Annotated in this window: 41 protein-coding genes and 2 pseudogenes (2 of these 43 only partly in view); 21 read left to right on the forward strand and 22 right to left on the reverse strand. The window is 44.1% G+C overall.

From position 1 onward, the window contains the following. From AB9N12_RS14305 to AB9N12_RS14315, 3 genes are all read left to right on the forward strand, one after another. A protein-coding gene (locus tag AB9N12_RS14305; protein ID WP_004316776.1) for a V-type ATP synthase subunit K crosses the window boundary here: on the forward strand, nucleotides 1-398 show its 3' portion. It extends 67 nt beyond the left edge of the window; only the last 398 of its 465 coding nucleotides appear in the window; its start codon lies beyond the left edge, outside the window; the stop codon is at nucleotides 396-398. A 202-nt stretch (nucleotides 399-600) separates the two neighbouring features. Beyond that, nucleotides 601-2,262, forward strand: a complete 1,662-nt coding sequence (locus AB9N12_RS14310) for a glycogen/starch synthase (RefSeq protein WP_369892683.1) — start codon at nucleotides 601-603, stop codon at nucleotides 2,260-2,262. 37 nt (nucleotides 2,263-2,299) lie between these two features. After that, nucleotides 2,300-4,864 carry a glycosyltransferase family 1 protein gene (locus AB9N12_RS14315; RefSeq protein WP_369892684.1) on the forward strand — a complete coding sequence of 855 codons (2,565 nt, stop codon included), beginning with the start codon at nucleotides 2,300-2,302 and terminating at the stop codon, nucleotides 4,862-4,864. A gap of 122 nt (nucleotides 4,865-4,986) precedes the next feature. On the opposite strand, the gene AB9N12_RS14320 is transcribed toward AB9N12_RS14315, so the two are convergent. Then, nucleotides 4,987-6,090 carry a redoxin domain-containing protein gene (locus tag AB9N12_RS14320; RefSeq protein WP_369892685.1) on the reverse strand — a complete coding sequence of 368 codons (1,104 nt, stop codon included), beginning with the start codon at nucleotides 6,088-6,090 and terminating at the stop codon, nucleotides 4,987-4,989. Nucleotides 6,091-6,228: 138 nt separating this feature from the next. On the opposite strand from AB9N12_RS14320, the gene potA reads away from it, so the two are divergent. From potA to AB9N12_RS14340, 4 genes are read left to right on the forward strand one after another with little or no spacing between them, the layout of a single operon-like run. Continuing rightward, nucleotides 6,229-7,620, forward strand: coding sequence for a polyamine ABC transporter ATP-binding protein (potA, locus tag AB9N12_RS14325; protein WP_369892686.1), 1,392 nt, complete (start codon nucleotides 6,229-6,231; stop codon nucleotides 7,618-7,620). Between the two features lie 11 nt (nucleotides 7,621-7,631). Then, nucleotides 7,632-8,432 (forward strand): ABC transporter permease, encoded by an 801-nt coding sequence (locus AB9N12_RS14330; RefSeq protein WP_369892687.1) that lies wholly within the window; start codon nucleotides 7,632-7,634, stop codon nucleotides 8,430-8,432. After that, entirely contained in the window at nucleotides 8,426-9,217 is a 792-nt protein-coding gene (locus AB9N12_RS14335; RefSeq protein WP_369892688.1) for an ABC transporter permease, read from the forward strand. The genes AB9N12_RS14330 and AB9N12_RS14335 overlap by 7 nt, the downstream gene beginning before the upstream one ends. 9 nt (nucleotides 9,218-9,226) lie before the next feature. Continuing rightward, on the forward strand, nucleotides 9,227-10,573 hold the full coding sequence (locus tag AB9N12_RS14340; protein ID WP_369892689.1) for an ABC transporter substrate-binding protein: 1,347 nt from the start codon (nucleotides 9,227-9,229) through the stop codon (nucleotides 10,571-10,573). Nucleotides 10,574-10,726: 153 nt separating this feature from the next. On the opposite strand, the gene AB9N12_RS14345 is transcribed toward AB9N12_RS14340, so the two are convergent. The 9 genes from AB9N12_RS14345 to AB9N12_RS14385 all read right to left on the reverse strand — a co-directional run bounded on the left by AB9N12_RS14345 (nucleotide 10,727) and on the right by AB9N12_RS14385 (nucleotide 21,105). Continuing rightward, on the reverse strand, nucleotides 10,727-11,419 hold the full coding sequence (locus AB9N12_RS14345; RefSeq protein ID WP_369892690.1) for a DNA alkylation repair protein: 693 nt from the start codon (nucleotides 11,417-11,419) through the stop codon (nucleotides 10,727-10,729). A gap of 731 nt (nucleotides 11,420-12,150) precedes the next feature. Next, on the reverse strand, nucleotides 12,151-12,297 hold the full coding sequence (locus tag AB9N12_RS14350; protein WP_369892691.1) for a hypothetical protein: 147 nt from the start codon (nucleotides 12,295-12,297) through the stop codon (nucleotides 12,151-12,153). Between the two features lie 455 nt (nucleotides 12,298-12,752). Next, entirely contained in the window at nucleotides 12,753-14,063 is a 1,311-nt protein-coding gene (fucP, locus tag AB9N12_RS14355) for an L-fucose:H+ symporter permease (protein WP_369892692.1), read from the reverse strand. A 16-nt stretch (nucleotides 14,064-14,079) separates the two neighbouring features. Beyond that, entirely contained in the window at nucleotides 14,080-14,472 is a 393-nt protein-coding gene (locus AB9N12_RS14360) for an L-rhamnose mutarotase (RefSeq protein ID WP_369892694.1), read from the reverse strand. Nucleotides 14,473-14,478: 6 nt separating this feature from the next. After that, on the reverse strand, nucleotides 14,479-15,909 hold the full coding sequence (locus tag AB9N12_RS14365; RefSeq protein WP_369892695.1) for a rhamnulokinase family protein: 1,431 nt from the start codon (nucleotides 15,907-15,909) through the stop codon (nucleotides 14,479-14,481). A 149-nt stretch (nucleotides 15,910-16,058) separates the two neighbouring features. Next, the gene (fucI, locus tag AB9N12_RS14370) at nucleotides 16,059-17,834 is read right to left on the reverse strand and encodes an L-fucose isomerase (RefSeq protein WP_369892696.1); all 1,776 of its coding nucleotides are present in this window, start codon (nucleotides 17,832-17,834) and stop codon (nucleotides 16,059-16,061) included. A 66-nt stretch (nucleotides 17,835-17,900) separates the two neighbouring features. Further along, the gene (locus tag AB9N12_RS14375) at nucleotides 17,901-18,896 is read right to left on the reverse strand and encodes a GntR family transcriptional regulator (RefSeq protein WP_369892697.1); all 996 of its coding nucleotides are present in this window, start codon (nucleotides 18,894-18,896) and stop codon (nucleotides 17,901-17,903) included. Nucleotides 18,897-19,145: 249 nt separating this feature from the next. Then, a complete protein-coding gene (locus tag AB9N12_RS14380; RefSeq protein WP_369892698.1) occupies nucleotides 19,146-19,697 on the reverse strand; it encodes a 30S ribosomal protein S16 in 552 nt (183 codons plus the stop codon). A gap of 106 nt (nucleotides 19,698-19,803) precedes the next feature. Beyond that, nucleotides 19,804-21,105 carry a Na+/H+ antiporter NhaC family protein gene (locus AB9N12_RS14385; RefSeq protein ID WP_369892699.1) on the reverse strand — a complete coding sequence of 434 codons (1,302 nt, stop codon included), beginning with the start codon at nucleotides 21,103-21,105 and terminating at the stop codon, nucleotides 19,804-19,806. A gap of 339 nt (nucleotides 21,106-21,444) precedes the next feature. Between AB9N12_RS14385 and AB9N12_RS14390 the strand changes: the two genes are divergently transcribed. After that, nucleotides 21,445-24,918, forward strand: coding sequence for a SusC/RagA family TonB-linked outer membrane protein (locus AB9N12_RS14390; RefSeq protein ID WP_369892700.1), 3,474 nt, complete (start codon nucleotides 21,445-21,447; stop codon nucleotides 24,916-24,918). Between the two features lie 21 nt (nucleotides 24,919-24,939). Next, nucleotides 24,940-26,811 carry a SusD/RagB family nutrient-binding outer membrane lipoprotein gene (locus AB9N12_RS14395; protein WP_369892701.1) on the forward strand — a complete coding sequence of 624 codons (1,872 nt, stop codon included), beginning with the start codon at nucleotides 24,940-24,942 and terminating at the stop codon, nucleotides 26,809-26,811. Nucleotides 26,812-26,995: 184 nt separating this feature from the next. Here the strand turns inward: AB9N12_RS14395 and AB9N12_RS14400 are convergent, their stop codons facing one another. Further along, nucleotides 26,996-27,523 (reverse strand): DJ-1/PfpI family protein, encoded by a 528-nt coding sequence (locus AB9N12_RS14400; RefSeq protein ID WP_369892898.1) that lies wholly within the window; start codon nucleotides 27,521-27,523, stop codon nucleotides 26,996-26,998. A 166-nt stretch (nucleotides 27,524-27,689) separates the two neighbouring features. On the opposite strand from AB9N12_RS14400, the gene AB9N12_RS14405 reads away from it, so the two are divergent. Continuing rightward, complete coding sequence (locus tag AB9N12_RS14405) at nucleotides 27,690-28,040, forward strand: winged helix-turn-helix transcriptional regulator (RefSeq protein ID WP_369892702.1); 351 nt, start codon at nucleotides 27,690-27,692, stop codon at nucleotides 28,038-28,040. Nucleotides 28,041-28,798: 758 nt separating this feature from the next. Here the strand turns inward: AB9N12_RS14405 and creD are convergent. The 5 genes from creD to AB9N12_RS14430 form a co-directional block, all read right to left on the reverse strand. Then, on the reverse strand, nucleotides 28,799-30,151 hold the full coding sequence (gene creD / locus AB9N12_RS14410; protein WP_369892703.1) for a cell envelope integrity protein CreD: 1,353 nt from the start codon (nucleotides 30,149-30,151) through the stop codon (nucleotides 28,799-28,801). A 25-nt stretch (nucleotides 30,152-30,176) separates the two neighbouring features. After that, nucleotides 30,177-30,473 (reverse strand): winged helix-turn-helix domain-containing protein, encoded by a 297-nt coding sequence (locus AB9N12_RS14415; RefSeq protein ID WP_369892704.1) that lies wholly within the window; start codon nucleotides 30,471-30,473, stop codon nucleotides 30,177-30,179. Further along, nucleotides 30,474-31,073 (reverse strand): hypothetical protein, encoded by a 600-nt coding sequence (locus tag AB9N12_RS14420; protein WP_369892705.1) that lies wholly within the window; start codon nucleotides 31,071-31,073, stop codon nucleotides 30,474-30,476. It lies immediately after the preceding gene. A 213-nt stretch (nucleotides 31,074-31,286) separates the two neighbouring features. Then, entirely contained in the window at nucleotides 31,287-32,777 is a 1,491-nt protein-coding gene (locus AB9N12_RS14425; protein WP_369892706.1) for a UxaA family hydrolase, read from the reverse strand. Nucleotides 32,778-32,807: 30 nt separating this feature from the next. Beyond that, nucleotides 32,808-33,872 (reverse strand): LacI family DNA-binding transcriptional regulator, encoded by a 1,065-nt coding sequence (locus AB9N12_RS14430; RefSeq protein ID WP_369892707.1) that lies wholly within the window; start codon nucleotides 33,870-33,872, stop codon nucleotides 32,808-32,810. A 253-nt stretch (nucleotides 33,873-34,125) separates the two neighbouring features. Here AB9N12_RS14430 and AB9N12_RS14435 point away from each other — a divergent pair, with 253 nt between their 5' ends. The 3 genes from AB9N12_RS14435 to AB9N12_RS14445 all read left to right on the forward strand — a co-directional run bounded on the left by AB9N12_RS14435 (nucleotide 34,126) and on the right by AB9N12_RS14445 (nucleotide 36,645). Further along, on the forward strand, nucleotides 34,126-35,151 hold the full coding sequence (locus AB9N12_RS14435) for a PfkB family carbohydrate kinase (RefSeq protein ID WP_369892708.1): 1,026 nt from the start codon (nucleotides 34,126-34,128) through the stop codon (nucleotides 35,149-35,151). 68 nt (nucleotides 35,152-35,219) lie between these two features. Beyond that, complete coding sequence (locus AB9N12_RS14440) at nucleotides 35,220-35,888, forward strand: bifunctional 4-hydroxy-2-oxoglutarate aldolase/2-dehydro-3-deoxy-phosphogluconate aldolase (protein WP_369892709.1); 669 nt, start codon at nucleotides 35,220-35,222, stop codon at nucleotides 35,886-35,888. Nucleotides 35,889-36,282: 394 nt separating this feature from the next. Further along, the gene (locus tag AB9N12_RS14445; protein WP_369892710.1) at nucleotides 36,283-36,645 is read left to right on the forward strand and encodes a hypothetical protein; all 363 of its coding nucleotides are present in this window, start codon (nucleotides 36,283-36,285) and stop codon (nucleotides 36,643-36,645) included. 349 nt (nucleotides 36,646-36,994) lie between these two features. On the opposite strand, the pseudogene AB9N12_RS14450 reads toward AB9N12_RS14445, so the two are convergent. The 6 genes and pseudogenes from AB9N12_RS14450 to AB9N12_RS14475 all read right to left on the reverse strand — a co-directional run bounded on the left by AB9N12_RS14450 (nucleotide 36,995) and on the right by AB9N12_RS14475 (nucleotide 44,326). After that, a pseudogene (locus tag AB9N12_RS14450) lies at nucleotides 36,995-37,854 on the reverse strand (Rpn family recombination-promoting nuclease/putative transposase). 478 nt (nucleotides 37,855-38,332) lie between these two features. Beyond that, nucleotides 38,333-38,551: a hypothetical protein gene (locus tag AB9N12_RS14455; RefSeq protein WP_369892711.1), complete on the reverse strand. Its 219-nt coding sequence runs from the start codon at nucleotides 38,549-38,551 to the stop codon at nucleotides 38,333-38,335. A 21-nt stretch (nucleotides 38,552-38,572) separates the two neighbouring features. Beyond that, nucleotides 38,573-38,911: a DUF2149 domain-containing protein gene (locus AB9N12_RS14460; protein WP_369892712.1), complete on the reverse strand. Its 339-nt coding sequence runs from the start codon at nucleotides 38,909-38,911 to the stop codon at nucleotides 38,573-38,575. Continuing rightward, nucleotides 38,898-39,512 carry a MotA/TolQ/ExbB proton channel family protein gene (locus AB9N12_RS14465; protein WP_369892713.1) on the reverse strand — a complete coding sequence of 205 codons (615 nt, stop codon included), beginning with the start codon at nucleotides 39,510-39,512 and terminating at the stop codon, nucleotides 38,898-38,900. The genes AB9N12_RS14460 and AB9N12_RS14465 overlap by 14 nt, the downstream gene beginning before the upstream one ends. Nucleotides 39,513-39,535: 23 nt before the next feature. After that, a complete protein-coding gene (locus AB9N12_RS14470) occupies nucleotides 39,536-40,234 on the reverse strand; it encodes a hypothetical protein (protein WP_369892714.1) in 699 nt (232 codons plus the stop codon). Between the two features lie 6 nt (nucleotides 40,235-40,240). After that, nucleotides 40,241-44,326 (reverse strand): cobaltochelatase subunit CobN, encoded by a 4,086-nt coding sequence (locus tag AB9N12_RS14475; RefSeq protein ID WP_369892715.1) that lies wholly within the window; start codon nucleotides 44,324-44,326, stop codon nucleotides 40,241-40,243. Between the two features lie 412 nt (nucleotides 44,327-44,738). On the opposite strand from AB9N12_RS14475, the gene AB9N12_RS14480 reads away from it, so the two are divergent. The 8 genes and pseudogenes from AB9N12_RS14480 to AB9N12_RS14515 form a co-directional block, all read left to right on the forward strand. Next, complete coding sequence (locus tag AB9N12_RS14480) at nucleotides 44,739-47,801, forward strand: SusC/RagA family TonB-linked outer membrane protein (protein ID WP_369892716.1); 3,063 nt, start codon at nucleotides 44,739-44,741, stop codon at nucleotides 47,799-47,801. 8 nt (nucleotides 47,802-47,809) lie between these two features. Next, the gene (locus tag AB9N12_RS14485) at nucleotides 47,810-49,255 is read left to right on the forward strand and encodes a RagB/SusD family nutrient uptake outer membrane protein (RefSeq protein ID WP_369892717.1); all 1,446 of its coding nucleotides are present in this window, start codon (nucleotides 47,810-47,812) and stop codon (nucleotides 49,253-49,255) included. 28 nt (nucleotides 49,256-49,283) lie between these two features. Beyond that, nucleotides 49,284-50,495: a DUF4929 family protein gene (locus tag AB9N12_RS14490; protein ID WP_369892718.1), complete on the forward strand. Its 1,212-nt coding sequence runs from the start codon at nucleotides 49,284-49,286 to the stop codon at nucleotides 50,493-50,495. Then, the gene (locus AB9N12_RS14495) at nucleotides 50,482-53,346 is read left to right on the forward strand and encodes a M16 family metallopeptidase (RefSeq protein WP_369892719.1); all 2,865 of its coding nucleotides are present in this window, start codon (nucleotides 50,482-50,484) and stop codon (nucleotides 53,344-53,346) included. Before AB9N12_RS14490 ends, AB9N12_RS14495 begins: the two co-directional genes overlap by 14 nt. Then, nucleotides 53,327-54,226 carry a ChaN family lipoprotein gene (locus tag AB9N12_RS14500; protein WP_369892720.1) on the forward strand — a complete coding sequence of 300 codons (900 nt, stop codon included), beginning with the start codon at nucleotides 53,327-53,329 and terminating at the stop codon, nucleotides 54,224-54,226. The genes AB9N12_RS14495 and AB9N12_RS14500 overlap by 20 nt, the downstream gene beginning before the upstream one ends. 110 nt (nucleotides 54,227-54,336) lie before the next feature. Next, nucleotides 54,337-55,933, forward strand: a pseudogene (locus tag AB9N12_RS14505) (aspartate:alanine exchanger family transporter). 71 nt (nucleotides 55,934-56,004) lie between these two features. After that, nucleotides 56,005-56,361, forward strand: a complete 357-nt coding sequence (locus tag AB9N12_RS14510) for a hypothetical protein (RefSeq protein ID WP_369892721.1) — start codon at nucleotides 56,005-56,007, stop codon at nucleotides 56,359-56,361. A gap of 103 nt (nucleotides 56,362-56,464) precedes the next feature. Then, nucleotides 56,465-57,671: the 5' portion of a TonB-dependent receptor domain-containing protein gene (locus AB9N12_RS14515; protein WP_369892722.1), read on the forward strand. Its footprint extends 1,121 nt past the window's final position; 1,207 of the gene's 2,328 nt are visible here — the first part of the coding sequence; the start codon lies at nucleotides 56,465-56,467; the stop codon falls past the right edge of the window.

Raw genomic sequence — 57,671 nt, forward strand, 5'->3', positions numbered from 1 at the left:
GTGCTTACGGAGTAACTATTGCAGGTAATGCCGCTATCGGAGCATTGAAGAAAAATGATAGTGCTTTCGGTAACTTTCTGGTATTGACGGCTCTTCCGGGTACACAAGGTCTTTACGGTTTCGCCGGTTATTTCATGTTTCAGACTATTTTCGGCATTTTGACTCCTGAAATTACAGCTATCCAGGCATCAGCAGTTCTTGGTGCAGGTATTGCTCTGGGATTGGTTGCTCTATTCTCAGCTATCCGTCAGGGACAAGTTTGTGCCAACGGTATCGCAGCAATCGGACAAGGTCACAATGTATTTAGTAATACGTTGATTCTTGCCGTATTCCCAGAACTTTATGCAATCGTTGCTTTGGCTGCAACCTTCTTGATCGGTAGCGCACTCGTTGCATAATTTTTAGCAAGAATATTTCCTATAAAGGACTTTCAATCCCTTTGTACATGCAGTTCCGCATGTGCAAGGGGATATTCTTTTTTCATTGTAAGACAACGATTCTTTCTTCCTCTTAACTCATATTTTTCTTATAAAGTATTATTTTTCAAAGAATAATGTGTACTTTTGCACTCGCATACTAAAAAGAGTTTTAATATATTATATGGTAAAAGATTTATTAACCCCCGATTATATCTTCGAGGCTAGTTGGGAAGTATGTAATAAAGTGGGAGGTATATATACCGTCTTGTCAACACGGGCAAATACTTTGCAGGAAAAGTTCCGGGACAGAATTCTTTTCATAGGTCCTGATGTGTGGCAAGGAAAAGAAAACCCTTTATTCATCGAGTCGGATAACCTATGTGCTGCCTGGAAAAAGCATGCGCTTGAGAAAGACGGACTTTCCGTCCGCATAGGACGATGGAATATTCCCGGTGAACCTATAGTTATTCTTGTTGATTTCCAACCTTTTTTTGAAAAGAAAAACGATATATACACGGAAATGTGGAATCGTTATCAAGTAGATTCATTACATGCTTATGGCGATTACGACGAAGCTTCTATGTTTTCATATGCTGCAGGGAGAGTGGTGGAAAGTTTTTATCGCTACAACCTGACAGAAACGGATAAGGTGGTATATCAGGCACATGAATGGATGACTGGAATGGGGGCACTTTATGTACAGGAAGCTGTGCCGGAGGTTGCTGTTATTTTTACGACTCATGCTACTTCTATCGGTCGTTCCATTGCAGGTAATCATAAGCCGTTATATGATTATTTATTTGCTTACAATGGCGACCAGATGGCGCAGGAACTGAACATGCAATCGAAACATTCGATTGAGAAACAGACTGCACACTATGTCGACTGTTTTACTACGGTGAGTGAAATAACCAATAATGAGTGTAAGGAATTACTGGACAAACCGGCAGATGTCGTTCTGATGAATGGCTTTGAAGATGATTTTGTGCCGAAAGGAAGTGCATTTACTGGAAAGCGTAAACGTGCACGTGCTTTGATGCTGAATGTAGCCAATAAGTTATTGGGAACAAATCTGGATAATGATACATTAATTATCGGAACCAGTGGACGGTACGAGTTCAAGAATAAAGGGCTTGATGTTTTTCTGGAATCACTGAACCGTTTGAACAGGGATAAAAATTTGCATAAGAATGTGTTGGCATTCATTAATGTACCCGGTTGGGTAGGAGAACCCCGTGAGGATTTGCAAGAACGTTTGAAGAGCAAAGATAAGTTTGATACTCCTCTCGAAGTACCGTTTATCACTCATTGGCTGCATAATATGACTCATGACCAGGTGTTGGATATGTTGAAATATCTGGGAATGGGGAATCGTCCGGAAGATAAGGTGAAGGTGATTTTTGTTCCTTGTTATCTGGATGGTCGTGACGGTATCATGAATAAAGAATATTACGATATATTGCTGGGACAGGATTTGAGTGTTTATGCTTCTTATTACGAACCGTGGGGGTATACCCCGCTGGAAAGTGTAGCATTCCATGTGCCGACAATCACTACGGATTTGGCAGGATTCGGGCTTTGGGTAAACAGTCTGAAGAACCAGCATGGTATTAGTAATGGAGTGGAAGTGCTACATCGTTCGGATTATAACTATTCGGAAGTGGCGGATGGTATCAAAGATACGATTACGTTATTTGCGGATAAGACGGAGAAAGAGGTGAAGGAAATCCGCAAGCATGCTGCTGAAGTTGCAGAACAGGCTTTATGGAAGCACTTTATACAATATTATTATGAAGCTTATGACATCGCTTTGCGTAAAGCAAGGATACGTCAGTTGAGTTAAGAAAGAAATTATTTATCAATAAGTAAATGAAAACATTATGAAAATCAAAGTTAGTAATGTGAATACCCCCAACTGGAAAGAGGTTACTGTGAAATCACGTATACCGGAAGAGTTGGAGAAGTTGTCTGAAATCGCACGCAACATTTGGTGGGCATGGAATTTTGAAGCGACTGAACTATTTAGAGATCTGGAACCGGAACTTTGGAAAGAATGTGGACAGAATCCGGTATTGCTGTTGGAGCGTATGAGCTATGAAAAGCTGGAAGCGTTGGCAAAAGATAAGGCGATTCTAAAGAGAATGAATGACGTTTATACGAAATTCAGAGAGTATATGGATGTGAAGCCGGATGATAAACGTCCCTCTGTAGCTTATTTCAGTATGGAATATGGTTTGAGCAGTGTTCTGAAAATATATTCAGGTGGTCTGGGTGTATTGGCCGGTGACTATCTGAAAGAGGCTTCCGACAGCAATGTTGATTTGTGTGCGGTAGGTTTCTTGTATCGCTACGGCTACTTTACTCAAACGTTGTCTATGGATGGACAGCAGATTGCCAATTACGAGGCGCAGAACTTTGGTCAGCTGCCGATTGAACGTGTAATGGATGCTAATGGTCAGCCTTTGGTGGTAGATGTTCCTTATCTTGATTATTATGTTCATGCAAACGTATGGCGTGTAAATGTTGGACGTATTTCTTTGTATCTGCTTGACACAGACAATGAGATGAACAGCGAATTCGACCGTTCTATCACTCATCAGCTTTATGGTGGTGATTGGAAAAACCGTTTGAAACAAGAAATCTTGTTGGGTATCGGTGGTATTCTGACTCTGAAAGCTTTGGGTATCAAGAAGGACGTTTATCACTGTAATGAAGGACATGCTGCATTGATTAATGTTCAGCGTATCTGTGACTATGTGGCTACAGGATTGACTTTCGAACAAGCTATCGAGTTGGTTCGCGCTTCTTCTCTTTATACTGTTCATACTCCGGTTCCTGCAGGTCACGACTATTTTGACGAAGGTCTGTTCGGTAAATATATGGGTGGTTATCCTTCCAAAATGGGTATTTCATGGGACGATCTGATGGATCTTGGACGTAACAATCCGGGTGACAAGGGCGAACGTTTCTGTATGTCTGTTTTTGCTTGCAACACTTCACAAGAAGTGAACGGGGTAAGCTGGTTGCATGGAAAAGTTTCTCAGGAAATGTTCTCTTCTATCTGGAAAGGTTATTTCCCGGAAGAAAATCATGTAGGATATGTAACGAACGGTGTTCACTTCCCTACTTGGAGTGCAACAGAATGGAAAGAATTATACTTTAAATATTTCAATGAAAACTTCCGGTTCGACCAGTCTAATCCCAAGATTTGGGAAGCCATCTATAATGTGCCCGATGAAGAGATTTGGAAGACTCGTTTGACCATGAAGAATAAGTTGGTTGATTATATCCGCAAGTCATTCCGAGATACATGGTTGAAGAATCAGGGAGATCCTTCTCGTATCGTTTCACTGATGGATAAGATCAACCCGAATGCATTGCTGATTGGTTTCGGTCGTCGTTTTGCTACTTATAAACGTGCACACTTGTTGTTCACCGATTTGGATCGTCTTTCTAAGATCGTGAACAATCCTGATTATCCGGTACAATTCCTGTTTACAGGTAAAGCGCATCCACATGACGGAGCAGGTCAGGGATTGATTAAGCGTATTATTGAGATCTCCCGTCGTCCGGAATTCCTGGGTAAGATTATCTTCCTCGAAAATTACGATATGCAATTGGCTCGTCGTCTGGTTTCCGGTGTCGATATCTGGTTGAATACTCCGACTCGTCCGTTGGAAGCATCCGGTACATCGGGTGAAAAAGCTTTGATGAATGGGGTTGTCAACTTCTCCGTATTAGACGGATGGTGGCTGGAAGGTTATCGTGAAGGTGCAGGTTGGGCGTTGACTGAAAAACGTACTTACCAGAATCAAGAACATCAGGATCAATTGGATGCTGCCACCATTTACAGTATTCTTGAAACGGAAATCCTGCCGTTGTATTATGCACGTAATAAGAAAGGATATCCTGAAGGTTGGATTAAAGTGGTGAAGAATTCTATTGCACAGATTGCTCCTCATTATACAATGAAGCGTCAGTTGGATGATTACTATAGTAAATTCTATTGCAAGCTGGCGAAACGTTTCCACGCTTTGGCTGCTAATGATAATGCAAAGGCGAAAGAAATCGCAGCTTGGAAAGAAGAGGTTGTTGCCAAGTGGGATTCTATTGAAGTCGTTTCTTGTGACAAGGAAGAAAATTTGAAGAACGGTGATATCGAAAGCGGAAAAGAGTATACTGTTACTTATGTTATCGATGAAAAAGGCTTGAATGATGCAGTGGGGCTTGAATTGGTTACTACTTACACAACCGCAGACGGAAAGCAACATGTTTACTCTGTAGAACCGTTTAATGTAGTCAAGAAATCAGGTGACTTGTATACGTTCCAGGCCAAACACAGTCTGTCAAATGCAGGTAGTTTCAAGGTGGCTTGCCGTATGTTCCCGAAGAATCCGGAACTTCCACACCGCCAGGACTTTTGCTACGTACGTTGGTTTGTCTGATTTAACGATTTCACCCCTGCCAGAATATGCTTTGGCAGGGGTGACTTCTAATTACTGAGGCCTGTTAGACAGCCTCTCTTTATACTTTTCAAGGCCTTTGGAAAAGCCTTTCTTCCGATCCGTTATTTTACAGCTTCTGCAATTTTAGCCTGAAGTTCTTCTCCATGCAAACCACGAGCGATAATCTTACCGCTACCGTCTATCAATACTGTGTGAGGAATGCTGTTTACAGCATAAAGCTGCGCACCTTCACTTTCCCAGAATTTCAGGTCGGACATTTGCGGCCAAGTCATGTTCAGTTTCTTGATGGCTTCTTTCCATGCAGCGCCATCCTGATCAAGAGATACACCTACGATTTCGAAATTTTTACCTTTATACTTAGCGTATGCTTCTACCAGGTTTGGCATTTCACGACGGCAAGGACCGCACCAGCTAGCCCAGAAGTCAACCAATACCACTTTTCCCTTGCCCACATAATCAGACAACTTCACTGTCTTCCCTTCCGGAGTCTGCATCTCGAAATCAACAAATTGAGAACCTACAGCAGTCTTTTTCTGCTTGTCAGTCATCTCTTTGATTCTTACGATTGTTTCGTCATTCTGGAATTTAGCAGGAATTTGTTGCAACAAAGCTTCATTTTCGTCCGTAGAGTTATTGTTGAACGTTTGTTTAAATAAGAATACTCCAACCGGATTGGTGATATTCTTCTGTACGCCTTCTTTGATTGCTTTGTTATATTGTTCTTCCAGCTGGACACCTTCTTTTTGTTTGGCTTCTTTCTGCTCGTCACTTAAAGCTGTGTCGCCCATTGCTTCATAAATGGCTCTCATTTTTTTTCTGAGATCATTGAGTTGAACTCTGATTTCCTGGTATGCATCATTGCTGGGAGTCCCGGTAACAGCGTCATTGTCCTTGGTCAGGGCAACGTTGATTTTTCCGTTTTCCAGGAAAAAATCAATGAACAACGGTTCTCCGTTCGCTTTGCAAGTGATATAGCGGTTGACCGCAGAATCTTGTGTACCTTCAAAGGTAAAAGTCCCTTTGGTAATAACGGCTGTATCAAGTTTGGTCAGATTTCTACCATTAGCTTCCTGAAGATAAACGGTGTCACCATCGTTCGCACCTTCTACTGTACCTGTAACAATGTATCCGGCTTTGTTTCCGCCAGTACAAGCGATCATGCCTACCGCTGCCGTTGCAATAATTAAATAAGTAAACTTTTTCATGCTTTTGTAAAATTAGTGAATAAATATTTATGCAAAGATAGATCTTTTTTCTGTAGGACATCGAAAAACACTGTTATATTAGATTAACACGTAGGTAGAAACCGCAAAAATATGTACCTTTGCTGCCCAAACTTTAGTATGAATATGCAAGAAGATAAATCCATCATTGAGGTGAGCCATGTGTCGAAGTACTTTGGCGATAAAATAGCATTGAATGATGTGACTCTGAACGTGAAAAAGGGTGAGTTTGTGACTATCCTTGGTCCTTCCGGTTGCGGTAAAACCACGTTGCTGCGTCTCATTGCCGGTTTTCAGACAGCTTCGGAAGGTGAAATCCGAATTTCGGGGATGGAAATAACACAAACCCCTCCCCATAAGCGTCCGGTGAATACGGTATTCCAGAAGTATGCCCTGTTCCCGCATTTGAATGTGTATGATAACATCGCTTTCGGACTGAAACTGAAAAAAACACCGAAACAGACTATTGAGAAGAAGGTGAAAGCTGCTTTGAAAATGGTAGGTATGACGGATTATGAATACCGCGATGTGGATTCTCTTTCCGGTGGTCAGCAGCAACGTGTAGCCATTGCCCGCGCCATTGTGAATGAGCCGGAAGTGTTGCTGCTGGATGAACCGCTGGCAGCACTCGACCTGAAAATGCGTAAGGATATGCAGATGGAACTCAAAGAGATGCATAAATCTTTGGGAATCACGTTTGTTTACGTCACTCACGACCAAGAGGAGGCACTCACGTTGAGTGACACGATTGTGGTGATGAGTGAAGGAAAGATTCAGCAGATCGGTACACCGATTGATATTTATAATGAACCTATCAATGCTTTTGTCGCGGACTTTATCGGAGAAAGTAACATCTTTAACGGTATCATGATTCATGATAAACTCGTACGTTTCTGCGGTACGGAGTTTGAATGTGTGGATGAAGGATTTGGCGAGAATGTTCCGGTAGACGTAGTCATCCGTCCGGAGGATCTTTATATTTTCCCTGTTTCGGAGATGGCACAGTTGGTAGGAGTGGTGGAGACTTCTATTTTTAAAGGGGTACATTATGAAATGACGGTGATGTGCGGCGGATATGAATTTCTGGTGCAGGATTACCACCATTTTGAAGTAGGGGCGGAAGTCGGTCTGCTGGTGAAGCCTTTCGATATTCATATCATGAAGAAAGAGCGTGTCAGCAATACGTTCGAAGGAAAATTGCTGGATGCTACTCATGTGGAATTCCTGGGTTGTAACTTTGAATGTGTTCCGGTGGAAGGAATCGCTTTCGATACGAATGTCAAGGTGGAAGTAGACTTTGAAAAAGTGATTCTTCAGGATAATGAAGAAGACGGAAAGCTGACAGGGGAGGTGAAATTTATCCTTTACAAAGGTGACCATTACCATCTGACTGTACTGTCAGATTGGGACGAGGATGTATTTGTAGATACGAACGATGTATGGGACGATGGGGACCGTGTAGGTATTACCATCCCTCCGGATGCCATTCGTATAGTTAAAATAACCGGTTAACAGGAAAGAAAGTGAATAAGAGGTTTATAGTCTTTTTGTCATCACGTAAGAGTTGGACTCTCCCTTACATTATTTTTTCGGTGGTCTTTGTGATCATACCGTTATTCTTAATTGTCGTATATGCCTTTACCGATGATAGCGGTCATTTGACACTCGCCAATTTTCAGAAGTTCTTCGAACATCCCGAAGCAATCAATACCTTTGTCTATTCGATTGGTATTGCCATTATTACTACCCTCGTTTGTATTTTGCTGGGTTATCCTGCTGCCTGGATCTTGAGCAACAGCAAGCTGAACCGTTCCAAGACGATGGTCGTACTGTTTATTCTGCCGATGTGGGTGAATATTCTGGTGCGTACCCTTGCCACTGTTGCCTTATTCGACTTTATCAGTGTGCCGTTGGGCGAGGGAGCGTTGATATTCGGTATGGTATACAACTTTATCCCCTTTATGATTTATCCTATCTATAACACTTTGCAGAAGATGGATCATAGTTATATCGAGGCTGCGCAAGACTTGGGAGCCAATCCTGTGCAAGTCTTTCTGAAAGTAGTCCTTCCGCTTTCCATGCCGGGGGTGATGAGTGGTATCATGATGGTGTTCATGCCGACCATATCGACATTTGCCATTGCCGAGTTGCTGACGATGAACAACATCAAACTCTTCGGTACGACGATTCAGGAGAATATCAATAACAGTATGTGGAATTATGGAGCGGCGCTTTCACTTATCATGCTGTTGCTGATAGCTGCTACTTCCCTGTTCAGTACCGATGATAAGGATCATTCTAACGAAGGGGGTGGGTTATGGTAAAGAAGATACTTGCGCAGACTTACTTGTGGATATTGCTGTTGTTGCTCTATTCTCCTATCGTGATTATCGTTATCTACTCCTTCACCGAAGCGAAAGTGCTGGGCAACTGGACCGGGTTCTCTACCCAACTTTATACTTCGCTTTTCACTACGGACACGCATCATTCATTGATGAATGCATTGATGAACACGATTACTATTGCTTTGCTGGCTGCAACAGCATCTACCTTGCTGGGTAGCGTGGCTGCCATCGGCATCTTTAATCTGAAGTCCCGTTCGCGCAAAGCGATTAGTTTTGTGAATAGCATTCCTATTCTGAACGGAGATATAATCACGGGTATTTCGCTTTTCCTTTTGTTTGTTTCTTTGGGAATCACGCAAGGATATACCACCGTAGTGCTTGCTCATATCACTTTTTGCACGCCATACGTTGTGTTGAGCGTTCTGCCTCGCCTGAAGCAGATGAATCCGAATATCTATGAGGCTGCCCTCGATTTGGGGGCAACTCCCATGCAAGCCTTGTGGAAAGTCATTGTACCGGAGATTCGTCCGGGAATGATTAGTGGCTTTATGCTGGCGTTGACACTGTCTATTGATGATTTTGCCGTAACGGTATTTACCATCGGTAATCAAGGTTTGGAGACACTCTCCACTTATATTTACGCTGATGCCCGCAAAGGTGGTCTGACACCGGAGCTTCGTCCGCTTTCCGCTATTATTTTTGTTGTGGTGTTGGCGTTACTTATTATAATCAATTACCGGGCGGGGAAAGCGAAGAACAAATAATTATTAGTTATGAAAAGAATAATTCCTGCGATCTTGTTGTTGCTGAGTTTGACGGGATGTTATAATTCCGGCGAGCCTCGCGAACGGGTTCTCAAAATCTATAACTGGGCGGATTATATCGGGGATAGCGTACTCGAAGATTTTCAGGCGTATTATAAGGAACAGACGGGCGAGAATATTCGCATCGTTTATCAGACATTCGACATCAACGAGATTATGTTGACGAAGATCGAGAAAGGTCATGAAGATTTTGACGTGGTTTGTCCTTCGGAATATATCATCGAGCGTATGTTGAAGAAGCATCTGCTTCTGCCTATCGATACGATTTTTGCCCATTCTCCCAATTATATGCATAATGTGTCTCCGTTCATTCGTGAGCAAATCAATAAATTGAGCCGGCCGGGGGAAGAAGCCAGCCGTTATGCGGTATGTTATATGTGGGGAACAGCAGGTCTTCTGTACAATCGTGCTTATGTTCCTGATTCGGTTGCAACCTCCTGGGGGTGTCTTTGGAATAAGAAGTATGCCGGTAAAATTCTGATGAAAGATAGTTACCGCGATGCTTACGGTACGGCTATTATTTATGCGCATGCCAAGGAACTGGAAGAGAGGAGTGTGACGGTGGAAGAACTGATGAACGACTATTCTCCACAGGCTATGGGGCTTGCGGAAAAATATCTGAAGGCGCTGAAGCCGAATATAGCAGGCTGGGAGGCCGATTTCGGTAAGGAGATGATGACGAAGAACAAGGCTTGGCTGAATATGACCTGGAGCGGTGACGCGATATGGGCGATTGAAGAAGCCGGCGCAGTAGGTGTGAATTTGGATTACGAAGTTCCCAAGGAAGGAAGTAATATCTGGTATGACGGTTGGGTGATTCCGAAATATGCCAGGAATCCGGAAGCAGCCAGCTATTTTATCAACTTCATGTGTCGTCCGGACATTGCTCTGAGAAATATGGATTTCTGCGGATATGTAAGCTCGATTGCTACTCCGGAGATTCTGGAAGAGAAGATAGACACGACACTTACCTATTTTTCCGATCTTAGTTATTTCTTCGGACCGGGTGCCGATAGCATACAGATTGATAAGATACAATATCCCGATCGGAAAGTTGTGGAACGGTGTGCCATGATCCGTGACTTTGGCGATAAGACAAAAGAGGTGCTTGATATCTGGTCACGTATCAAGGGAGATAATCTGGGAGTAGGCATAACGATTCTTATTTTTATTGTCGTTGCATGGATGAGCGGTTGGATGATTTATAAAAGATGGCAGCGTTATAGTCGTCGGAAACAACAGAGACGCAGAAGCAGAAGGAAAAAGGTAAAGAGACTGTCTAACAAGTCTCAGTAATTAGAAGTCACCCCTGCCAAATCATATTCTGACAGGGGTGAAATCGTTAAAATAGAATTTGTTAGACAGCCTCCGAATATCCATTGAAAATAATAATCACCCGATGAGTACTCTGTTATCGGCACTCTGTTCACCGGGCTTTTTATCTTGTCATTATCGTCGTTTCATGTTTCGGAGTACGTCTTTAGTTTCTTTATCTACACGAAGCGATTCGATCGTTTTCTGCAATGATTTATTATAAGTCCAGTTATCCAGTTTACTCTGTTTCAGATATTCCATTGTCTTTTCAGGGAATTTGATGAAACAGAAGGATATCATCCAGGCCATGGCCATACGTGCATAATAAGCCTCTTGGCTGAAAGTGTCTGCGTATGTCAGCAGTGCGTCGATATGCTCTTCATCTATATAATGGAAAAGCATCACAATCCCGAAGCGGATTTCAAACTCTTTGGGCGATGTCAGGTAAGGCTGAATAAACTGCCATACAGTTTCTTTTCCTTTTTTTGCGGTGGCCTTTAGCTCCCCGCAAAAGATGTCGCATACAGCCCAGTTGTCTATGCGGGGAACGAACATACCCACGTATTTCATTCGTTCGTCAAGTTTCATTTTGCCTGCTCCGATAACCATTCCTTGAAGCATTGTTTCCTCATAAAATTGGGTATCGGTTGCTTTCACAAATACACGCCAATCTTCTCTCTTAGCGATTTCTTTTGCCAATATCCGCAATTGAGGAACACGTACGCCGAGGATATTCCCGACTCCGGGAACCAGGGCGGAATGAAATTCCTGATACTTGGAATCTGCCAAAGCCTGCAATTCTTTTCGAATGTTTTCTGTTGTACTCATTTTGTATAGTTGGTTTCTCCACAAAAGTACGTAAAAATCGCGAGCTTTTTAATTCTTTTGCACTCGTTGAGTGAAATCTCCTTGATCGATTTGAAATTGCTGATATGTATGAAGTGCAGTTTTCTTCTGATAAAAGTGAAAAGACCCTAGGTGATTCTTATCGAATTCTCATACTATAATCCGCTTTCAGCGGTTTCAGTTTTATCCGCAAACGCCTTGCTGGAGGGAGATAGCGGCTGAAGTCGGAACATATTGACCCTTGCAGGAAGGTACTGTAGGCAGGGGGTAGTACTTTCAGCGGTTTCAGCCTTTTCAGATTTGCCGGTAGAACTGTATTTAGTGTAGTGGGTATATATACTCACCATGCCGGTAAAAGTGAAGTGAAATACAGGCTCTGTTTTGCTATAACAGAGCCTCTGTTACAATGAAATGCAGGCTTTGTTTGGCTATAATAGAGCCTCTGTTGAGAAAGAGCTGGGGAGTCATACACTTTCGCTTTCAGGAGTGCCTTCAGTCCCAAACGCCGATGAACAGGGGCTTTTTTGAAGAACTGAAGGCTGAAGGCGGTTTTTCTGTTTTAATAGTTAACAGGAGATTTGCCTGTAACAAGTAATACACTTAATGAAATGATGTAGTTATTTTTTCATTTCAAGAAGGGCTAAATAGAGGTGATGTTCTACTGTCCGGACTGAAATGGTTCGTTTTTCAGCAATTTCATGGTTGCTCATATTTTAGAAGCGGCTCATTTCGAAAATCTTTTTGCGTTGCTCGGGAAGGCGGTCGAGGGTCAATCTGATGATTAACTGAATCTCTTTATAATAGAGCTCATGGAGAGGATCTTCCTGAGGGAAATCGTCAATGAGGCTTTGTTTTATCATTTTCTCCTGATAAGCCGATTTTATATTTTATGTTTGATGAAATTAAAAGTCATGTTTTTGGTTAGCGTATAAACATAAGGAGGCAAAGAAACTTGCGGCCATATTTCAGGCTGCGTCCATAATTGGGTGAAAATATCCTGTGAATATCTTCAGTATCTTCTGTGGCTTTCGGCAACATGAAGGTGAAATATTTCATCGCGAAATAGTATTTGGTAAATATTTCTTCCAATTGTTTTGAAAGAAATAGGTTGTCTTGTTGTCGAGTCATAAGGATAACAATTTATTGGGAGTAAAAAATAAATATAGGCAAATTAAATAAATATATAAAGAAAAAAGGAATTTGTTTATAAAAAAGATAATAAAAGTAGTGACGCTATCCGTTGGAGATGGCGTCACTATATGAGTGGGATAGTGACAGTATCACGCATGGATAGTGTCACTGTTTTAGTATGTTTTTACCAGTTCTTTTTCATCGTGCGATAGCCGTAGCAGGTAATCACTAGGAAACAGATGAACGGGAGAATAAATGAAACATTGACGGCCGGTAACCAGGCTATCTGTTCCATATCGATGATACTTGCCTGTAGCGGTGGAAGAATAGAGCCTCCTAAGATAGCCATAATGAGACCGGCAGCTCCGAACTTTGCATCATCTCCCATGCCTTTCAGGGCAATACCATATATGGTAGGGAACATTAATGACATGCAAGCCGATATTGCTACCAGACAATAGATGCCGTAGATGTTTTGGAGGAAGATGGTTCCTACTGTGAAAATACCTCCGAAGATGGCGAGAATCATCAGTAATTTGCCTGCATTGAGATAGCGCAGAATGAATGTACAGATGAAACGGCTGATACAGAATATCACCATCGCTACAATATTATATTGCTGTGATAACACTTCCGCACTTTTCTCGTCCATGCCTTGTGACATGAATAAACGTGTTCCATACTGAATGATGAATGTCCAGCACATAATTTGTGCACCGACATAGAAGAATTGGGCAATCACCCCTTCCCGATAACGTGTTTGGGTAAAAATTCGTTTCAGTGTAGGGAAAAAGTCTATTCTATGGTTCTGATCTCCATTTTTAGGCATCTTGATGAACCGTATCAGAATCAGCATAGCTACAATAATCAGTCCGATAATCAGATAAGGAGCAATCAGAACACTAAGGTCGCTCTCTTTGAGGGCCTGAAATTCACTGTCGTTAAGCAATGCACGGTCTTCCGTACACATCGGATGTAACTTTGCTTGGATGAATTGCATGGCTACATACATTCCGAGAAGTGACCCCATCGGATTGAAAGACTGTGCAAGGTTTAAACGCCGAGTAGCTGTTTCTTCCGTTCCCATAGAAAGAATATACGGATTACAGCTTGTTTCGAGGAAGGACAAGCCGCAGGTTAGAATGAAGTAAGCAATCAGAAACGGATAATACTCACCTGTCATTTTGGCGGGGAAGAATAAGAATGCTCCGAAAGCATACATACCCAGTCCCAATAAAACACCGGCTTTGTAGGAATATTTACGGATGAATATGGCAGCCGGAAAAGCCATTGCAAAGTAACCTCCATAGAAGGCAACCTGTACCAATGCTCCGTCGGTAGCACTCATCCGGAAGATTTTAGAGAATGCCTTTACCATCGGGTTGGTTATGTCATTGGCAAATCCCCATAATGCAAAACAGGAGGTAATGAGAATAAAAGGTATAAGATAACTGATGCCATCTTTCGAAAGGATGGACTGCTTGGTGTGTTTCATGGTTGTTTCTGTTTTTTTACGTATTATACAAATGGAACATTCTTTCCATCGGTTTCCATTTTTCTGCGGAACTCATTCCGGGAGCGGCTTGTTGGAAGAGGGCCATATATTCTTCCCACTCTTGTTGGCGGGGAAGGGTGTTCAGGCGTTCCATTGCCGTGTCCCAGTCAAAATCAAGGGGAGTTTCGACGATCATAAACAGTCGTGTTCCCAGAATATAAATTTCCATTTCCAAGATGCCAACTTCCCGGATACCGGCAAGGACTTCCGGCCATGCTTCTGCCTGACTATGTCTTTTCCGATATTCAGCGATTAGTTCCGGAGAATTGCGTAAATCGAGAGTTTGGCAATATCGTTTGACGGGAACGTCATAAGATTGAACCTGGTAACCGGTTTTAGATGTTTCCATATTCTTTTATTTTTTAGGGTAATATACTTGTGGGGTAACACTGCGGGTGACAATTTCTCTCAATTCATGAAGATCGGCTATTTCTCCTTTAGCCATTGCCTGTGTCAGAATGTTTCCCATTGCAGTGGCTTCCACCGGACCTGCATAGACCGGAATACCGAGTTCGTCAGCTGTCAGTTGGTTGAGTAACTTATTTTGTGATCCTCCACCGATGATATTTAATTGACGGATTGGAGTGGGGAGACAACGATTAAGCTGTTCCACAGCCTGACGATATTTGAAAGCTAATGACTGGAGTACACATCGTACAGTCTCTGCTTTGTTTCGGGGAACTTGCAAAGCATGGCTCCGGCAATAATGAATGAGCGCGTTTTCCATATTTTCCGGATTCATGAATGTGGCGTCGTCTACAGGGATGATTGTTTCAATCTTGGCTTCGGTAGCCTGCGGGATGATTATATCATAATCTTGTTCCTCACCACATGCTTTCCACTCACTCATCAAGCGTTGCAGAATCCATAATCCTGTTATATTCTGAAGGAAACGGATCTTGCCGCCGACACCTCCTTCATTGGTGAATTGAGCTATTCTTGCTTCTTCCGTCAGTATAGGTTCATCCACTTCAACTCCCAGTAGCGACCAGGTGCCGGAACTAAGGAAAGCGATAGGGCTTTCTGTGGCAGGAACAGCGGCTACGGCACTGGCTGTATCGTGTGAACCTACGGCAATAACGTCTACGGCACCCAGTCCGGTTTCGCGTGCGATATCCTCTTTTAGTGTGCCCCTGATTGTTCCGGGGAGAATAATCTCACCGAACAGATGTTCGGGAAGACCTAAGGCGTGTATGGTGTCGAGTGACCAGTTCCGTGATTGGGCGTCCAGTAATTCGGAGGTGGAAGCGATACAATATTCATTATTGGCTACTCCTGTCAGGAAGTAACTGAAGAGATCGGGCATGAATAGAAGTTGCCGGGCGACTTCCAACTGTACATCTTGATTTTGTTTCATGCTGTAAAGTTGAAACAGCGTATTGATGGGCATCACCTGGATACCGGTCTCGGCATAATGGCGGTGTTCATCTATACACTTGAATACTTCTGTCGGCATTCCCTCTGTTCTCGCATCCCGATAACAGACTGGATTTCCTAACAGGTTCCCATGCTTGTCAATCAGTCCGAAATCCACTCCCCAAGTATCAATACCGATACCTCTTATGGCATATCCTTTTTGTGCAGCCAGTTTTAGTCCGGTCTTCATATCTTCGAATAGCGCCGGGAAGTCCCAGTAAACATGATTGCCCAGTTTGATCTGCCGGTTGGAGAAACGGTATACCTCTTCCAGTTTTAATCTGCCGTTGAAAAGGAAGCCGGCGATAATCCGTCCGCTGCCGCCTCCGAAGTCTGCTGCTAGATAAGTGTGTTTGATGGTATCTTCCATAGTAATCTGCTTGGATGCTAGTTGTTTTTCTTTCCTAAGTTGTAGGGGAGAGGCTGTTCCGATATTTATTGTGTATATCAGAAGAAGGTAGCCTGCCCCCTACGAACTGCAAAGTTAAAATATTTATTTATACAGGACAAAAAACTTGTTTATTTATAGATTGGACCGTAAGTTGCACAAGCTCTGTAGTCTGCCCCTTCTTTGTCCATGCCGAAGGCATTCCAGGCAGCCGGGCGGAATATTTTATCATCTTCTACATTATGCATGCATACCGGGATGCGGAGCATGGAAGCAAGCGTGATCAGGTCCTGACCGATATGTCCATAGCTAATGGCTCCGTGATTGGCTCCCCAGTTATTCATGACTGAATATACATCTTTGAAAGCCGGTTTATCACACAGACGGGGTACAAACCAGGTGGTAGGCCATGTTGGGTCTGTACGCATGTTGAGTTTCTGATGAATTTCCGGATCGATTTCTACTGTCCATCCTTCTGCAATCTGCAAGACAGGACCTAAGCCTTTTATCAGGTTCAGACGCATCATGGTTACAGGCATCCCACCTTTTGACAGGAAGTTGGACGAGAAGCCACCACCACGGAAGTAATCACGATCCGCCGGATACCAAGTGGTTGCTTTGAGACAGTTTTCTACATCAGCGTCTGTCAGGTTCCAAGGTTCTTTCATAACCGGATTGCCTTCTGCGTCTAATGATTGGCCGGAGCCATCGAGAGTTGTTGCACCTGAATTGATAAGATGGATGATACCATTGGCTGCCAGACCGCTCAATTCTTTGCCGGTTACACGTTTTACAGCTTCAGGGCTCCAGTAAGTACGTACATCGGAGAATATTTGTGCACGGTGGGTCAGCAGATGTCCGAACAACATGGCTACACCGTTGCAAGCGTCATTCTCGGTAGCTACCACGAATGCTTCACGGATGCCGTTCCAGTCGAAAGAAGTATTGAGTAAGGCTTCCGGATAGTCACCGTTAGGATAAAAGTCTGTCCATTGACGTTGGCCCTGGAAACCGGCTGCGATAGCGTTGTGTCCCAAGGCTTCTTCCTTGAATCCCATTTCTTTTAGTTTGGGGTTTCCGGTCATCAGGTCGCGCATGATAATTGTCATTTTTACGATGAACTCCCAGTCCGCATCTTTCTGCTCACGGGTTTTACGTTTTTCAGGACGGTTCTTAAAGTCTTCACCTTCGTTGGTCTTGCAATGCTTTTCAGTCCACGCCATTGCTTTTGCATATTCTTCGTGGTCATAGATACCTTCTTCCATCCGGCGGATGATTTCTGTAAGGTCGATGGACTCATTGCGCATACCCAGATATTCCTGGAAGAAGTCCGGATTGACGATTGAACCGGCGATACCCATGGATACGCTACCCATTGATAAGTAAGATTTACCTCTCATGGTAGCTACTGCCTGTGCGGCGCGTGCAAAGCGAAGAATCTTTTCTGCAACATCTTCAGGAATTGTATTATCGTCCAAGTCTTGAACGTCATGTCCGTAGATGCCGAATGCAGGAAGACCTTTTTGTGCGTGTCCTGCCAATACGGCTGCCAAATATACAGCTCCCGGGCGTTCTGTACCGTTAAATCCCCAGACAGCTTTCGGATAATGAGGATTCATGTCCATTGTTTCCGCACCATAGCACCAGCAGGAAGTGACGGTAATGGTAGAACCTACTCCTTCTCTTTCAAACTTTTCCGCACAGGCGGCACTTTCGGCTACGCGTCCGATAGTGCCATCGGCAATCACACATTCTACCGAGCTACCGTCACCGTTTTTCAGATTACTGCTGATTAACTCGGCTACTGCCTTTGCCAGATTCATTGTTTTTTCTTCAAGACTTTCGCGAACGCCACCTTGGCGACCATCGATTGTGGGACGAATCCCGATTTTCGGATACTTTTTCATGGTTTCTTTATATTAAAAGATTAATTGATTTCTGTGCTGAACTGTGCTGATTATATTACAAAAAAATTAAAGCGACTTTCGAAGTCTTACTTCTGTCGGCAAGAACTTTTGTACCGTTACATTATTAAGAACGAAATTAGCGGCTTCGTTTCCCATCATTTCCCAGTCAATACTCAATGAGGTTATTCCTTCGTCAATCACTTCGTAAGAAGGAATATCATTGTATGCCAACAAGCCGAAATCTTTTCCGCATTTCAGTCCTTCCAATCTGCCTTGTTTCACTACCTTTACCACATCTTGTTGCTTGATAGCAATGTAGGCAACTCCCTTGCGTATTGTCAGATGCTCGATGTCTTCCTGTACCTCACAAAGGAATCCTTGTTCCTGGCAGAAACGGGTGAAATATTCCTTGCTGCTTTGAGGGTGTTTCAAGCTTCGGGGAAACAGAAAAACAAGTTGGTGATAGTTTCTCAGCCTTTCCCTGAGCAAATGCAGTGCCTGATAGAAAGATTCATCGAAATCTTGACAAATATATGAATACTTCTCTTTTCCGAATTTACCGAAATCAAGAAGTAGCAATTTGGTGGAATTAATTTTATTTAGAACTGTGCTGAATTTCTCGTTATCGAAATTCATCACGATGTATTTGTTGTATTTTCCTACGGACTCCCGGATGATGGTGTTAAATAACCGTTCGTTGTATTGATGAAACAATAAATCTACCTTATAATTAATAGGCAAATGTTTGACGAAACTATTGTATAATGCTTCTTTGAAAGGTGTGTACTGGTCGAGCAGCAATAAAACATTGGTCACCTGGCTCGTTACGTAATATCCTTTTCCGGGAGTGGAGTCGATCAGTCCTCGTTCGCGTAAATCAAGGAAAGCCTTGAAAACGGTGTCGCGTGATACTCTGTATTGGGCGCTTAGCTGATTGATGGAGGGCAGAGAATCTCTTTCAAGAAACTCTTTCCTAGAGATCGCTTGGCTAAGTGCATCCGCCAGTTGCGTAACCTTGCTCGACTGTTGTCCGAATGTTGCCTTTTTATCAGTTCGTTTCATGCTGGAAAATATGTAATACTGTGCTGAACTATGCTGATGCAAAGAAAGGCATTTTATTCTGAAGGAGAATCATTATTTGCTATGTTTTATAGCATAAAGTAACAAAAAAGAGGCTGTCTAACAGGTCTCAGTATGTAGAAGTCACCCCTGCCAAAGCATATTCTGGCAGGGGTGAGATCGTTAAAATAGGACTTGTTAGATAGCCTCTTATAGCTTTTCCCTGATTTCTTATTCGGAATCTGCTGGAATTTATTCAGCAGCAGTTTCTGTTGCAGGGGCTTCTTCAGCCGGAGTTGCAGCTTCTTCTGCGGGAGCTTCAGCAGCAGCTTTTTCAGCAGCTTCAGCGGCTTTCTTTTCTGCGAGTGCTTTTGCTTTCACTTCGTTGACTTTCTTTTCTGCTTCCAGACGTACTTTCGCTTCTGCTTTCTTAGCTTCGTCTTGTTTAGCTTTCAAAGCAGCCAAACCTGACTGTTTGTTGTTTTTCCAAGCTTCGAATTTAGCTTCGGCTTCAGCTTCTCCGAATGCGCCTTTTGCTACACCGCCCAGAAGATGTTTTTTCATGTAAACTCCTTCACGAGAAAGAATGTTACGTACTGTGTCACTTGGCTGTGCACCTTTCAGTACCCATGCCAATGCAGCGTCGAAATTCAAATCTACTGTAGCAGGATTGGTATTTGGGTTGTAAGTACCAATCTTCTCAATAAATTTACCATCACGTGGTGCTCTGCTGTCTGCAATTACAATTGAATAGAACGCGTAACTTTTACGTCCGTGTCTTTGCAATCTGATTCTAGTTGCCATTTTAAATAAATGTTTTTAATGATTGATTTGAATTATGCTATTATCTCGTAATAGCGGGCACAAAGATACGGCTTTTCTTTTGATTGACAAACATTTCGTTTCTTTTTTACGAATATCGTTTCGGATAGCGGAATAGAATAGCGAGTAAGGCGCATGCTCCCATTGTGAACGGATAATAGAGATTGCCGATAATACTGATAGGGGAGATATTGGCAAGTCCTGCTGCAATCAACATCTGTGCTCCATAAGGGATAATTCCTTGTATCAGGCAGGAGAACGTATCGAGGATACTGGCTGTTTTTCTTCGGTCGAGATGGAATTTTATGGCAATATCTTTGGCTATCGGTCCGGTTGTGATGATGGCAATCGTGTTGTTGGCAGTACATAAATTGGCGATGCTAACCAGAGCGGCGATGCTTAGTTCAGCTCCTCTTTTACCATTGACGTGGCGAGTGAGTTTCCGGATGATGAAATCGATACCACCATTATAACGGATGGTTTCGAGGATACCTCCAGCCAGTAGAGTGATGATAATCAATTCTCCCATGCCTGTAATTCCCGTCCCCATGGCACCGAACCAATCGAAGATTCCGAAGCTGCCGGTAGCGATCCCGATGATGCCGCTTGTCAATATACCTATTATAAGTACAAGCATCACATTTATTCCTGCAATGGCTGTTCCTAATACTATTATATAAGGTATCACTTTGATCCATTCGATGGCTGGCACTTGAGTAGGAGCAGTAATGGATAATCCTTGAAAGATATAAATGCCTAGCACAAGGATGGCTGCCGGAACCACTATCATAGAGTTTACCCGGAATTTGTCACGCATTAGACATTCCTGGGTTTTGGTAGAAGCAATGGTGGTGTCTGAAATAAACGACAGATTATCTCCGAAAAAAGAACCGCCGACTACGACAGCCACCATAAAAGGGAGTGCTATCTCCGTCTTTTCTGCCAGTCCTACAGCAACGGGAGTGAGAGCAACAATAGTTCCCACGCTGGTTCCGATGGATAAAGAGATGAAACAGGCTGCAATAAAGATGCCGGCCAGCAGCAGATTATCCGGGAGAATATGTAGTGTCAGATTGACGGTGGCATCGATTGCCCCCATTTGCTTGGCACATTGTGCAAAAGCTCCGGCAAGAATGAATATCCATACCATCAGGAGGATGTTCTTATTGGCAGCTCCTACCGAGAATTGGTAGATACGCTGGTCCAGTTTCAAGCCACGCGTAATGGTGATGGCATAACAGGAAGAGACAAGAAAAGCCACGGCAATGGGCATTTTATAAAAGTCGTTGACGAGGATGGAAGTCACCAGATAGAGGCAGAGGAATACGAGTAACGGACTCAATGCCCACCAATTTCCGGGATGTTCATTCTGTATTTTTTCTTCAGTCATAATTTGATGTGGTAGGGATTATCGGGCTGCAAAGATAGTAAGAAAATGCATAAGTACGAAAAAACTTCTTTATATGCATGTTTTAAGGTATATGCTTTAATTTTTTACAATATTGTCTGATTTTTATTATCTCTTTATCTTCATCTAATCTTTTCAATGTCCGCCTGGAATTGTTAAAAATGGGGGAAGAGAATAAATTTTTTTAATAAATTGTTTTTTGTTTATTAAATAAATAATATATTTACGCCGTTAATCTAAATTAAATCGAAAAGAACATAATTTCAAAGTAATTCAATATACGGGATTATGTTTTTTCAGTAAACTTTAAAAAGTACAGTTATGTTAAAACGACTTAAATCAGTCAGTATGGTGCTGTTCCTCCTGGGGGCTTCCAGTGGGATGGCATACGCAGTTTCCGGTGCGGAAGCCGACGATGTGAAAATCACACAGCAAAGCAGTACTTGTACAGGTATTGTAAAGGACACTAAAGGTGAAACCGTTATTGGGGCATCTGTGATAGTCAAAGGTACTACAAACGGTACGATTACAGGTATCGACGGAGACTTCTCTTTAAGGAACGTAAATAAAGGGGATGTTATCAAAATCTCGTTCGTGGGTTATCAGACGCAAGAAGTCACATGGAATGGACAACCTTTGAACATTGTCCTGAAAGACGACTCGCAGACTTTGCAAGAAGTGGTGGTGACAGCTTTGGGATTGCCTAAACAAGCCAAATCGGTGGGATATGCCACTTCCCGCGTATCGACCACGGAGATCGCCCGTGCCAATGTCGTAAACCCTGTAAACGCATTACAAGGAAAAGTAGCAGGTGTGCAAATCAATGCAGGTGGTGCGTCCGGTATCACTTCTTCCTCTTCTATTACCATTCGTGGAGCTAAATCAGTAGATAAAAACAATTCACCGATTTTCGTTATTGATGGCATGATTATCCAAGAAGCCATGACGGGCAATCTGGCCGGTACAGACTGGGGGTCTCAGTTGAAGAACCTGAATCCTGCCGACTATGAAAGCGTGACCGTGCTGAAGGGTGCTGCCGCTACAGCGCTTTACGGTTCGCGTGGTGCCAACGGTGCTATCGTAATCGTATCCAAGGGAGGCAAGTACGGTAAACAGGGAATCGGTGTAGAAGTAAACCAGACTGTAGAGTTTACAAACGTGTATAAATCACCGGTTGAATTGCAGAATGTATACGGTGCAGGTACTACTTACAACGGTTATCAAGGTGACTTCCTGGCAGACGGATCACTGCAAAAGACTTCAGCCAGTTGGGGTCCCCGAATGGATGGCCGGATGCTCAACCAATACCTGCCCAATGGAGAGGATACTCCTTATGTAGCGCATGAGGACAACTGGAAAGAGTTCTATCAGACAGGCGTGAACAATACCACCAACGTGGCTATCAGTGGTGGCGGTGAGAAATCTTCTTTCCGTGTGTCTTACGGATACACCAGCAATAAGGGTGTGTTTAAAAACAACGATTTCAGCCGTCACAACATTGCATTCAAAGGAAACACGGAGCTGAACAAAATATTCTCCGTAGAGGTGGGTGTGAAATACGGTTTCTCTTCTGCAAAGAACGGCGCCAGCCAAGGTGGTTGGGATTGGGGAAACAACGTGGGTATGATCACTGCCTATAACCTGCCGCGTAACTACGATATAGGCGCACATTACGATCAATATCGCGACCCTGACACGCATGCGGTACGCAGCACGACATACGGCACATTGAGTAGTTATTTCCATACGCGTGACACGCAGATGAAACAACGCAACGAAAATTCGTTGCTTTCCGACATCACGCTGCGTGCCAAGATTACGCCATGGCTGACCAGTAGCGTGAAGGCCAACTACAATTATTACAGTATCAGCACGGAAGACCGTTGGTGTGGTACGGGTGAGAACTATGGTCCTTCAGGTTCAGGTGGTTACGGACGTGGTGGAAGCACGGAAGGTAATTACAACTTCATGGGTATGCTCCAACTCTCCGAACAGGCATTCAAGATTGCCGATCAGGACTTTACCGTTTCTGCCATCGCTGCAGCCGAGTTGTACGGAAACACAGAAAAGCATTCTTGGAACAAGTCGACTAACGGCGGTCTGGTAGTGCCGGGTGTCTTCTCTTTCTCCAACTCAAAGAACAAGATTGAACCTAATTTCAACTACACTCCGCGTAACGAACAGACGTTCGGTATCTCGGGCATCGTCAACTTAGGCTGGAAAGACCAGTTGTTCTTGGAATTGACTGCCCGTAACGACTGGTTGTCTACATTGACTTATCCCTCATACGTGGTAGGCGGTAAAAACAACTACTCGGTGTTCTATCCCTCTGCCAATGCTTCATGGGTATTTACCGACACGTTCAGAGACAAAATTCCGGAATGGTTCTCATTTGGTAAGCTACGTGCCTCTCTTGCCCGTGTAGGTATGGGTACAAAGGCATACTCTACAGCACAAGGTTACGGTGTGTTTAATCAGAATTCCATCTATCTGCCCGACCGCAGCGGTTCCGTTTTGTCTGCCAACCCCAACTTGGGAACAGCTTACAACAACAATTTGAAACCTGAAATCCAGCAATCTATCGAACTCGGTTTCGACCTCCGTTTCTTCGACGAACGTTTGAATGTGGATTTTGCCTACTATAAGACCAACACTTACAACCAGATTATGAAGGTGGGTTCCGTGGCAGAATCAGGTGCAAGTTCAAAACTGATTAATGCCGGTAATATCCAGAACCAAGGTATCGAGTTGCAAATTGATGCTACTCCTATCCGTACCAAAGACTGGCGTTGGAGCTTGGGTGGAAACTTGACTGTGAACCGTGGTAAAGTGGTTGAACTTGACAATGAAGTGAAAGAATGGCAGTTGATGGGTGGTTACGATGCCGCACCCGAAATCTGGGCATACGAAGGTGGCAAGTTTGGTGTGCTGACTTCTTATGAGAACAGTTCCTATATGTCTCCTATCGTGACATGGCAGGGCGAAAATGGTGATCCGAGAAACGGAAAGATGGTCATCCAGTACGAACAGGAATATGCTAAGCCCAATTCTGTTTCCATGTATTCACCGGTGACTTACTATCAGCGCAATGAAGAAGGTGATCGTGAGCGTCATATCTTGGGTAAGGTGGAACCCGACTTCACATTGAGTTTGAATACTTCGCTTTCTTACAAGGATTTCGATTTATACATTCAGGGTGACGGACGTTTCGGTGGAAACTACTTCTCTAACATGTGGAAATATTCAATTCCTCAAGGTACTTTAAAATCCACCCTGCAAGGTCGTGACAAGGAACATGGCGGTATCAAGCGCATCAACTACAAAGGTGAGACGGTTTACGACGGACTGATGCTCGATGCTGTCTTTGCCGAAGGTTCAAAAGCACCCGTACAGAATCCCGACGGTAGTGTAGGCGAATTGGTAGACGTTGGCGGAATGACTTACAAAGACGCAGTAGAACAGAAGAACATCCGTCCGGTAATGACAGGATCTTGGTATGCTTGGAACTACGGTTGGGGTATGCCTGCTATGCCGGGTTCTATTCAGGACAACACTTGGTTCTGCTTGCGTGAAATCACTTTGGGCTATCGTCTGCCTGAAAAATTCTGCAAGAAGTTTGGTGCCAATTACCTGCGCTTAGGATTCACTGCCCGTAACATCTGTTACATCATCAACAAACTGACAGACGGATTGAACCCGGCAGCTATCTCCAATAATAACCCGTTGCAGCCTATGGATATCGGTGGTGTGCCGTTCTATCGCACATACGCTTTCAATTTAACTGTAAGATTCTAATAACATCAAGAATGACAAATTATGAAGACATTAAAATACTTATACATCGGAATTTGTTCCACACTCATGCTGACAAGCTGCTTGAGTGAGTTTCAGGATTTGAACACCGACCCTGAACAGTTGGGAACTACAGATCCCCGCAACGTATTTACCGGAGCCACTCTCAACTTCAACAATTGCAGCCGTTCTCATCTGACCGGAAAGTATAGCGGAACCATGATCTATATGCAATATCTGGTATCGTCGGGAGGGGCAAGTGCAGGTTCGTACATTTCATTGGCCAAACAGAACGAACGCCCCCAACCTTACGGACCGGCATATAGCTTCTATTACAACGCCAATGGCGACGGATTCGGAGGTTTCGGATTGCGTCTGGACTATTTGATTCATACGGTCATCCCGCAAGATGCCACTCCCGAGCGTTACAATGACGTAAAGGCGGTTGCGCAGATTCTGTTGAATTACGAACAGTGGTTGTTGCTCGACACCTATGGAGCTGCTCCGATTACGGAAGCGTTCCGTGATGCAAACGAAGGCATTCGTACGCCGCGTTACGACCTTTATCAGGAAAGTATAGATGGCACACCGATGTACAAGAAAATTGATGCAGAGGTGAAAGGTGCCATCGACTTATTGAACGCTTCCAATGCCGACCAACAGAATTTGGGCAACAACGACTTCTTCTATTTCGGTGACATACAAAAATGGATCAAGTTTGGTAACACTTTGCGTGTAAAGATGGCTCAACGTCTGGAGAAGGCAGACAAGGCTTTCTATGAAAGTGTCATCAACGAAGTGCTGACATCTGCCAATAATATTATCTCCAACCATGAAGAATCCTGTATTTACAATCATCCGAATGACTACAACAACGTAACGGATGATATTCAGAACATTACCAGCAATTATGTCGCTTCTGCCGCTTTCGTTAATTATCTGAAGGCATACGATGACCCCCGTCTGCCTATTATGGTTCGTCCCAACGGATTCGGTCCGGGCAACAACAATAAAGAGAATGACGAGTGGTTTGAAACATTCAAAAAGGAGTATGACAACTATGAGGAAGAGTATGCGCAGTTTACGGGTCGTTATGTCGGCATGTCTGCCAATCCGGACAAGTCGAACGAGGAATTTAATAAAAATGCGTATTTGACACTGCCTTACACCAAGGAAGACGGTACCCAGGCTAACTTGGAAATCCGTATGCATTCTCAGGCAGAAGGCCGTTACTTCGTGAAGAACGGTGGTCGCAACGGTAACAACAATATGCCGGGACGTGCCATCGAGGCTATAGAGTATGAAATAAACCAAGATAAGATCGGATGTTTCACTCCGATTCTCACTTATCCGGAAACTTGCCTGATGTTGGCGGAAATTGCTTTGAAGAAGGGTGCTGCCGTGGCAGGAAAGAATGCCGATGCATGGTATCGCGAGGGGATCCGTGCTTCTATCGAGCAATATCGCAACTGGGCGACAAAGATGTATGTAGTAGCTCAGACAGCCGAGAATTCTCCTACTTACAACCCCGTTACGGATGAGAAGATTACTGCATATCTGGCACGTCCTGAGTTCCAGACAGCTACTCTCGAAAAGATTATATCCCAGCAGTGGATCAATCTTTATATGCAACCCGAAGAAATGTGGGCTACGTGGAAACGTACCGGTCTGCCCGCATTCAAGGATGAGCCGGTGCCGGCAAACGGAGTGGCTTTCTTGGAAACGATTAAGGATGCAGGTGTGGATTTGATCATTCCGCGTCGTAACTCACTGGGCACACCCAATACGTTGAATATTGACAATTATAATAAAGCTGTCGAAATGCTGAAACAAGATACCAAATATGGTGCCGGCACTGACCGTACCGAAGGGCGTATCTGGTGGGATGTGCAATAATCATTAATTATTGAGTCTTATAAAAAGAGGCTGTCTGACAGTTCTCAGGAATTAGAAGTCACCCCTGCCAAAGTATATTCCGGCAGGGGTGAAATCGTTATAATAGGACTTGTTAGACAGCCTCCTTATTTTTTTGTCCTGCCGGTAACGGAAGGGATACTTCCTTTTTGCAGGAGTCGTTTCCTTATTTTAATGCTTCGACAACCTGTGGCATTATTGTCCCAATGGTATTCTCGTCTTGTGCGGTAAAGAAGTTACCGTCTATCTCTGATTTCTCACCGGTAGCTGTTCCGTTTTGAATGGCCGGCCTGGCTAATGGGTGGACTGCCAGTCTTTTCCCTTTGGTTATACCGGTAAAGTCAAACATCATTGCGCCGGCACAATGTCCGATCATCATTTTCCCTTTCTCTCCGAAAGTTTTAATGACTTGCATCAAGTCTACATTATAAGGCTTATCGACATTCTGCTGAAATACAGGCACTGCATCGCCACACGAGAAAACGAGTGCATCGAATTCATCTTCGTGCCCCTTCAGATTAGCGATTACGTCATCTACTGTCAGGCTGATACCTGAATTAGTTTTAATATCTTTCGTATCCGATACGGCAAATACTTTATATGAAATACCATTCTCGAAAAATGCTTCCAAATATTGGAATAGTCCACAACCATTTACCGGATTCACTGCTAAAACTGCAACTCTTTTTGCCATCATCATAATTATTTAAATGAAACAATTGTTATTATTCGTAAGTTGATTACTTTTGTGATGCAAATGTATCTTTCTTGTTTGAGTAATGCAAGAACGTATTTGAAAATAAGGAAGTTACATAGAGGTAACTATTACTCAGACTCAATAAAATACAAAACGTTAAAGAATGAAAAACTTTCATCCGACAGGAAATTGTCCGGTAAGAGATGTACTCAGCCGCTTAGGAGACAAGTGGTCGATGCTGGTGCTTATTACGTTGAATGCAAACGGAACTATGCGTTTCAGTGATATTCATAAGACAATAGAGGATATCTCTCAAAGAATGTTGACGGTAACTCTCCGTACACTTGAGTCCGACGGATTGGTGGAACGGAAAGTATATGCGGAAGTGCCTCCCCGTGTGGAATATAACTTGACGGAAACAGGCAGAACTCTGATTCCTCATATTGAAGGACTGGTAGGGTGGGCGCTGGAGAATATGAATACTATTTTAGAACACCGGCGAATACATGTATAGCGTGTGCTTTATTTTTTATTGAATATCAGATCAAGTCCTTGATTGCGATAGAATTCAAAATTGATTTCTAATCGCGCATAAGTCTGCATCTGTTCTTTTTTCAAAAGATATTAGTATCTATCAAATATCTCATTTATACCTTTACCGTAGAAATAAACTAATCCACACGGTATTGAGCTGATTCGTGCGATTTTCTCATAACAATAAAGTTGAAAAGTGTGCAAGTATCTGCAACACTGCAACATTATCGATGTAATTATCTAATAAACAAATAGTTAAGGTGTTGCAGATACCTGTTGCAGATGATGGCAGATACTCTTTATCTGCCACATACATCATGCAGTTGAGAAAAGCTTTCTCCTTAGAGAAAGGACTGTATATCTACGTTTATGTCAGTTTCCATACAGAGAAACTGTAGTTTCAACGTAGGAAACCGGCATGTCATATATAGATTAAAGCATGTACAAGGTAAGATTTGTTGTTTATACCCTGTTGCAGATAAAGGGTATCTGCCATCATCTGCAACAGGTATCTGCAACACTTTAACTATTTGTTTATTAGTGAATTATATAGATATTGTTGCAGTGTTGCAGATACTTATATACTTTTCAACCCGTTAGGAGAAGTAAAATAGCTCCTGTTTAACTCTGCCAATCGGTTTCTCCTTTTTATAATTAATATATTTGTAGGATTGATTCCTTTTGTTTTCTCAAAAATAAGGAAAAAGCCATTGTCGAGTATTTCTGAAGAAAAGCCGGTTACTCATTGAACCAGTCTATTTTCTTTGAGAAATACATCACTATTGCCAGAATGATAAACAGTCCTAAGCTACCTGCCAACAATGCGAAAGTCTCCAGTTGGATAAGAACAAAGATATAAATATAGAGTATAGCCAACAAGACGGACATGATCAGTGACGGTTTCTTTTTCCTGGTGATTCCGAACATATATCCGCCTACCAGTGTAATGGTCAGTGCGGCAGATAGTAAATAGGCAGGATTGAATCCGATGTGTTCGGAGAAGGAGAGAAGTAAACTGTAGAATAGACAGAGCGCCAGTCCTACCAATAAATACTGCAAGGCATGAATACGGGTCTTATTCATCATTTCGGTGAAGAAAATCACTCCGAAAGTCAGTAAGATAATCAGAATGGCATATTTGGCAGAACGCATGGACTGCTGGTACTGCTCCACCGGAATCTTGAAGTTAACACCGAAGCTGGAGTTCTCGATGTCCTGAATGTTCGAGTTGTTGTAGTCAACCATCACCTGTGAGTAATTCCGGTTCAAATTTAAAACCTGCCATTGTGCGGAAAATTCCTTCTCGGTAATATTCCGGTTGTTAGGCAGATAGTTGCCGGTAAAGCTGGGCGTACTCCAGTTGGCCTTCAGATCTACACGGGTTGTTTTACCCAATGGAATAAAGTTGAGTGACTGCGAACCTTTCAGTTTGATTTTTATTTCATAAGGCAGTTTTTTACTCCGTTTCAACTCCGATAAGTCTGCAATTGCATGAACTCCGGTGTTATCAATTCCTCTGTTGTCCATACCCGGTTCGAATAGGTAGACAGAATCTCCCAAAGTGATGCTGATTTGTTCGCTGATACCCCGCATGTCGTTCAGATTCAGGCAAATAGCCGCCCTGTCAAACTGCAATTGTCCCATATCTATTCTGCTCTTTTTCAATTCTTCCGAACTGAATGACCCTTTCAATGTCAGTTCCGATTGATATACATTGACTTCATAGATACTTCTTTTCAGAATTTCAGTCTTTAGTTGTCCGCTGACCATCAGTTCGTCGGGAAAAAGTATCAAGTCTTTGATGGAAACCTTTTTATCGTTTTTGTTTTCAGTGACAACCGAATACTGTAGATTCAGGTAGGGACCGGTGATGGTCTGTGCCAGACTCCATTTTTCACTTACCTCGTTGATAGCTTCTTCCTGGGTTCGTCCCCGTTCGGAAATAAGATTTTCAATCATGAACATCGGTATCATTAGTAGAAGAATTAATAATCCGATGATGACCACTTTGATTGTTTTGGAGAAACGGTGGAGGCATCCTATAGGTTGCTGCACCTGTTGCTCATTTGAATTTTCATTGAAATCGTTCATAAGCCGTAGGTTTTTGATGAATTGTTTATTTTGATTTTAGAAATTTCTCCAAGGCTTCAATATGAGATTTGAAAGCTTCTCTGCCTTGCAGGGTTGCTTGAAAAATGGTTCGTGGCTTTCGTCCGACAAAACTTTTGTTGCATACGATATATCCCAGTTCTTCTAGGGCACGGGTATGGCTGGCAAGATTGCCGTCTGTCAGAGAGAGCTGCTCTTTCAGAAAATTGAAGTCAGCTTCCTCATTAACCATCAGAACAGCCATGATACCTAGTCGGACCTTGCTTTCGAATGCCTTATTAATATATTGGAATGCTTCTATCATTTATGACCTCTTTCTTTCGTAGTGTAAGTAGAACAATATGCCATAGAGGATGTGGAAACCGCCGAAACCGATGGTCCAGAACAGGAGTGAATGACCTGTCCAAAAACAATCTGCAACGCCCAGGCAAATGAAAGCATAACCTAGCCATGCGATGCTGGAATAAGTAAACTTGGAAACGTTGACCAGTGCCAGTCCGTAAAATAAAAGCATGATGGAAGCCAGGATGTCATAATACTCGCGCATAAGGATGGAAATGCATAAAATGCCTCCGGTCAGCATCGGAAGAGAGAAATTCCACAATGCCCGATACGTGAGGCGGCTGAAAAGTTTTTGTCCTGTCTTCTTGGATTTGTAATAGGACAGGATGCAGGTGGTGACCGCAGCAGCTACCAATACGAGCGAGGCTATGATGGCCATTAATTCAAGGGCGACAATTAAATGAGTGCCCGGCGTAATAACTTGTGTGGCGATATATGCCCCCACTAATGCGTAGATGCCCGCCATAATTGCAGCGAGACCACTTAGAGAGATAAACTTGGAAGACTTTTCCATCAACTCTTTTATCTCATTCACTGATTCTATTGCTTTGTCTTTGTTCATATAAAAAGTACTTTGTGATGCAAAGTAAAACAAAAAATGTGAGATGAACAAACTTTTGCTTGAATATTTTGATGATGAGGCTTTGATATGGTATGATACAAAAAAATTGCTATCCCGTTCAACTTCTTGTTGAGTAGGGGATAGCAATTCTATGGTGTTAACGGCGTATCTTTTAACTCCGTATATGTTGCTGTATCAGAAAAAAAGAACTGCTTACAAGGTTACACCTGTCTTGAAAATAGCAATTTCACGGTAACCTTTCTTTTCGTTATTGACGAACTCGCCGCTTGCCACTTTGATGACGTAATCGATGAAGCGTTCGCAAGTCTTCTCCATCGGTTCGTTTTCCAGGATGACCCCTGCGTTGAAGTCAATCCATCCCGGTTTGTTGTTAGCCAAAGTCGAGTTGGTGGAAATCTTCATGGTCGGAACAAAAGTGCCGAATGGCGTTCCACGTCCGGTGGTGAAAAGTACCATGTGACATCCGCTTGCCGCAAGAGTGGTGGCTGCCACCAGGTCATTGCCCGGAGCAGAAAGCAGGTTGAGTCCTTTTCTCTGTAAACGTTCGCCGTAAGGCATCACACCGGATACATAGCTCTTTCCACATTTTTGGGTGCATCCCAGTGCTTTTTCTTCCAAGGTAGAGATACCCCCGGCTTTGTTGCCTGGAGACGGGTTTTCACCGACAGGCTCTCCATGTGACAGGAAGTATTCTTTGAAGTCATTAATCAGATGGACAGTCTGTTCAAACAGCTCTTTATTTTTACAACGGTTCATCAGGATTGTTTCTGCACCGAACATTTCCGGAACTTCGGTCAGTACACTTGTACCTCCTTGTGCAATCAGAAAATCGGAGAACATACCCAGCAATGGGTTTGCCGTAATGCCGGAGAAGCCGTCGGAACCACCGCACTTCAATCCCACACGCAGTTCGGACAGGGGCACATCGCTGCGTTCGTCTTTAGAAGCTTTTGCATACAAACCGCGCAGGATTTCCATGCCTTCTTCATATTCATCGCCTACCTTTTGGGTAACCATGAATTTGACGCGCTCTTCATCGTATTCACCTAAAAATTCGCGGAATACATCCGGTTGGTTATTTTCGCATCCCAAACCTACTACCAACACTGCTCCTGCATTGGGATGAAGCACCATATCGCGAAGAATCTTCTTCGTATTTTCATGGTCGTCACCAAGTTGTGAACAGCCGTAGTTGTGCGGGAAAGCAACGATGGCATCCACGCCTTTGCCTTCAGTCTCGCGACGCAGTCCCTCGGCCAATTGTCCGACGATACCGTTTACACAACCCACGGTCGGGATAATCCATATCTCGTTTCTTACACCTACATCACCGTTTTTGCGACGATAACCTTTGAATGTAAGATCTTTGCGAGGAATATCCAAAGAGACCTGAATCGGGTTGTAGGTATATTCCAGCAATCCGGCGAGGTTGGTTTTGATATTCGTTTCGTTCATCCAGTCGCCCTGTCTCTTTGCCATTCGGGCATGTCCGATCGGGTAACCGTACTTGATTACATTTTCACCTTCCGCGAAATTCTTCAATGCGAATTTGTGTCCGGCGGGAATGTCCTCGTTCAATGTAATCTCAATGCCATCTATAGAAAGATGCTCTCCTGCCGGGAGGTTAACAATGGCAACAGCAACGTTGTCGGCAGGATTAATTCTTAAATACTTTGTTTCCATGTGATGTACGTGTATAGTTGTACTTTGTTGTTACTTGCTATGGTAATAGTCTATTGTCTCTACTGTTAACAGATCAATGGGCATATAGTTGATACGGGTCACTTCTTTCTTGAAAATAAGGTGATCGCATAGAGCTTTGATACCATTGGCTCCTTGCAGTTCAGGCTGCTGGGCGATGAGGAAGGAGATGCTTCCTTCTTTCAGGCAAGTGACATTCCGTTCCAGAAGGTCATAGCCTATCAGATTGAAGTCTTTCTTTCCACGGCTTTGCAGGTATTCGCCAACGATGTAGGCTTTCGAGTTGAAGGTGATTCCGTTCTTAACCATCGGGTGGGTACGGAAGAATTCATCCAGCATCTCGTTATCCTCGTCGTTGCATTCGGCATGCAAGTCAAGTTCCTGTATGGTACACGACGGGTGATATTCTTTCATATATTGCCTAAAACCGATTTCTCTGTTCTCTTGTTGATTAGATCCTACAATTCCTTCATGTATTTTACGGAAAATAACGATTTCTTTCCCATCCCGTGCCAGTAACATCATCATCCGTGCGGCAAAGTATCCGCTTTGGCGTGAGTTCTGACCGAAGAAGGCGAGGGGAGGGACGTCCTTGATATTTGAGTCTATATATATATAAGGTATATCCAGCGCCTGCAACTGATCGGTGAATCCTTTCGTGTATTGCGGAGCAGTGGGAGCTACCATCACTCCGTCCGGTTGCAGGGCCAGGATGGCTTCGCTGGCATTGACGAATGAATGATAATCGTATGGATCGTAATAATTGATTTTCACCGAGGTGTTGAAATCCGAATAGGTAGCGATAGCTTCATGAATTCCGATTTCTACGGCCGTCCAGTATTCGCCTTCCAAATGCTCAGGCAAAAGGCATATAAACGTGTACTTCTTGTTGGAAGCCAGAGCGCTGGCGTACATATTGGGCTGGTAGTCAAGCTGCTTCAGAATTTCTTCTACGCGTTTCTTACTGGCCTCCGATACTCCACTGCGTCCGTGAATAACGCGGTCTACTGTTCCCACTGATACATCCGCTAGACGGGCGATGTCTTTGATTCTGATCCTTTCGGGCAATTTATTCATACGGTAACCTTTATTTATAGAGGTTTTTGTGCTCGCACACAATAATAATCTTAATATTTTCGATACAAATATATAACAATTTTTGTAATTACGAAAATTTTTGTATCTTTGTGCCCGTACACGAAAGGTGCGTAATACAGACTATTTTATGGAATAATATTCATGTATTCAGAGAGTTAACCTATAAAATAGGACTGAAATGATAAATTGAAAGTTCATACTATTAATAACTTAGAATTTAAAACATAAGATTATGGGAAAGAAAGTCGTTACATTAGGCGAAATCATGCTTAGATTATCAACTCCGGGTAATACCCGTTTTGTTCAATCTGATTCTTTTGATGTAGTATATGGTGGGGGTGAAGCGAATGTGGCAGTAAGCTGTGCCAACTACGGACATGACGCCTATTTCGTAACCAAATTACCGAAACATGAAATTGGTCAGTCCGCTGTCAACGCATTGCGTAAATATGGCGTAAAGACAGACTTTATTGCTCGTGGTGGCGATCGTGTAGGTATCTATTATTTGGAAACGGGTGCTTCTATGCGTCCTAGCAAGGTTATCTATGACCGCGCTCACTCTGCTATTGCTGAAGCTGACGCTGCTGATTTCGACTTTGATGCCATCATGGAAGGTGCCGACTGGTTCCACTGGTCTGGTATCACTCCGGCTATTTCTGACAAGGCTGCCGAATTGACTCGTCTGGCTTGTGAAGCCGCAAAACGTCACGGCGTAACTGTTTCTGTCGACTTGAATTTCCGTAAGAAACTGTGGACGAAGGAAAAAGCACAGTCTATCATGAAACCGTTGATGAAGTATGTAGACGTATGTATCGGTAACGAAGAAGATGCGGAACTTTGCCTGGGCTTCAAACCGGATGCTGACGTTGAGGCAGGCCACACAGATGCTGAAGGTTACAAAGGTATCTTCCAGCAGATGATGAAAGAGTTCGGATTCAAATATGTCGTTTCTACTTTGCGCGAATCTTTCTCCGCTACTCACAACGGTTGGAAAGCTATGATCTACAACGGTGAAGAGTTCTATACTTCAAAACGGTATGATATCAACCCGATTATCGACCGCGTAGGTGGTGGCGATTCTTTCTCCGGTGGTATCATCCATGGTTTGATGACTAAACCTAACCAGGGAGAAGCTCTTGAATTTGCAGTTGCTGCGTCTGCCTTGAAGCATACTATCAATGGTGACTTCAACCTTGTTTCTGCAGAGGAAGTGGAAGCATTGGCCGGTGGTGACGCAAGCGGTCGCGTACAGAGATAAGTTGAGAGTTGAAAATAGAGAGTTGAGAGTTTGAAAAACCAATTCATTTTAAATCAGTAAATAATAAAATGGCAAAATTCGATAAAATAGCCGTATTGAATAAGATCGGCTCTACAGGAATGGTTCCTGTATTCTATCACAAAGATGCAGAAGTGGCAAAGAAAGTAGTAAAGGCTTGTTATGACGGTGGGGTTCGTGCTTTCGAATTTACAAACCGTGGTGACTTCGCACAGGAGGTATTTGCAGAAATCGTTAAGTTCGCAGCAAAAGAATGTCCTGAAATGGCAATCGGTATCGGTTCTATCGTTGATCCGGCTACTGCTGTCATGTACTTGCAACTGGGTGCTAACTTCGTAGTAGGTCCGTTGTTCAACCCTGAAATCGCTAAGGTATGTAACCGCCGTTCGGTAGCTTACACTCCGGGATGCGGTTCTGTATCGGAAGTGGGTTTTGCACAGGAAGTAGGTTGCGATCTTTGCAAGGTATTCCCGGGTGATGTGTATGGAACAAACTTCGTAAAAGGCCTGATGGCTCCGATGCCATGGTCTAAGCTGATGGTGACAGGTGGGGTAGAACCTACCAAGGAAAACCTGACTGCATGGATCAAAGCGGGTGCCTTCTGCGTAGGTATGGGCTCTAAACTGTTCCCGAAAGATAAGGTGGCAGCAGAAGACTGGGCTTATGTAACTGCCAAATGTGAAGAAGCTCTCGGTTATATCGCCGAAGCCCGTAAATAGGATTAGAGCGCGAAAGCTCGTCTAGGATAAAAAGAGGTTGGTGCGACAGTCTCTTAAGAATATGCCTCGAGGGTTAGTTAGTTTAGTTAGTAAATGAGGCATATTTTCATTTTGTTTAAAGGTGTTTAAAGGGGATAAGCCATCGGAATGAGTGACTCATTTCGGTGGCTTGTTTTTTGTGGTATTTATTAGATACGGTTGCATATAAAATGCTCTCTTGACGAAAAAAAGATACAAAAATATTGTTTATAAGGTTAATTTTAGTAACTTTGCTCGGTATTTCCTTTTTTTTTAGACAAACTGTCATGTTGGAAGAGCTAAATAATAGTCGGATAGTGAAAGCATTGAAAGAGGGGGACCCTTCTGCTTTTATAAGGATAATCAATTGTCGGAAATGATACGAGAAAGTAGCTCAAAAGTCAGTTTGTCTTTGGAATGGCAAAAAGATAATGCCATTAAAGTGGGAGATGATTCATTTGTTTATGACGAAGATAAGAAAGTGAAGGGAATCGATATCGCTAAATGTTTTTCTTATTTAATGTCTAATGATGTGAATCGAGAAATCTTTTATGCTGAGCTTTTGGGGCTTTCCGGTGAGAAGAGTGTAAATCTATTGAAGAGCTTTGTCGATGGGGCAGAACAGGAACATCTCTTGAAATGTACCCAAGATGATCAAGGATATTTGACTTCTGTATCAATGGAGGGGGCAGACGATATGTCAGTCATGCCAACTACTATAACAATTACTTACGAATAATTGTCTATTTGTAGAATGTAAGGGAAAGAGTCATGTCAAATAAATGATATGGCTCTTTTCTTTTAGTTGTATCTGATACTAATATGTTGAATAATAGCAAACTACTAAAAAAAGATTGTTTTCTCTGATTTCCTCCGGCGTTTGTTTTTTTGTTCCTATATTGTCTTAATTTAAGGTGATATACAATCAGCAAATAGTAAGTTGCCGGTTGAGTTGCCGGTAATCCATCTCAAGAGATTAAAGAGTATCCTAAAAAAGAACCTGATTTATCCAATTACCCAAATTCCTAGGACGGGCATAGCGGGTGAATCTGTTGGGAAGGTGAAAGTAATCGGGTGGTTACTTATTATCAGATTCTTTCAATCTCGTCTATGGAAAGTCCGGAAGCCTGCGAGATAGTGGTAACGGGAATACCTAGTTTCTTTAGATTACGGGCAATTTCCAAACTCTTTTCTTCATGCCTTCCTTCCGACCTTTCTCTATGCCTTTCTTCATTCCTTCCTCTTCCGCAAATGAAATCGTAACCAGTTGGTCACGAAACACCTTGATGCTCTCATCGTATTTCATGCGTTCTTCTTTGCTCAGGGAAGCGATATCGACAATCTTTTCCAACTTCTCGAAGACTGATTTCCGTGTCTTGAAAGGCATTCTTTTCAATGTTTCCATGTTCTTCAATACATAAATCCAACGTTCAAAATCCGTATCACATTCCGACTCCTCTTTGTTGAAAGACGGGAGTTCGATAAAGATAAAGCGCAACTTGTCTGAGAATGTCTCATGCGTGTCCCGGTCGGCCAATATCACATCCGTACGCAGTTTGTGGGAACCGTTTGGCAGACTGAAGTTCAAGAAAAACACACCGTACACCGCTTTCAAGTCAAACTTCCAGAAAATACCCCGCTCTCCCTGACGGGCAATGGTATGGGAGAGGTAAAAAAGGGCACGCTCCTTGAAGTTCGTCTGCTGCTTGTTCTGCATCTCGACAACCAGTTGTTCACCGTTTTCCGTCGTACAATAAATGTCATAGATAACCCCTCTGTCTCCCATGTATTCCGGAAGCAATTCCTTGTCCTGAAAGGTTATATCGGTGATACACTTCTCGTTCACAAGCAATCCGTTTAAGAAATCGATCAACAAGTCTTTCGTTATCTCCTGCCCGAATATTTTTTTAAATCCTACATCCGTAAACGGATTGATAAAGTTTCCCATTCTGTTTTTTTTTAGTTTATCCGAGACAATGTGTATCCGATTGGAGCAAAGATAGTCTATTTTCCGAAGCATGCGGTCCTGTTTCTCTTTTTTAACTAAAACAGCTCTTTTATTCAGGGATATATTTATTCAATTATATCGAATTCGCATTAGAAACGATTTTGCACGTCTGCAAAACGTCCGCAGGCTTTTAAAAATCGATTTTGCACGCTTGCAAAACGCCCGCAGCTTTTTAAAAACGATTTTGCACGTCTGCAAAACGCTCGCAGGTTTTAAAAATCGATTTTGTACGTCTGCAAAACGTCCGCAGGTTTTAAAAATCGATTTTGTACGTCTGCAAAACGTCCGCAGACTTTTAAAAACGATTTTGCACGCTTGCAAAACGTCCGCAGGCTTTTAAAAACGATTTTGCACGTCTGCAAAACGTCCGCAGACTTTTAGAAACGATTTTGCACGCCTGCAAAACGTCCGCAGGCTTTTAGAAACGATTTTGCACGCCTGCAAAACGTCCGCAGACTTTTAGAAACGATTTCGCACGCTTGCAAAACGCCTGCAGCTTTTTAAAAACAATAAAGCGGCCTTGTTTTGCTTCGGTAAAATTTGAATGAGGGTGTGTCATAATGCCTAAATATAAAGATTCACCCCTGCCACACATAGCTATAGCAGGGGTAATTTCCTCAAAAAGGAATTTTGACACACTCTTATTGTTTGTTCATGGTTATTCCGGAACATAAATAATCTCACCGTTATCCAGTTCGTAGGCTATTCCCACTTTTCTTCCTCTTTTCCCGGTATCCTCCTCTTTCTGACCGGAAGGTTTGTATGTATTGATTTTCTTTCCTTCCTTGGAGATGATTTCCATATTCTCCTTACCGGGATTCTTCACGATGGTGAAGTCTTCCTGTCCGAAAACTTCCGTCATATTCATGTGCATCACCATGGCTACCATCAATGCCACGGCAAATACCATCGCCACGTCGAACAGGTTTACGACTACACTTAGCGGGTCGGTATCCTCTTCTTTGAGGAATTTGCTGACTCTTCTATTTCTTTTCATGGTTGGGTTCTCCTTCTCCGTTCGTTTCGTTTAATACTCTTGATACATAATCGAGGTTGTTGACATCTTTGGCATACCAACGTTGTTTGAACTGCATGGATATCAATCCTACGCCACTAATCACCAGCCCCACAACAGTCGTTGCAAATACTACCTGCATATTATATGCCATTCCGGAGATGTCGCCTGTAGAAAGTCCTACGAGTGCCGGACTCATGGAAATCAATGTGCCTATCAATCCGAGAACCGGACCTATCTTAGCCAGCATTTTAGAAAGAGACACATCTTTCTCCGCTTCATTCTCGAATTGGGTTATCAGGAAGTCTGAGTAATCCGCACTGGCGGGATGGTGGAGCAGATCGCGAAGATAACTCATATATAGTGAATTGTCTTTGTCGGGCAACGTCGCTTTCAGAACCTCTATCCGCGCATCTTTAATGAGTGGGTCCAGTGCTTTGTCATTTTTACGTTTGGTCATGTACATGTTGTAGGTGCCTCCGATCAAGATAAGAGAGCGAACGAACAGACACAGCAAAATAATGATGTCGGGTATCAGTAAACTGTTGGCTACCCAGAATAATAATTTAGAAATGAGTTCCATATATCTTTTTTTATGAATTGATTTTACTTCTTTTTTAATGCTCTACGTTGTAATAAAGGCCATTTCAACTTGTTCCAGGCAAATCCGATAAGAAACAGGACAACGAACAGCCCGATGGACAAGAGTATAGCTTTCCAGTTGAGCGCCGCTTCGGTGGCGGCATAGGTTGTTTTTCCATTGACAGTGGTCAGTAGTCCGAGGATGCAGATGAACAGGCTGACCAGGAAATGAACTTCCAACCGGAGATCGTCTTCAGGTACAAGATACCTCATCAACCGGCTTAACAATGGGAGGACGACGGTCACTATCCCTGCCAGCGACCAGGCTGTCACTGAAAAGCCTACGCCGGGTAGCAAGAAGATAGCTTCCGTGAGACAATAGAATAATACGGGGAAGAGCAACAGACTGGGATACCAGCGAAGTAATTCTGCCCACCATACATGCTTCTTGCCATAAAGTCCACGCAGGAAAGCCATGCAATAGCCGAAACAAAGTGCTGACTCAAGCGTTATGATAATGGCCATGTTCTGCAATGCTTCCGTGTTCTGCAGATAATCAGCGATCTGTGTCTTTGACTGGAGAATGGCATACTGCCAGATGCCGGTCACAAAAAGACCGGCAATCAGGCTGTATATTACGGTTTGCCAAAGTTGCCAAAAACTAAGCTTGAAGCTGCAGTTGATGACGATAAACAGCATTAATATGTGAATGACTAACTCCATATTACCTTACTTTTTCCGTTTCTTTTTAAGTATCAGCAGCATGACAATAAATATGACTAAGACGATACCTGCGATAAGACCTCCGTTCAGCGAGTTTTTCTCTTCCTGTGCTCCCTGTACGGCATCGCTCGATTGTTTTTTCAATATCATGCCTCCTTTGGCTGCTTCCCCGTACGGGGTGCCCTGGTTCATCTGTTTGAGTTGTTTGTTGTAGTCGGCTGCGGTTTGAGCGTCTACTCGGGAAGCGATGAACTGCTGCAATGGGGCATTGTCTCCGGTAAATCCGCTGCCCGAAGGACCAAACTGTCTGACAAGGTCTGTATGCAACCGGGCAATATGGGAGAGTTGTTCCGGAGAAGCTTTCCAATATCCTTTGCGGGCAGTTTCCATCATAACGGCAGTCACTTCCTGTAAAGCTGCGGGATTCTGTGTTTCAAAGAACTCTTTTACGTTCAGTTCGTATTTGTCTTCGACATACACATCATATAGGTCGTCCCAAAGTTCCTTGTCGATGGCAGCAGGTTTCATCACATTCCAGCCATACGTATTCGTTACAGTCTGGGCAAACTCGTTTGCAGCGGAAGAACTGCCTTTCATTTTCTCTTTGATATAGGTAGGATTCAGAATCGTGGTACGGCTTTCCACACCGACTGCCTCTTTAAGTTCCTGCATTCTCATGTGGTTGCGGTTCCGGTAGTCGCTCAGATAAGCGTCCGGGTCTTTACCGGTCACATTGCGTACGGCAAGATTCATACCTCCCATGAATTCGTATACGTGGTCGAGGCTCAATGCTCCCCATGTGTTGCTTTGTCGGGGCTGAACGACCACATCGGTACTGCTTAATGCTGCCTCAAAAGCAAATTTCTGAAAGACTTCCCACTGCTTTTCGTCACCGTAGAAGGCTCCCATATTGTTGAGGTAAGTAGCTGCGATTTCCGATTCGCTTTCCCAACGGTCACCGGATTCCACCATTCCCTGAATTCCTGTGCCATACATGCCGTTAGCACCTCCGAACACCCGGAAAGAAGCCATTTCGCGCGCATCTTTCGGACTGACACCTTTTTCGGTTAACACTCTTTCTGCTTCTACCACACCGATGGCTACCTGATTTTCAAACTTGTCGTCTTTTGCCGCTGCAGCCATTTCTACCGCACGGTTGATGAGGAAGAGGCGGGAAGCGGCGATATCACGGAGCTGTCCGGACGTCTGAACTACTACGTCGATACGCGGACGTCCCAGTTCGGCTGAAGGAATCAGTTTTAAATCACTGACACGACCGAATGTGTCACGAATAGGTTCTACTCCCAGCATATACAGTACCTGAGCAATGGTGGCCCCACCGGTTTCTATAAATTCGGAAGACCAGAGCGTGTAGCTCACTTTACGCGGGATTGAATCATGGTGACGTTGCTTGTAGGTATCAATCGTTTGCTTGGCTAAAGCGATGCCTTTTTCCCAAGCGGACTCTGTCGGAGTTGCTTCGGCATTGATAGCATACATGTTACGTCCGGTTGGCAAAGCATTCGGATTGGCAATCGGATCACCTCCGGGAGTAGGAACGGTGTATCCGCCTTTTAATGCATTCATCAGACTGTTTAACTCTTCTTCGGGACTTGTCAGAAGTGCGTTCCTGTAGTTGCCTATATTCTTGATTGTACGTTCAACTTCGGCGATGGCAAGTGCCAGCTCGATTTCTTCTTTGCTGTATTCTTTCGGAGCTTCTCCCATAGCAGCCATCCTCATGGCCATCATGCCTTTGGGAGCATTGCGGTCAGCTTCTATTTGACGGGTCTTGGATAGTTCCTGCGCGGTGATACCGGCAGTGCGACAAATCAGTTCATCTGTAGCCAGTGCAGGATTGGCAAGTAATTTTTCTACCAGCTGGCGGGCAGGAGTCAGATACTGTTCGGTAAAGAGGCTGCGGTGCTTGCTGACGGCGTCTGTGGCTTTACCGCGTTGCTTGTCAAGGGTCAGCAGACTGTACGCGATGGGTTCTGTAGCCATTGCATAGATCGAAGAAGTGATTCGTTCCGATTCATACGGAACTCCCATTGTATAGAGTTGTCCGGTGATTTTCTCCGTAGCCAGCTCTTCTGCAAAGTTTTCTATACGGGCTATTTCATCTTCCGTATAGGGTTGGTTGGCAATGCTGTCCAAACCTAAATCGCGGTGAATTCCCATTCTCACAGTCAGCGTCTTGACAGCCAATGATTCCTGAGCTTTATTCTTTTTGTGAGAGTTATTGTAAATCTTGATTTTTTCCATCAACTCCCGATAAATGCCACGCACGCTGCTTTCAAGGAAAGGAGGAGTGAGGTACGACTGTATGGTGGCATAAGAACGGCGCTTGGCTATCATTCCTTCACCCACATTGCCAATAGAGTAGATGTAGAAGTGCGGAACGGCTCCTACCAGGCGATCCGGCCAGTCGTTGCTGCACAATGCCACTTGCTTTTTGGGAGTGAATTCAAGACTTCCATGTGTACCGAAATGGATCAGTGCGTCGGCTTTGAAGCCATGTTGCATCCATAGATAGGAGGCAACATAAGCATGGGGAGGAGCCATATGGGTGCCATGAATCACTTGGAAGGAGTTGGCACCGCTTCCGGCAGCGTATTGTGGCAGTAAGACTACATTCCCGAATTGCAGACGGGCAATCCCCAATCTGCCGTCTTGGGTCGTCATATAAGTGCCGGGGAATTCGCCGAAGGCATCCACCACTTCCTGATATTTTTCAGGGCGGAGTGACTCTTTTACCCAACTTTCATATTGCTCTTTGGTGATAAGTTCGGGATCTCCTTTTTGCATAAAGTCGTTAGAGGCACCTTCTGCGTAGGAGTTGAACACAGCACCTTGAGCCTGTATCATTTTACCCAGTTCTTCTGCATTTGCAGGCAGACCGGATAGGTGGTACCCTTCCTGTTTCATGCGGACCAGAAGATTATATAAGGAAGGAACCACCTCCATACCGGCAGCGGTCAGTGCATTTTGTCCGGGACCTTTATAATAGTAGATGGCTACCTTCTTCTCGCTGTTCGGCTTGGTATGCAGATTCAGATATTTGTTGATTGTGGATACGAAAGTCCTCAAGCGTTCGGGTACTGCATACGAATGGCGCAATCCTTCTTCGTCTTCGTATTGTGCAAAGAGAGCGAAAGGACGGATGGCACCGTCGATTTCCGGAGTCACGATACTTTGCGACATAAATCCTCCTGCCATTCCCATCGGATCTTTCTCCCATTCATCTACCAGACTGTTGATTGTGAGTGGAGCAAAAAGTAGGATGTTCTTAGATTTCAGATAATCCACCATTTTGTCTCCCATGCGCCCGTGTGCCATGTTGATGATTGCGTCGGGCTGCACTTCGTCAATGAACGACATAAGTTTCGTTATTGACTGAACCGGATAAACATGGTAGCCTTCTTTCTCAAGCGCTTCAATAAGTCCGGTAGCATCAGCCATTTGTCCGGTAATCATGATTTTACGTGCTCCTTCTTTATAAAGATGGTTGTCCTTCATGAATTTTTCGTAATCTGTCACGGTGAGGAATTCCAGTTCATCATTCGGATTCGTAAGTCCGGCGTGGTAGAGCATGTCGCTGGGGCTTTCTGCCGGGGCTTCTACTTCCGGTATGGAATAGATTTTGCCGTCAATAGCTTTACGGATGTAATTCAGCATATTCCGGTAGTTGTTTTTTCCTCCGTTGATCAGATAATCTTGTATCAGATTTTGTTGTACACTGTCTAAAGTACAAATGTTGTTGGCCGGGTTGGTAGCCATGAAAGTATATATAGGGATACCTTTGTCGGCAGCCTGCTGTATCTGTTGACGTTGTTCCTCAATGATTCGCAGCCCCATTCCGTTGATGAATACCATGTCGTAACCGCTCAGGCGGTCGAGGTTGTCGAGCGATACTTCACTGAGTTTGATGGATGAATTGTCATTGGCTTTCGATATACTTCCCTGCTGCATGGTCTGGAAGTTGATGAAGACAATCTTTGTAGGACTGAACCAGGTATTCCATACAGATACCCCTATCAGGGATGCGACGACGATGCATACGCCTAAGATGATTTTACTTTTCTTTTTCATTTCTCTTATTTTAGCTTTGTATGTAGTTTAATCATTTTATAGTCTGAACAAATCTGCAAGATTAATTGAAACAGTTCCGATAAAGCCGATACCTTGATGAGGCATTTGGAATGATAATCTGTTCGTGTATCTGTTAGGTTGCAAAGGTATAGGGAAGTATAAAAAGGGGAAATACCTAAAAGGAATGAAAAACTATCGTGCTTTTAACTATGTGTAGGTATTGTTCGGCTGTCTTTATTCGGGTGGCTGTTGGCATTATTATTACCGGGAGCATAGACAGGTTCTTGTGAAACTAAGCCTAACTGTTAGTAGGTATTTCTAAGAAATAATATAGCAATTTGTGGTGATTGTCCGAGCTGCTTTATGTCCTTAATTTTGCAGTCCGGATAATTGTTTATAACCAAACGCTAAAATGAGAGCATTTATTATTTCTTTTTTTGTTGTTTTCGTTTCTGCCATCAGTTTTCAGGATACTCATGCCCAACAGAAAGACAATGTGCTGACCGGTATGGTCACGGATCATCAGGGAGAACCGCTTCCCGGCGCTACGGTCCGGATTGGAAATACCCGATTGGGGACGGTGACTGACGCTAACGGACGCTATCGGTTGCGTGGAAGATGGGAAAAAGGAGATATGATTATCTTCTCCTTTATCGGAATGAAAGATGTCCGTGAAAAGTATACGGGACAGAATGTACAGGATGCGGCTATGCAGCAGGATGCCAAGGCTTTGGACGAGGTGGTCGTGGTGGCGCGTCAGAATATCAATGAATTGGATATTCGTGCGAAATCCGGTGTCGTGCAGCATGTCGATATGGGACGTCTGAATAGCAAGCCTATGATCGATATGTCGTTAGCATTGCAAGGAAGCGTTCCCGGGCTGATTGTTACCAATACAGGTGATTTGGGCTCAAAGCCCGAAATTCGTATTCGCGGAAACTCCTCTTTCCGTAAAGGGGATGCTGCCAATGAGCCACTGTATGTAATGGATGGAAAGGTCATTTCATCCGATGCCTTTATGACTCTTAATCCGGCGGACATTAAAGAAATTAAGGTGTTGAAAGATGCGGTGGCATGTGCCTTGTATGGCATCAAAGCCGCCAATGGAGTCATAGAAATCACTTCCTTGCGCGGAAATCCCGATGGACGTATAACGACCGGTTACAGTTTCAATATGGGTATTACCACTCGTGGGCGTAGAGGAGTCGAGATGATGGATACGGACGAGAAACTGGAACTGGAACGCCGGTTGCAAAACCGTTCCACTCCCGGTTACCGGTACAGTGAGGATTATTACAGGAAGTATTTCGCCAATGATCCGAATCTGGAGCAAATGATAGCCGAAGGACGGGGAATACTTGATTCTTTACGTACCATTCATACGGATTGGTTCGACGAACTGATTCATTTAAATACCTATCAACGTCATAATTTGAGTGTCAGAGGCGGAACGGAAAAAGTTGCTTATTATGTTTCCGCCAATTATGTCCGGCAAGGGGGGCGTGTGCCGGGGAATGATACGCATCGCTTTACCGCCACTATGAGTCTTGACAGGCAACTGGGTCGGGTGGGATATTTGTCATTGAGCGCCAACGCGGGATATGCCGGAACAGATACGCCGAATGGAAGTTCATATTCTCCTACCGACTTGATTTATCAACTCAATCCTTATGAAACAAAGGCGGGAAAATTAGTCTCTTTCGCAAATGAAGCTTCAGATTACACTTATCATGATTTGCTAAGCCAGTACAACGCTAAGTCGACGGATAAACGGGGTGGAGTAAGCGGGAGTGTGAATTTGGAACCTCTGAAAGGATTGAGCATCGATGCTGTGGCAGGTGTTGATCTGCTTTTGCATGAGGGGATGGCATTGGTGCCTTCTACTTCTATCAGCGAACGAAACAGCGGAGTGGATAAATCAGAACGCGGAAAACTCTCCAAGGAGAAACAAGTGACCACGAATGTTTCATCTAATGTACGCGTCACATACAATAAGATATTTGCGGAAAAGCATGATTTTACCATTGGCGGTAATATGGACTATTATATGACGGATGTGGATAATGTTTCTATTGCCGGATATGGAGTGGGCGCACAAATGTCTCCATCCGCTATCAATCAGGCTATTTCAGGCAACAGAAAACCGGTGGTCGGCTCTTATAAGGAAAAGGTTGCCCAACTGGGATTGGGACTGGTGATGGGATATAGTTTTGATGACACCTACGATTTTTTCGCGACCTACAAAGCGGATGCTTCTTCTATTCTTCCTGCATCCAAACGCTGGAATGCCGCATGGGCTGTCGGGCTCGGGTGGACAATCAGCGGGTATCCTTTTCTGAAAGATAATCATGTGATTTCTCGCTTGAACCTGAAGGCTTCTTACGGGCGGATGGCCAATCTGGCGGGAGTGTCGGCTTCATCAGCGATTGGAACGTTTTCTTATTTGACCGATTATTATGGAGATGCACGACTCTTGCAGTTGCTTGCGCTTTATAATACCGAACTGAAGGCGGAGCAGACAGCATCTACGGATATCAGTCTGTCGGTTGAACTATTCAAACGTCTGACGTTGGATGCCAACATTTACCGGCGCGAGACAAGTGATGCTCTGCTTGACGTTCCCGTTCCGTTGTCGAATGGATTCAGCACGATGAAACGTAATATCGGCGTCCTGCGCAATGAAGGCTACGAATTGAGTGCTTCCCTGAAAGTCCTTGATACTTCTGACCTGCGGCTTTCGCTGCGCGGGGCATTGGCATACAATCGCAATAAGGTCGTCGATTTGTATTATGCCGACCGCTTATATGCCACTGAGGAGGCTATAATTCCTGATTATGAGGTGGGTAAATCGTATGATATGATTTATGGCTTGAAGTCGTTGGGCATTAACCCGATTACGGGTCTTCCCGTATTTCAGGGAGCGGACGGACGCGAGATACCGGCCACGGAAAATCCGTCGAAAAAGAACATTGTCGCTTTAGGTCATGCTACTTCTCCCTACAGTGGTATATTCAATTTAAGTTTTTCTTATCGTGATTTTGATTTGGATATGGATTTCTATTACGTATTTGGCGGAGTTAAGTCCTATAGCTATTCATATATCCGATCTTCCGATGACGCTAATAAGAATGCCATAAAAGGACAGTTGCGGAATATGTGGTTTGAAAAAGGAGATGAAGGAAAGGCGTACCATTCTCCTTTTTACAGTTCATCGGCTATCGCTTCACTGGACTATCCGAATACGAAGACGGTGGGAAAGAGTGATTATCTGAAACTGTCAATGGTGTCATTGCGCTACCGTGTTCCACATGTATTTCTGGAGAAGAAGTGTAATTTCATTAAATATGCCAATGTCGCTTTTCAGGCATCCAATCTGTTTATGATTACTCCTTATAGGGAATCTGATCCGGAAACAGGTTCATTGGCGGGTACCATGCAGCCTGTGTTAACCGTTAATTTGAATTTGACTTTCTAAATATGGGTATGATGATTGTAAAAAGGATTAATAAAAGACGGGTCAAAACTGTGATAGGCACGCTTGCCCTTACATTTTTCTTCACCGCCTGCTCGTTGGATATTCCGTATGAGAATCAGTTCTCTGATCCGAATGCCATAACAACGCCGAATACCGCCCGTGAGTTGTTGGCTACCGCTTACAAGCAGTTGCCCAATCCGGAATTTGACTTATCGGTGTTAGGGGATGATTTTGAAACAACTGCCTGGATTTCCCGGGATGCGAGTCTGAATAATCTTTATAAATGGCAGACGCGTCCCCTGGAAGATCTCGCCGTTTCCATCTGGACTGACTATTATGCGGCGGTAGCTATAGTGAATGCTGTGTTGGAACGTGTAGATGGCGTATCGGTATCTACGGCTGAAGAGACAAAAGAACTGCAAGCGGTGGTGAGCGAGGCGAAATTGTTGAAAGCTTATTGCTACTTCAATCTTCTCCGGCTTTTTGCCCCGGATTATGCGGACGGACCGGAAAAGGATGGAATCATATTGAAGGATCGGCTGGAATTGGGATTTCTGCATCGGTCGAGTATTGAGGACTGTGTGACTGTTATTCGTCAGTTGCTCAAGGAGGCCTTGGCGGTGGAGAATCATCCTTCGGATGTTTATTGGTTCTCACCGTATAGCGGTTACTATATGTGGGCGGAATTGGAACTGTATGCTCAAAATTACGAGCGGGCGGCAGAGTATGCCCAAAAGGTTATCGATGCGAAAGGAGGCTATGGTGTACTTGGTGAAACGGTGTATGCCGCCTTGTGGAGCAATTCGCCCTGTGCGGAACGGGTGTTTTCCTTGTTTACAAACGGCAGCTATTATACCGGTATAAATTATGATAAGCATAAAGGGGATTACATGACAGTGAATGGTTCGCTTGCCGGCCTGTATGCCGATGGAGACATCCGTTCGGGAGCATCGGTATTTACCAAAGAAATGACCGACGATGTGTGGGGCAGCACGACGATGGGGAATTGCTTGGGTAAATATAATGAAATGAACTGGAAAAAGGTAGAACCGAAATATATCAATAAGTATCGTGTGGCAGGTGCCTGTTTTATTCTGGCGGAAGCCTACTGTCGTGACGGAAAGGGACACGATGGGCAAGCCGTCGGGGTGATGAACCGATATTTGGAACAGCGTAATGCCACGCTGCTGGATACGGACTTGTCCGGTGAGCCGCTTTTAAAGGCTATCTTTCAGGAAAAAAGGAAAGAGTTCGTAGGAGAGGGGGAACGCTATTTCGATTTGAAGCGATGCCGTAGGGGAGTACTGTCGGATTGGAATACTTCCGGTACGATGTTGGCGGACAAACGTGTCCGCCCGGATGATTATCGTTGGACTCTCCCCATTCCGAGAGGGGAATATCTGTATAATGAGCATGTCTCACAGAATGAAGGTTGGACAAAAATAGAGAACTGATAAATTTAATTATAAACGAATCGATAAAATGAAAAAAGAAATGAAGAAGCTGTTTGTTTATACAATGGGGATGTTCCTGTTGTCTCTTGCCACATCGTGTGGAGATGAGAAAGAAAATACAGGATATACGGGCGTTAATAAGATTCACCTATCAGCGGAAAATCCGGTGATTGAAGAGGCGGGAGCGACTCCCCTGACGGTAAATGTCGATCTTACTACAGCTTGTGAGCAGGATGTCACACTTAATTTTGAGGTATTGGATGACAAAGCCGGTATTTTAAAACTGATACATAATCCGGTGACTATCCCGGCCGGTCAGAAGAAAGCTACTTTTCAAGTCGTGTCCAATCAGAAAAATCTGTTGGCTGTAGATGCTTATTTTCAGATTGGTATTTCCGCTGTTCCTGTGGAGAACATGGCTTTGAATGGGACGCTGAGTGTGCGTGTGAAACCCAATCCGCGGATACCCGGACTGTCGGAGAAGCAATTGGCATTGATTGAAGGCTATAAGGCTAAGTATAACATCGATTTGACCGACTGGCTTGGAATCATTTCTTGCCGTACGGTAGTGAATAGTCCGGCAGGTGGTAGTACTACTCCTTTCGCTTCTGAGTTTGAGAGGATTCTGGAGGGAAAAACCATTGTGACATTGAGTGAACGGTCTACTGCGGAACTTCCGGTTCTGAAGATGGTCGATAACCCGATGGGATTGACGGAATATTGTTTCTGGGTATTAAAACAGGAAACGATAGAAAATGATGAATATTGGTATGATGAGAATGCCGGACCTGATTATGCCCGGGTAATGAAGTTGTTAGAATGGAATAAGGATAATCCGGGAACTTTCGCTATGTCTCTGGATGGCATTCATCTGACAAAAATATCAGGAGGGGTGGCTAAGCTTGACTTTTTAGGAGAAAAGAGTAAAGGTGACGGTGAGGGAAGTTACCCTGTCGTACCTTTTACGTATGTGTTTAGTCCTTGGGAATATCAGAAGAAATTGATTGCGGAAGGAAATCCGGATGCTATCGAATTGAAAGAAGTAGATGGAACCGCGGATCCCGATCATTATTTAATGTTATCTTCTGTAGCGAACGACGATTTCGGAGATGAATTGAATTTTGTGGCTCCGAAAGGGGAAATTGATTTCACGGCTAAAAAAATGACTTTTCAATTTGTTGTGGATCATTATTTGGCAGGAGGGTATACTCGTGTAACAGTGACCTATGAGAAGAAATAATAAGCACCTGTATAGATGTGTTTCCATAGCGGCTGTCTTAATGGCTGCCATGTGTATGTATATGCCTGTACATGCGCAATCTGCTCCGATTTCCCTTCCCAAGGGAACTGTAGAGGGTTGTTTACCTAACGGACTGCATTATTTGATATTGAAAAACGCCGTTCCCGCTTCAAGGGTGGAGTTTCGGCTGATTATGCGTGTCGGTTCTGTTCAGGAAACGGAGAATCAGAAAGGATGTGCTCATTTTCTCGAACACATGGCATTCGGTGGAACCGGGCATTTCCCCAAACGGTCGTTGGTGAGTTATCTGGAATCCAAGGGAGTGAAATACGGCATCGATATCAATGCTTTCACGGGCTACGACCGTACGATCTATATGTTCGCTGTCCCCACAGATCATGGGCGGGAAGCTGTTGTCGACAGTTCGTTGCTGATTGTACGCGACTGGCTCGACGGCATATCCTTTTTTCCGGAGAAAGTGGAGAGTGAGAAAGGAATCATTTTGGAGGAATTGAGAGGTTATGATCTGAATGATGATTTCTATCAGTTGAAGATTGGACAGGGTGTTTTCGGAAACCATATCCCTTTGGGCACTGCCGATGATATTCGTAAAGTGACCCCTCAGGCACTCAGGGAATATTATAATAAATGGTATATTCCTTCACTGGCAACATTGGTGGTAGTGGGAGATATCTCTCCCCATGAGATAGAGGCTAAGATTAAAGCCGGTTTCTCTTCATTAAGGAAACGTGTGGCTAAAGATTTCCGCATTTATCCGTTAGCCTATGCGGAAGGTATTCAAATATCGGAAATCAGAGACTCGTTGCGTAGCCATACGAAGGTGGAGTTGATGATTCCTCATCCTTGTGTGGTTGAGCGCACGATGAGCGATGCCGTCAAAAAAGAAACCGGGCGTTTACTGCTTCGGGCCATAACGCAGCGTTTTCAGGGGCGCGGCATCAAAGCGGATCTATCCGATTCCTGGTATTTGAGTGATAAGAATCATCTGGTATTGGCTGTAGAGGGAGATGACAGGAGTGAAATCCTTAGCGGGATAACTACTGCCGTAGCCGAGTTGAATTGTTTGATTCGTGAGGGATGGGACAAGGAGGAACTGGCGGATGTCCGTACAAAATTCTGCAACCGGCTCACTGAAGGCAGCCTTGACGACGCGCGTTCTTCTGCTTATTTCTGCGATAATTTTACAGACTACGTAATATCCGGTGACCGGTATATGACCGCTCCGGCGGAGCGGAGGCAATTGAGAGAAGCCATGTGGCGTGTACAAGATAAGGATTTGCGGTTGCTGCTGAAAGAATGGCTCACCTGCCGGAAGCAATCGATGCTTGTGGCGTGTAATTCTCATCCGGGCTTGGGAATGCCATTGACGGAACAGGAAATCGCAGAAGCGTGGGCAGAGGGTGATCGGGCGGAATGTACGCCTTATACTTATGCCCGTCGGGAACGGGAGGAGGAAGTGCCGATAGAAACACCCGCTTGTTTGGCCGTTCGCCCCCCTTTTGATACTGCGATGATCGACCATATCCATGCCTATCGTGAAATGGGGGTTAGCGAGGTAAGACTGAAAAATGGCATTCGTCTGATTATGAAACCCACACAGGATTCCGACAGCACCTTGTATCTGACCTCTTTCGCTCCGTTCGGCACTTCTTCCTTGTCCGACGAAGAATATTCTTTGTTAGAGGGTGTTGCAGGATATATCGATATGGGAGGCATTGCGAAAGTAGACGGGCAGGTCCTTTCTGAATATCTTTTTCAGAAAGGAATGTCAATTACTGTAGCCATGGAGAATCATTGGCATGGTTTGATGGGAATGTCTTCCACCGCTAACGCGCCGGAGTTCTTCAACCTGATTTATGAGAAGATTTTCCATCCTGAACTGAAATACGGGGATTTTGAGGAGGTACGCCGGGAGTTGATACAGAGCGAAGGGAAAGAAACCGTGTTGGAGAAAATGCTGAAAAGAGATTCGGGACGTCAGTTGTCTGCCCGCATCAATGAATTGATGGGGGCATCTGTCGTGCGTCCGCCTATCCGTTCTTTCGCAGAACGGTTGAACCTCGATTCCATAGCCGGATACTATAAGAAATTGTATACGCGTCCCGAAGGAACTACGTATGTTATATGCGGCTGTTTCAATCCGGATTCGCTCATGCGCCGGTTTGTGTCTGTGTTCGGAAGAATCCCGGTTTCAGTAAATGCCGTTCAACCCTCTTATCCCGATTTCGGCTTACCGGATAAAACCCATATCGAGGGATTCCCCAACGATAACGGGACGCAGACCGTGTTTGATTATTTATTTTACGGTCATTACCGCCCTTGCCAAAAGAACACGCTCCTGTTGAAATTGATGCGAGATGTAATCCGTAACCGCCTGATTTCGGTCTTGCGTGAGCGGGAATCGTTAGTCTATTCCCCTTATATCTCGTTGTTTTATGAGGGAATTCCGCGGGGGACGTTTTACTTTGACATAAATGCTTCTGCCGATAACCGGAATATGGGGCGAATAGACCGTTTGTTGAAGGAAATTCTTCAGAGGCTGAAGGAAGAAGAAGTGGATATACAGGAATTACAGACCGTCAAGCGCTCTTTCCTTTTGGCAAAACGTGAAACCTTGAATGAGGAATCGCCGGCGGCATGGCGTGCCACGATAGTCGGATTACTTAAGAATGGGGAGTCATTGGCTGATTTTGAACGATACGAGTCGTGTCTTGATGAGATAACCCCGGTTGAGTTGCGCAAGGCTTTCAACGAATGGATTCACTTGGATAATTATGTGCTATTATATTTGAGTAATAATAAATTAAAGAATGATACAACCAATGATTAAGCGTTTATTAGTTATCTTTTGGGGGTGTTTTTGTCTGCAAATGATTGCCTGCGCGCAGGTAGGAGCGGATAAGCCCGCTTATGTGTTATATGATAATGAGGGGAAAGCGATTACTTACGGCCGGTTGATAGAGCAGCTGGAGAAGTATGATGTCGTTTTCTTGGGTGAGATGCATAATTGCCCCATCACTCACTGGCTGGAATTTGAGATAACCCGTTCGCTTTTCCATATCCATAAGGACAAACTGATGTTGGGTGAGGAGATGATGGAAAGCGATAACCAACTGATTCTGGATGAATATTTTCAAAATAGAATCTCTTACGAGCGTTTTGAGGCGGAGGCTCGCTTGTGGCCTAATTACAGTACGGATTATTACCCGGTGGTCTATTTCGCGAAAGAGAACCGGATTCCGTTTATTGCCACCAATGTTCCGCGTCGTTATGCCAATGCGGTGAAAAACGGGGGATTTGAGGCTCTGGATTCACTGTCGGATGAGGCTAAAAAATACATTGCCCCTTTGCCGATTTCTTTCAATTACGATGAGAAGGAGAGTGGGGCGGCTTTTAGTATAATGAATATGATGGGAGGACGAAAATCCGGAGATAATTATAAATTGGCGCAGGCGCAGGCTGTGAAGGATGCTACAATGGGATGGTTTATAGCCCGCAATATGAAAGATAAATTTCTGCATATTAACGGAAGCTATCATTCCGATTGGAAAGGCGGCATTGTTCCCTATCTGCTTCAATATCGTCCGGGGACAAGCGTTGTGACAGTAACCTCTGTGCGTCAGGAAAATACGGACAGGCTGGATGAAGAGAATAAAGGGCGTGCGGATTTTTATATCTGTGTGCCGGAAGATATGGTAACCGGTTATTAAGAAAACAAAGAAGGCAGGTCTGCTTAATTCACAAAAGGTCTCCATGATGCGATGCGTCTGGAGACTTTTTCGTATCTTCGCGCCCTTAAACTAACTAAACTTTATTTTTTATGTTTACTGACTTATTGTATTCTTCTTATTTTTCCCTTTTCCTGATTGTCGCATTGGGGTTTATGCTGGGAAGAATAAAAATCAGAGGATTATCTCTTGATGTGTCGGCAGTTATTTTTATTGCTCTTCTTTTCGGGCATTTTGGTGTTATCATTCCTAAAGAATTGGGAAACTTCGGTTTGGTGCTCTTCATATTTACCATCGGCATTCAGGCAGGACCCGGATTTTTTGATTCTTTCCGCAGTAAAGGAAAAACACTCATTCTCATTACTATGCTTATTATTTGTTCCGCCTGCCTGACCGCAGTCGGGTTGAAGTATGCCTTTGATATCGATACACCGAGTATTGTCGGTTTGATTGCCGGTGCGTTGACCAGTACACCGGGGTTGGCGGTTGCTATCGACAGTACCCATTCTCCTTTGGCATCCATTGCTTACGGTATCGCATATCCGTTTGGAGTGATCGGTGTGATTCTGTTTGTCAAGCTGTTACCTAAAATGATGCGGGTGGATTTAGATAAAGAAGCCCGTCGTTTGGAAATAGAACGTCGCGGGCAATTCCCGGAATTGACTACTTGTATTTACCGTGTCACCCACTCGAATGTGTTTGATCGCAGCCTATTGCAAATTAATGCGCGTGGTATGACGGGGGCTGTTATTTCCCGCCTGAAACGCAATGATGAGATATCCATTCCCACAGCTCATACCGTGTTGCGTGAAGGAGACTATATACAAGCCGTAGGTAGTGAAGAATCACTGGAGCAGCTTGCTGTACTGGTAGGTAAGAGAGAAGAAGGTGAGCTGCCTTTGGATAAAACACAGGGAATAGAATCTTTGCTGCTAACCAAAAAGGATATGATAAACAAACAACTGGGTGATTTGAATTTACAGAAAAACTTTGGTTGTACGGTGACTCGTATCCGTCGAAGCGGTATTGATTTGTCTCCGTCTCCCGATCTTGCTTTAAAATTCGGTGATAAGTTGATGGTGGTCGGTGAGAAAGAGGGAATAAGAGGAATAGCCCGTCTGTTGGGAAACAATGCGAAGAAACTGTCCGATACGGATTTCTTTCCTATTGCGATGGGGGTTGTATTGGGAGTGCTGTTTGGCAAAATAAATATATCTTTTTCTGATAGTCTGTCGTTCTCTCCGGGATTGACCGGAGGGGTGCTGATGGTAGCTCTTGTGTTGAGTGCGATGGGTAAGACGGGACCTGTTATCTGGTCTATGTCCGGACATAGACCAGTTGTTGCGCCAATTAGGTTTGTTGCTTTTTCTTGCCGAAGTAGGGACTTCTGCCGGTAAGAATCTGGTTGCCACTTTTCAGGAAAGCGGATTGCTTATGTTCGGAGTGGGGGCTGCCATCACATTAGTGCCGATGCTTGTTGCGGCCATTGTCGGACGTCTGGTATTTAAAATCAGTCTGCTCGATTTGTTGGGAACTATTACGGGCGGTATGACGAGTACTCCGGGATTGGCCGCTGCCGATTCAATGGTGGATAGTAACATACCGAGCGTAGCTTATGCAACTGTTTATCCGATTGCTATGGTATTCCTGATTCTGTTTATTCAAATCATAGCCTCGGCAGTATATTAACGGAACTTTGTACAATCATTGATTGTTAAATAAATAGTTTGTATCTTTGCCGACTCAAAGCAAGGAATAAGGTGAAACGATTGTTATTGAATATTACACGTTACTTCTTACCTATACTGTTTGTGTCGTATCTGGTAAGTTTTACATGCTTTCCTCACGTGCATGTGGTCGGTGGCTTGACAATCGTCCATTCGCACCCGTTTAAGAAAGGGGTGGTACATAACCACTCTACCGCCGAACTGCTGCAGATTCATTTTCTGTCTCACCTGATGACAGACGATGTAGCAGTTGTTTTTGCTCTTTCTCTTTTCACTCCTTTCTTCTTATCTCTTTTGCTCGGACGTTCGCAATATGCCCGCTATCATAGTCTGTGTCAGGGGGTAGTGGGGCTTAGGGCGCCTCCGGTTATTCATTTCTCCATTCTTTGAATGACGATGAGGGTGTGTCAATAAGGGAATTGTGACACGCCCTCGAGCTAGGGCATTGTCTGTCCGTATGAATACTTATCTAAAAACGAATAACAAACGAAAAATGAAGAAATACATCTTTCCGCTTGTCTGCTTGTGTTGCGCATTGTTGCCTGCCCTTGAAGGACAAGCCCATGAATATCCGGATCATCCCGAATTACGTAAGTCAGATGCCAATATCATTGGCCATATCCTTGATAAAAACACCCAAGAGCATTTGCCCTATATTACCATCGCCTTGAAAGGTACGACCATCGGAACGGTGACCGATGCTACCGGGCACTATTTCTTGAAGAATCTTCCCGAAGGCAATTTTGTGCTTGAAGTCAGTTCGGTGGGCTATAAGACCGTCAGACGGAACGTGACGCTGAAGAAAGGGCGTACACTGGAAGAAGATTTCGAAATAGAAGAAGACGCTGTCGCTTTGGATGGCGTAGTAGTGTCTGCCAATCGTAATGAGACCACTCGCCGGCTGGCTCCGACACTGGTGAATGTCGTGGATTTGAAAATCTTTGAGAATACCAACTCTACTACGCTGGCACAAGGACTGAGCTTTCAGCCGGGCGTCCGTGTGGAGTCCAATTGTCAGAATTGCGGTTTCCAGCAAGTGCGTATCAACGGACTGGATGGTCCTTACACGCAGATCCTGCTCGATTCCCGCCCTATTTTCAGTGCGCTTTCCGGAGTATATGGCATCGAGCAGATTCCCGCCAGCATGATAGAACGGGTGGAAGTGATGCGTGGAGGCGGATCGGCTTTGTTCGGATCGTCTGCCATTGCCGGAACAATTAATATCATCACCAAGGAGCCAATACGCAACTCTGGCATGTTGTCCCATACCCTTACAGGCATTGGCGATGGCGACGCTTTCGATAACAGCACAGCCTTGAACGCCTCGCTTGTGACGGACGACCAGCGTGCAGGTTTGTATATCTTCGGTCAGAACCGCCATCGTTCTGCGTACGACCATGACGAAGACGGGTACTCCGAGATTCCCAAGTTGCATGGTCAGACCATCGGTTTCCGCTCGTTTCTGAAAACAACGACTTATTCGAAACTGACTTTTGAATATCATCACATGGAGGAATTCCGCAGAGGGGGAGACTTGCTGAACCGCCCGCCCCACGAAGCGAATGTGGCGGAGCAGACCGAACACTCGATCAATGGCGGAGGAGTGAAGTTTGATTATTTCTCTCCTGACGAGAAGCATCGTTTCAATCTGTTCGCATCCGCGCAGCACATCAATCGTGACAGCTATTATGGACCGGGTG

It is taken from the genome of Bacteroides sp. AN502(2024) (genome assembly GCF_041227145.1).
GTDB lineage: Bacteria > Bacteroidota > Bacteroidia > Bacteroidales > Bacteroidaceae > Bacteroides.

What these genes read in the sequence shown, in the direction of transcription:
- AB9N12_RS14310 (WP_369892683.1), top strand. Translation starts at nt 601, where the DNA reads ATGGTAAAAGATTTATTAACCCCCGATTATATCTTCGAGGCTAGTTGG.
- AB9N12_RS14315 (WP_369892684.1), top strand. Translation starts at nt 2,300, where the DNA reads ATGAAAATCAAAGTTAGTAATGTGAATACCCCCAACTGGAAAGAGGTT.
- AB9N12_RS14320 (WP_369892685.1), bottom strand. Translation starts at nt 6,090, where the DNA reads ATGAAAAAGTTTACTTATTTAATTATTGCAACGGCAGCGGTAGGCATG.
- potA (WP_369892686.1), top strand. Translation starts at nt 6,229, where the DNA reads ATGAATATGCAAGAAGATAAATCCATCATTGAGGTGAGCCATGTGTCG.
- AB9N12_RS14335 (WP_369892688.1), top strand. Translation starts at nt 8,426, where the DNA reads ATGGTAAAGAAGATACTTGCGCAGACTTACTTGTGGATATTGCTGTTG.
- AB9N12_RS14340 (WP_369892689.1), top strand. Translation starts at nt 9,227, where the DNA reads ATGAAAAGAATAATTCCTGCGATCTTGTTGTTGCTGAGTTTGACGGGA.
- AB9N12_RS14345 (WP_369892690.1), bottom strand. Translation starts at nt 11,419, where the DNA reads ATGAGTACAACAGAAAACATTCGAAAAGAATTGCAGGCTTTGGCAGAT.
- AB9N12_RS14350 (WP_369892691.1), bottom strand. Translation starts at nt 12,297, where the DNA reads ATGATAAAACAAAGCCTCATTGACGATTTCCCTCAGGAAGATCCTCTC.
- fucP (WP_369892692.1), bottom strand. Translation starts at nt 14,063, where the DNA reads ATGAAACACACCAAGCAGTCCATCCTTTCGAAAGATGGCATCAGTTAT.
- AB9N12_RS14360 (WP_369892694.1), bottom strand. Translation starts at nt 14,472, where the DNA reads ATGGAAACATCTAAAACCGGTTACCAGGTTCAATCTTATGACGTTCCC.
- AB9N12_RS14365 (WP_369892695.1), bottom strand. Translation starts at nt 15,909, where the DNA reads ATGGAAGATACCATCAAACACACTTATCTAGCAGCAGACTTCGGAGGC.
- fucI (WP_369892696.1), bottom strand. Translation starts at nt 17,834, where the DNA reads ATGAAAAAGTATCCGAAAATCGGGATTCGTCCCACAATCGATGGTCGC.
- AB9N12_RS14375 (WP_369892697.1), bottom strand. Translation starts at nt 18,896, where the DNA reads ATGAAACGAACTGATAAAAAGGCAACATTCGGACAACAGTCGAGCAAG.
- AB9N12_RS14380 (WP_369892698.1), bottom strand. Translation starts at nt 19,697, where the DNA reads ATGGCAACTAGAATCAGATTGCAAAGACACGGACGTAAAAGTTACGCG.
- AB9N12_RS14385 (WP_369892699.1), bottom strand. Translation starts at nt 21,105, where the DNA reads ATGACTGAAGAAAAAATACAGAATGAACATCCCGGAAATTGGTGGGCA.
- AB9N12_RS14390 (WP_369892700.1), top strand. Translation starts at nt 21,445, where the DNA reads ATGTTAAAACGACTTAAATCAGTCAGTATGGTGCTGTTCCTCCTGGGG.
- AB9N12_RS14395 (WP_369892701.1), top strand. Translation starts at nt 24,940, where the DNA reads ATGAAGACATTAAAATACTTATACATCGGAATTTGTTCCACACTCATG.
- AB9N12_RS14400 (WP_369892898.1), bottom strand. Translation starts at nt 27,523, where the DNA reads ATGGCAAAAAGAGTTGCAGTTTTAGCAGTGAATCCGGTAAATGGTTGT.
- AB9N12_RS14405 (WP_369892702.1), top strand. Translation starts at nt 27,690, where the DNA reads ATGAAAAACTTTCATCCGACAGGAAATTGTCCGGTAAGAGATGTACTC.
- creD (WP_369892703.1), bottom strand. Translation starts at nt 30,151, where the DNA reads ATGAACGATTTCAATGAAAATTCAAATGAGCAACAGGTGCAGCAACCT.
- AB9N12_RS14415 (WP_369892704.1), bottom strand. Translation starts at nt 30,473, where the DNA reads ATGATAGAAGCATTCCAATATATTAATAAGGCATTCGAAAGCAAGGTC.
- AB9N12_RS14420 (WP_369892705.1), bottom strand. Translation starts at nt 31,073, where the DNA reads ATGAACAAAGACAAAGCAATAGAATCAGTGAATGAGATAAAAGAGTTG.
- AB9N12_RS14425 (WP_369892706.1), bottom strand. Translation starts at nt 32,777, where the DNA reads ATGGAAACAAAGTATTTAAGAATTAATCCTGCCGACAACGTTGCTGTT.
- AB9N12_RS14430 (WP_369892707.1), bottom strand. Translation starts at nt 33,872, where the DNA reads ATGAATAAATTGCCCGAAAGGATCAGAATCAAAGACATCGCCCGTCTA.
- AB9N12_RS14435 (WP_369892708.1), top strand. Translation starts at nt 34,126, where the DNA reads ATGGGAAAGAAAGTCGTTACATTAGGCGAAATCATGCTTAGATTATCA.
- AB9N12_RS14440 (WP_369892709.1), top strand. Translation starts at nt 35,220, where the DNA reads ATGGCAAAATTCGATAAAATAGCCGTATTGAATAAGATCGGCTCTACA.
- AB9N12_RS14445 (WP_369892710.1), top strand. Translation starts at nt 36,283, where the DNA reads ATGATACGAGAAAGTAGCTCAAAAGTCAGTTTGTCTTTGGAATGGCAA.
- AB9N12_RS14460 (WP_369892712.1), bottom strand. Translation starts at nt 38,911, where the DNA reads ATGAAAAGAAATAGAAGAGTCAGCAAATTCCTCAAAGAAGAGGATACC.
- AB9N12_RS14465 (WP_369892713.1), bottom strand. Translation starts at nt 39,512, where the DNA reads ATGGAACTCATTTCTAAATTATTATTCTGGGTAGCCAACAGTTTACTG.
- AB9N12_RS14470 (WP_369892714.1), bottom strand. Translation starts at nt 40,234, where the DNA reads ATGGAGTTAGTCATTCACATATTAATGCTGTTTATCGTCATCAACTGC.
- AB9N12_RS14475 (WP_369892715.1), bottom strand. Translation starts at nt 44,326, where the DNA reads ATGAAAAAGAAAAGTAAAATCATCTTAGGCGTATGCATCGTCGTCGCA.
- AB9N12_RS14480 (WP_369892716.1), top strand. Translation starts at nt 44,739, where the DNA reads ATGAGAGCATTTATTATTTCTTTTTTTGTTGTTTTCGTTTCTGCCATC.
- AB9N12_RS14485 (WP_369892717.1), top strand. Translation starts at nt 47,810, where the DNA reads ATGATGATTGTAAAAAGGATTAATAAAAGACGGGTCAAAACTGTGATA.
- AB9N12_RS14490 (WP_369892718.1), top strand. Translation starts at nt 49,284, where the DNA reads ATGAAAAAAGAAATGAAGAAGCTGTTTGTTTATACAATGGGGATGTTC.
- AB9N12_RS14495 (WP_369892719.1), top strand. Translation starts at nt 50,482, where the DNA reads ATGAGAAGAAATAATAAGCACCTGTATAGATGTGTTTCCATAGCGGCT.
- AB9N12_RS14500 (WP_369892720.1), top strand. Translation starts at nt 53,327, where the DNA reads ATGATACAACCAATGATTAAGCGTTTATTAGTTATCTTTTGGGGGTGT.